The sequence below is a fragment of the Gilliamella sp. Nev5-1 genome (assembly GCF_001690895.1).
GTDB lineage: Bacteria > Pseudomonadota > Gammaproteobacteria > Enterobacterales > Orbaceae > Gilliamella > Gilliamella apicola_C.
The window spans coordinates 1-57,671 of sequence record NZ_LZHO01000005.1 but is presented as its reverse complement, the minus strand read 5'-3'; the positions used below and the strand labels follow the sequence as shown (position 1 = coordinate 57,671).

At 34.9% G+C, this 57,671-nt stretch carries 52 protein-coding genes and 1 other annotated feature (1 of these 53 running past the window's edge); of the genes, 30 read left to right on the top strand and 22 right to left on the bottom strand.

Going from position 1 to position 57,671, the window contains the following annotated elements:
- The 6 genes from glnE to aceE all read right to left on the bottom strand — a co-directional run.
- Positions 1 to 1,259, bottom strand: partial view of a bifunctional [glutamate--ammonia ligase]-adenylyl-L-tyrosine phosphorylase/[glutamate--ammonia-ligase] adenylyltransferase gene (gene glnE / locus A9G41_RS00475; RefSeq protein ID WP_075539174.1) — the start only. The gene continues 1,582 nt to the left of window position 1, outside the view; only the first 1,259 of its 2,841 coding nucleotides appear in the window; the start codon lies at positions 1,257 to 1,259; its stop codon lies off the left edge, out of view.
- Between the two features lie 458 nt (positions 1,260 to 1,717).
- Positions 1,718 to 2,710 (bottom strand): hypothetical protein, encoded by a 993-nt coding sequence (locus tag A9G41_RS13745; RefSeq protein WP_141675177.1) that lies wholly within the window; start codon positions 2,708 to 2,710, stop codon positions 1,718 to 1,720.
- A gap of 13 nt (positions 2,711 to 2,723) precedes the next feature.
- A complete protein-coding gene (locus A9G41_RS00465) occupies positions 2,724 to 3,668 on the bottom strand; it encodes a CYTH domain-containing protein (protein WP_065588887.1) in 945 nt (314 codons plus the stop codon).
- A gap of 369 nt (positions 3,669 to 4,037) precedes the next feature.
- Complete coding sequence (lpdA, locus tag A9G41_RS00460) at positions 4,038 to 5,462, bottom strand: dihydrolipoyl dehydrogenase (protein ID WP_065581840.1); 1,425 nt, start codon at positions 5,460 to 5,462, stop codon at positions 4,038 to 4,040.
- A 16-nt stretch (positions 5,463 to 5,478) separates the two neighbouring features.
- A complete protein-coding gene (gene aceF / locus A9G41_RS00455; RefSeq protein ID WP_065588888.1) occupies positions 5,479 to 7,071 on the bottom strand; it encodes a pyruvate dehydrogenase complex dihydrolipoyllysine-residue acetyltransferase in 1,593 nt (530 codons plus the stop codon).
- Between the two features lie 12 nt (positions 7,072 to 7,083).
- Positions 7,084 to 9,750, bottom strand: a complete 2,667-nt coding sequence (aceE, locus tag A9G41_RS00450; protein WP_075539173.1) for a pyruvate dehydrogenase (acetyl-transferring), homodimeric type — start codon at positions 9,748 to 9,750, stop codon at positions 7,084 to 7,086.
- 367 nt (positions 9,751 to 10,117) lie between these two features.
- On the opposite strand from aceE, the gene lipB reads away from it, so the two are divergent.
- Both lipB and lipA read left to right on the top strand, forming a co-directional pair.
- The gene (gene lipB, locus A9G41_RS00445) at positions 10,118 to 10,738 is read left to right on the top strand and encodes a lipoyl(octanoyl) transferase LipB (RefSeq protein ID WP_075539172.1); all 621 of its coding nucleotides are present in this window, start codon (positions 10,118 to 10,120) and stop codon (positions 10,736 to 10,738) included.
- Between the two features lie 10 nt (positions 10,739 to 10,748).
- Positions 10,749 to 11,708, top strand: coding sequence for a lipoyl synthase (gene lipA, locus A9G41_RS00440; protein ID WP_065581837.1), 960 nt, complete (start codon positions 10,749 to 10,751; stop codon positions 11,706 to 11,708).
- A 35-nt stretch (positions 11,709 to 11,743) separates the two neighbouring features.
- Here lipA and A9G41_RS00435 read toward each other — a convergent pair whose 3' ends face one another.
- The gene (locus A9G41_RS00435; protein ID WP_065581836.1) at positions 11,744 to 13,516 is read right to left on the bottom strand and encodes a DUF3413 domain-containing protein; all 1,773 of its coding nucleotides are present in this window, start codon (positions 13,514 to 13,516) and stop codon (positions 11,744 to 11,746) included.
- A 309-nt stretch (positions 13,517 to 13,825) separates the two neighbouring features.
- Here A9G41_RS00435 and A9G41_RS00430 point away from each other — a divergent pair, with 309 nt between their 5' ends.
- From A9G41_RS00430 to A9G41_RS00420, 3 genes are all read left to right on the top strand, one after another.
- A complete protein-coding gene (locus A9G41_RS00430) occupies positions 13,826 to 15,478 on the top strand; it encodes an AAA family ATPase (RefSeq protein WP_065581862.1) in 1,653 nt (550 codons plus the stop codon).
- 114 nt (positions 15,479 to 15,592) lie between these two features.
- Positions 15,593 to 16,114: a bifunctional 3-hydroxydecanoyl-ACP dehydratase/trans-2-decenoyl-ACP isomerase gene (gene fabA / locus A9G41_RS00425; protein ID WP_065581835.1), complete on the top strand. Its 522-nt coding sequence runs from the start codon at positions 15,593 to 15,595 to the stop codon at positions 16,112 to 16,114.
- A gap of 204 nt (positions 16,115 to 16,318) precedes the next feature.
- Positions 16,319 to 16,831: a thermonuclease family protein gene (locus tag A9G41_RS00420; protein ID WP_081295687.1), complete on the top strand. Its 513-nt coding sequence runs from the start codon at positions 16,319 to 16,321 to the stop codon at positions 16,829 to 16,831.
- Positions 16,832 to 16,851: 20 nt separating this feature from the next.
- On the opposite strand, the gene A9G41_RS00415 is transcribed toward A9G41_RS00420, so the two are convergent.
- The 6 genes from A9G41_RS00415 to A9G41_RS00390 all read right to left on the bottom strand — a co-directional run bounded on the left by A9G41_RS00415 (position 16,852) and on the right by A9G41_RS00390 (position 24,416).
- Entirely contained in the window at positions 16,852 to 17,130 is a 279-nt protein-coding gene (locus A9G41_RS00415) for a DUF5339 domain-containing protein (RefSeq protein ID WP_065581834.1), read from the bottom strand.
- A gap of 167 nt (positions 17,131 to 17,297) precedes the next feature.
- Positions 17,298 to 17,507, bottom strand: a complete 210-nt coding sequence (gene cspE, locus A9G41_RS00410) for a transcription antiterminator/RNA stability regulator CspE (protein ID WP_034909833.1) — start codon at positions 17,505 to 17,507, stop codon at positions 17,298 to 17,300.
- A gap of 577 nt (positions 17,508 to 18,084) precedes the next feature.
- A complete protein-coding gene (locus tag A9G41_RS00405; RefSeq protein ID WP_075539171.1) occupies positions 18,085 to 19,749 on the bottom strand; it encodes a hypothetical protein in 1,665 nt (554 codons plus the stop codon).
- A 584-nt stretch (positions 19,750 to 20,333) separates the two neighbouring features.
- Complete coding sequence (gene proC, locus A9G41_RS00400; RefSeq protein ID WP_065588237.1) at positions 20,334 to 21,143, bottom strand: pyrroline-5-carboxylate reductase; 810 nt, start codon at positions 21,141 to 21,143, stop codon at positions 20,334 to 20,336.
- A gap of 343 nt (positions 21,144 to 21,486) precedes the next feature.
- Entirely contained in the window at positions 21,487 to 22,920 is a 1,434-nt protein-coding gene (locus A9G41_RS00395; protein ID WP_179854666.1) for a hypothetical protein, read from the bottom strand.
- A gap of 551 nt (positions 22,921 to 23,471) precedes the next feature.
- The gene (locus tag A9G41_RS00390; protein WP_065582556.1) at positions 23,472 to 24,416 is read right to left on the bottom strand and encodes a type IV pilus twitching motility protein PilT; all 945 of its coding nucleotides are present in this window, start codon (positions 24,414 to 24,416) and stop codon (positions 23,472 to 23,474) included.
- A 36-nt stretch (positions 24,417 to 24,452) separates the two neighbouring features.
- Between A9G41_RS00390 and A9G41_RS00385 the strand changes: the two genes are divergently transcribed.
- Together A9G41_RS00385 and A9G41_RS00380 are read left to right on the top strand one after the other, a co-directional pair.
- Positions 24,453 to 25,154: a YggS family pyridoxal phosphate-dependent enzyme gene (locus tag A9G41_RS00385; RefSeq protein WP_075539169.1), complete on the top strand. Its 702-nt coding sequence runs from the start codon at positions 24,453 to 24,455 to the stop codon at positions 25,152 to 25,154.
- Between the two features lie 36 nt (positions 25,155 to 25,190).
- Entirely contained in the window at positions 25,191 to 25,748 is a 558-nt protein-coding gene (locus A9G41_RS00380; RefSeq protein WP_065587891.1) for a YggT family protein, read from the top strand.
- Between the two features lie 87 nt (positions 25,749 to 25,835).
- Here A9G41_RS00380 and A9G41_RS00375 read toward each other — a convergent pair whose 3' ends face one another.
- Complete coding sequence (locus A9G41_RS00375; protein WP_065582559.1) at positions 25,836 to 26,090, bottom strand: helix-turn-helix domain-containing protein; 255 nt, start codon at positions 26,088 to 26,090, stop codon at positions 25,836 to 25,838.
- 151 nt (positions 26,091 to 26,241) lie between these two features.
- On the opposite strand from A9G41_RS00375, the gene A9G41_RS00370 reads away from it, so the two are divergent.
- The 8 genes from A9G41_RS00370 (at position 26,242) to A9G41_RS00335 (ending at position 34,806) form a co-directional block, all read left to right on the top strand.
- Positions 26,242 to 26,931 (top strand): LexA family transcriptional regulator, encoded by a 690-nt coding sequence (locus tag A9G41_RS00370; protein WP_065587892.1) that lies wholly within the window; start codon positions 26,242 to 26,244, stop codon positions 26,929 to 26,931.
- A 258-nt stretch (positions 26,932 to 27,189) separates the two neighbouring features.
- Positions 27,190 to 28,302: a tRNA 2-thiouridine(34) synthase MnmA gene (gene mnmA / locus A9G41_RS00365; protein ID WP_065582561.1), complete on the top strand. Its 1,113-nt coding sequence runs from the start codon at positions 27,190 to 27,192 to the stop codon at positions 28,300 to 28,302.
- Positions 28,303 to 28,315: 13 nt separating this feature from the next.
- Entirely contained in the window at positions 28,316 to 28,954 is a 639-nt protein-coding gene (gene hflD, locus A9G41_RS00360; RefSeq protein WP_065567480.1) for a high frequency lysogenization protein HflD, read from the top strand.
- A gap of 56 nt (positions 28,955 to 29,010) precedes the next feature.
- Complete coding sequence (gene purB / locus A9G41_RS00355) at positions 29,011 to 30,378, top strand: adenylosuccinate lyase (RefSeq protein ID WP_065582562.1); 1,368 nt, start codon at positions 29,011 to 29,013, stop codon at positions 30,376 to 30,378.
- 123 nt (positions 30,379 to 30,501) lie between these two features.
- Positions 30,502 to 31,422 (top strand): hydroxymethylbilane synthase, encoded by a 921-nt coding sequence (gene hemC / locus A9G41_RS00350; protein WP_065582563.1) that lies wholly within the window; start codon positions 30,502 to 30,504, stop codon positions 31,420 to 31,422.
- A complete protein-coding gene (locus A9G41_RS00345; RefSeq protein WP_065582564.1) occupies positions 31,419 to 32,147 on the top strand; it encodes a uroporphyrinogen-III synthase in 729 nt (242 codons plus the stop codon). The genes hemC and A9G41_RS00345 overlap by 4 nt, the downstream gene beginning before the upstream one ends.
- 273 nt (positions 32,148 to 32,420) lie before the next feature.
- Complete coding sequence (locus A9G41_RS00340; protein WP_065582565.1) at positions 32,421 to 33,896, top strand: uroporphyrinogen-III C-methyltransferase; 1,476 nt, start codon at positions 32,421 to 32,423, stop codon at positions 33,894 to 33,896.
- 10 nt (positions 33,897 to 33,906) lie between these two features.
- A complete protein-coding gene (locus A9G41_RS00335) occupies positions 33,907 to 34,806 on the top strand; it encodes a heme biosynthesis HemY N-terminal domain-containing protein (protein WP_065567485.1) in 900 nt (299 codons plus the stop codon).
- A gap of 80 nt (positions 34,807 to 34,886) precedes the next feature.
- On the opposite strand, the gene A9G41_RS00330 is transcribed toward A9G41_RS00335, so the two are convergent.
- Both A9G41_RS00330 and A9G41_RS00325 read right to left on the bottom strand, forming a co-directional pair.
- On the bottom strand, positions 34,887 to 35,231 hold the full coding sequence (locus A9G41_RS00330; RefSeq protein ID WP_065582566.1) for an AzlD domain-containing protein: 345 nt from the start codon (positions 35,229 to 35,231) through the stop codon (positions 34,887 to 34,889).
- Complete coding sequence (locus A9G41_RS00325; RefSeq protein ID WP_065582567.1) at positions 35,228 to 35,923, bottom strand: AzlC family ABC transporter permease; 696 nt, start codon at positions 35,921 to 35,923, stop codon at positions 35,228 to 35,230. Before A9G41_RS00325 ends, A9G41_RS00330 begins: the two co-directional genes overlap by 4 nt.
- A 1,501-nt stretch (positions 35,924 to 37,424) precedes the next feature.
- Between A9G41_RS00325 and gmk the strand changes: the two genes are divergently transcribed.
- Positions 37,425 to 38,057 carry a guanylate kinase gene (gene gmk / locus A9G41_RS00315; protein WP_065582569.1) on the top strand — a complete coding sequence of 211 codons (633 nt, stop codon included), beginning with the start codon at positions 37,425 to 37,427 and terminating at the stop codon, positions 38,055 to 38,057.
- Positions 38,058 to 38,108: 51 nt separating this feature from the next.
- Here gmk and gloA read toward each other — a convergent pair whose 3' ends face one another.
- Complete coding sequence (gene gloA / locus A9G41_RS00310) at positions 38,109 to 38,516, bottom strand: lactoylglutathione lyase (RefSeq protein ID WP_065582570.1); 408 nt, start codon at positions 38,514 to 38,516, stop codon at positions 38,109 to 38,111.
- 199 nt (positions 38,517 to 38,715) lie between these two features.
- A complete protein-coding gene (locus tag A9G41_RS00305; RefSeq protein WP_065582585.1) occupies positions 38,716 to 39,216 on the bottom strand; it encodes a glycine zipper 2TM domain-containing protein in 501 nt (166 codons plus the stop codon).
- Positions 39,217 to 39,382: 166 nt separating this feature from the next.
- Here A9G41_RS00305 and A9G41_RS00300 point away from each other — a divergent pair, with 166 nt between their 5' ends.
- From A9G41_RS00300 to pgm, 3 genes are all read left to right on the top strand, one after another.
- Positions 39,383 to 39,568 carry a hypothetical protein gene (locus tag A9G41_RS00300; RefSeq protein ID WP_065582571.1) on the top strand — a complete coding sequence of 62 codons (186 nt, stop codon included), beginning with the start codon at positions 39,383 to 39,385 and terminating at the stop codon, positions 39,566 to 39,568.
- Positions 39,569 to 39,590: 22 nt separating this feature from the next.
- Positions 39,591 to 40,094, top strand: coding sequence for a hypothetical protein (locus A9G41_RS00295; RefSeq protein WP_065572379.1), 504 nt, complete (start codon positions 39,591 to 39,593; stop codon positions 40,092 to 40,094).
- Between the two features lie 103 nt (positions 40,095 to 40,197).
- On the top strand, positions 40,198 to 41,835 hold the full coding sequence (pgm, locus tag A9G41_RS00290) for a phosphoglucomutase (alpha-D-glucose-1,6-bisphosphate-dependent) (protein ID WP_065582572.1): 1,638 nt from the start codon (positions 40,198 to 40,200) through the stop codon (positions 41,833 to 41,835).
- A 237-nt stretch (positions 41,836 to 42,072) separates the two neighbouring features.
- Here pgm and A9G41_RS00285 read toward each other — a convergent pair whose 3' ends face one another.
- A complete protein-coding gene (locus A9G41_RS00285; protein ID WP_065582573.1) occupies positions 42,073 to 42,624 on the bottom strand; it encodes a cysteine hydrolase family protein in 552 nt (183 codons plus the stop codon).
- A 107-nt stretch (positions 42,625 to 42,731) separates the two neighbouring features.
- Between A9G41_RS00285 and A9G41_RS00280 the strand changes: the two genes are divergently transcribed.
- From A9G41_RS00280 to hisIE, 9 genes are all read left to right on the top strand, one after another.
- Positions 42,732 to 43,124, top strand: coding sequence for an Lrp/AsnC family transcriptional regulator (locus A9G41_RS00280; RefSeq protein WP_065653262.1), 393 nt, complete (start codon positions 42,732 to 42,734; stop codon positions 43,122 to 43,124).
- Between the two features lie 257 nt (positions 43,125 to 43,381).
- Positions 43,382 to 43,506: a sequence feature (His leader region), on the top strand.
- Positions 43,507 to 43,544: 38 nt separating this feature from the next.
- Positions 43,545 to 44,444 (top strand): ATP phosphoribosyltransferase, encoded by a 900-nt coding sequence (gene hisG, locus A9G41_RS00275; RefSeq protein ID WP_065566266.1) that lies wholly within the window; start codon positions 43,545 to 43,547, stop codon positions 44,442 to 44,444.
- A gap of 4 nt (positions 44,445 to 44,448) precedes the next feature.
- Positions 44,449 to 45,747, top strand: a complete 1,299-nt coding sequence (gene hisD, locus A9G41_RS00270) for a histidinol dehydrogenase (protein ID WP_075539168.1) — start codon at positions 44,449 to 44,451, stop codon at positions 45,745 to 45,747.
- 10 nt (positions 45,748 to 45,757) lie between these two features.
- Entirely contained in the window at positions 45,758 to 46,816 is a 1,059-nt protein-coding gene (hisC, locus tag A9G41_RS00265; RefSeq protein WP_179854665.1) for a histidinol-phosphate transaminase, read from the top strand.
- An 8-nt stretch (positions 46,817 to 46,824) separates the two neighbouring features.
- Positions 46,825 to 47,892: a bifunctional histidinol-phosphatase/imidazoleglycerol-phosphate dehydratase HisB gene (gene hisB / locus A9G41_RS00260; RefSeq protein WP_065582576.1), complete on the top strand. Its 1,068-nt coding sequence runs from the start codon at positions 46,825 to 46,827 to the stop codon at positions 47,890 to 47,892.
- Entirely contained in the window at positions 47,893 to 48,480 is a 588-nt protein-coding gene (gene hisH / locus A9G41_RS00255; RefSeq protein ID WP_065582577.1) for an imidazole glycerol phosphate synthase subunit HisH, read from the top strand.
- A 2-nt stretch (positions 48,481 to 48,482) separates the two neighbouring features.
- On the top strand, positions 48,483 to 49,235 hold the full coding sequence (gene hisA / locus A9G41_RS00250) for a 1-(5-phosphoribosyl)-5-[(5-phosphoribosylamino)methylideneamino]imidazole-4-carboxamide isomerase (RefSeq protein WP_065582578.1): 753 nt from the start codon (positions 48,483 to 48,485) through the stop codon (positions 49,233 to 49,235).
- Positions 49,217 to 49,993, top strand: coding sequence for an imidazole glycerol phosphate synthase subunit HisF (gene hisF / locus A9G41_RS00245; RefSeq protein WP_065580803.1), 777 nt, complete (start codon positions 49,217 to 49,219; stop codon positions 49,991 to 49,993). The genes hisA and hisF overlap by 19 nt, the downstream gene beginning before the upstream one ends.
- Complete coding sequence (gene hisIE, locus A9G41_RS00240) at positions 49,987 to 50,613, top strand: bifunctional phosphoribosyl-AMP cyclohydrolase/phosphoribosyl-ATP diphosphatase HisIE (RefSeq protein ID WP_075539166.1); 627 nt, start codon at positions 49,987 to 49,989, stop codon at positions 50,611 to 50,613. The genes hisF and hisIE overlap by 7 nt, the downstream gene beginning before the upstream one ends.
- Before the next feature lie 72 nt (positions 50,614 to 50,685).
- On the opposite strand, the gene cysB is transcribed toward hisIE, so the two are convergent.
- The 3 genes from cysB to matP form a co-directional block, all read right to left on the bottom strand.
- Positions 50,686 to 51,657 (bottom strand): HTH-type transcriptional regulator CysB, encoded by a 972-nt coding sequence (gene cysB / locus A9G41_RS00235; RefSeq protein WP_065582580.1) that lies wholly within the window; start codon positions 51,655 to 51,657, stop codon positions 50,686 to 50,688.
- Between the two features lie 165 nt (positions 51,658 to 51,822).
- On the bottom strand, positions 51,823 to 54,432 hold the full coding sequence (topA, locus tag A9G41_RS00230; RefSeq protein ID WP_075539165.1) for a type I DNA topoisomerase: 2,610 nt from the start codon (positions 54,430 to 54,432) through the stop codon (positions 51,823 to 51,825).
- A gap of 29 nt (positions 54,433 to 54,461) precedes the next feature.
- Positions 54,462 to 54,926, bottom strand: a complete 465-nt coding sequence (gene matP / locus A9G41_RS00225; RefSeq protein WP_065582582.1) for a macrodomain Ter protein MatP — start codon at positions 54,924 to 54,926, stop codon at positions 54,462 to 54,464.
- A 148-nt stretch (positions 54,927 to 55,074) separates the two neighbouring features.
- Between matP and A9G41_RS00220 the strand changes: the two genes are divergently transcribed.
- Both A9G41_RS00220 and A9G41_RS14135 read left to right on the top strand, forming a co-directional pair.
- Positions 55,075 to 56,757: an amidohydrolase gene (locus A9G41_RS00220; protein ID WP_065641832.1), complete on the top strand. Its 1,683-nt coding sequence runs from the start codon at positions 55,075 to 55,077 to the stop codon at positions 56,755 to 56,757.
- A 522-nt stretch (positions 56,758 to 57,279) separates the two neighbouring features.
- On the top strand, positions 57,280 to 57,423 hold the full coding sequence (locus tag A9G41_RS14135) for a hypothetical protein (protein ID WP_179854664.1): 144 nt from the start codon (positions 57,280 to 57,282) through the stop codon (positions 57,421 to 57,423).
- Positions 57,424 to 57,671: the final 248 nt, after the last annotated feature.

Below are 57,671 nucleotides of genomic sequence, written 5' to 3'. Positions count from 1 at the left end.
TGAAAATCAGCCCAGTTAGCCAATCCCATACCGCTAGCTAGGCGCAGCTGATCAAGTTCATCATCTGGTAAGGTTTGAGTTTGTTCATCGTTAATAGCTTGCAGTAAGTTTTCACAACGGCGTAAAAAAAGATAGTTTTCACGTAATGCGGTTACTTCATCAGTGTTGAGCAATGATTCTTGTTCAATAACCTGTAAAGCCGTGAGCAGTGAACGGGTTTGTAACCCCACTACTCGCCCACCACGTATAAGCTGAAAGACTTGCACAATAAACTCAACTTCCCGAATTCCCCCAGCACCAAGCTTAATATTATTTTTTAAACTACGACGACGTACTTCACGTTCAATCATGCTTTTCATATTACGTAATGACTGTAAAACGCTAAAGTCAATGTAACGGCGATACACAAAGGGTTTTAGCATTTGGTAAAGTTCATTAACATAAGGCGATTGCTGATCCCCAAGTATTTTAGCTTTAACCATTGCATAACGCTCCCAATCACGACCTTGCTCTTGGTAGTAGTCTTCCATAGATGAAAAACTTAACACCAAAGGTCCGCCATCGCCTAGCGGGCGCAAGCGCATATCAACACGATAAACAAAGCCGTCTTCGGTAATTTGATCAAGTGCTTTAATTAAGCGTTGTCCTAATCGAGTGAAGAATACACTATTATCAAGCTCTCGTCGCCCACCTTGCGTTTGCCCATGCTCTGGGTAAGCAAAAATCAAATCAATATCAGACGAAAAATTAAGTTCTCCACCACCAAGCTTACCCATACCTAAAACCAGCAAGGGTTGTAATTTACCTTGCGCATTACAAGGAGTGCCCCACTCTTTACAACTCAGGTCATAAAGCCAATCACGAGCCGTAACAATAATCACTTCTGCCAACTCGCTTAATTGTAATAAAATTTGCTCATCACAACTGATATGGGTTAATTGAGACCATGCTAATCGAACTAAAATATAACGCCTAAATTGCCGTAATTCTTTCATTAATTCAGTTTCATCCGAAACTAAGGTTAATATTTTAGTTAACCAATTTTGGTAATATTGTCGTTCGTCGGCTTTCGGTGGATTGTTTGCTATCTCAGAGAGCCACTGTGGGAATCGATAAAAAGCATCCACTAAAAAATCACTTTGTACTAAAATATCAAGATTAGCTTGCACTTCATCTGGCTGGCATTGTTTAAGTTGCGAGATAACTTTTTGCTTTTGTTGTTCAAGCAAAAGGCAAAGTGGTAGATTAAATTCCGACATGGGCAAACTCTCTTAGAAATATTGTTACTAAAAGTAAAATCACCAAAATAAGCCTCTATTATAAATAACTTTTGTCATTGATATAGTATTTATATAAAAAATAAAAGTTTGTAGAAAAATAGTGACGTATGCTTTTTATTGTTATTTTATCAAAAGATCTTAAAGATAATTCACTATATATTGAGTATCTTATTTAAGATTCGTTATTTACTTCAAGTGGTTAATTTTGATTTAAGGCAGGTAATTATTTTTACCATTTAAACGGTATAGACATATTGAATGTTTTTTACAAAATAAGGAATCCCTCATAATTAATAGATAGCTAATCATCAGGTAATTTATTCGCTACTTTTGGGTGTACTATTTTGGAAGATGAGCTACATCAATGGAGCTTATTTAATAAAAGAAAAATCTTAAAATTCTATCGTATCAATGTTCAATACGATAGAATGATGATCTTATTTGCTAAAAAATATCTTTACTACTTTGCGAACAACGAGCCAACCAATCAAACATAACACAACAAAAAATGCTATAATATAAGAGAATGCAATAGCTAAAATTTGTTTATCATTCAATGATTCAACCATCTTATCAAGCCATCCCAAATTCATAAAATAGGTATTGATAAAAAAAACAATTATAGATAGTAGCAAGGTTACACTAAAAGCAATAGCAGAACTAAAAGCTAAATTTTTTAGTTGAAGTTTAGACCCGACAGAAGTAAATTGTTTGCGTAAAGCAATGTAGCCAACGGTATTACATATTAGTAAAAAAATTGAATGAAAACTCATCGCAAAAATATCTGATTCGAAAAGAAAATCAGGAAGTAAAAAGTAATTCAAAAAGAATAAGACAATAACCAAATAATAAAAATTAAATAACAAGATAAATAAAGATAAATGAATTTTTTGACTATACTTTGGAGGTAATGCAATCATTTCCAGTTCCGTTACAAAAACTGAACGCAATAGTTTTATCCCTAAACAAATACCCATGAATATCCAAATATAACTAACAAACCGCAATATTCCTATATAAAACCTATAGGTATAAAAGAAGTATGATTCCAACAAGTAATTATTCAAAAATACGCCTGTCTGCTGGGCAAATATAATTTGATAAGCATATAAACCAATTATTATCAAAAGTACTATTGTAAATGCATATAAAAGATTATTTGCGTTGACTCGATAAATAAAATATTTGTTTAATACTATTGCTGAAGTAATAAAAACTAGAACCAGATTCGCTAATTGATTAAAAGTATTAGTTAAAATTAGGTTATTTAATAATGATATACTATAACTATTTGAACTAAATAAAACCAATACTTCATCGCTATGAAAATCACTATTAACAAAAAGCACACATCCAATCGTAAAGATGCTATCAAGAATCCAATAAAAGAGTACAAAAAAGAACGGTAATTTAAAAAAAGAGAATTTCATCTATTTTAGTCCATTAATTAAGAGTCAGATTCGCAATCAATGCCAGTTTTAACCTTGTGTTCAGTTCACTAAAAGCAAACTTTTTTATTGAGTTAAAAGACAATAATGCCTCTTGCCATTGAGTAAATTCAGGTTCAAGAGATAGATTTTTATCAGTTAATACATTGCTAATCTGGTTTAAAGTTTGTTGATAAAAATTTAAGTTGTTAGTTTCTAACGCATATTCTTCATTTTGTTGCCAAAAATTGAGTAGTTGAGTTAAATTTTGATGCATTTTAATATCAAACTGACAGCTTTTCAATGGTGAATTTTTAAGCAACAAATAACCTCTAGCGGCTTTACTTTGTGAAAAAAGATGTAAATGAAATCGACTTAATTCAAGCGCAAAATTGAGCAAATCTTGTTTATTACCCTGTTTGAGTTCAAGTTCGACTTCTTGAATAATTTTAACCTTTTGGTTTGACTTAATTTCTCCTTGATCTAAAGCGACTTCAATTTCACTACTTGCAAACGAAATCAACCAAGTTTGACGTTTGAAATCAGTACTAAACAATGGCAATAAATTTTGTTGTAACTGGGCAATATTACAATTATCAGGTAATGCCGCATGTGGTAATAGTGTTAAATCAGGTTCTGAGTTAGGTAAGTTGACATTAAATTCTATTCGTTCATGTAAACCAGCCACTGATTTGCTATCTCGCTTTAAGGTGATTTCAAACTTTTTTTGGTGATTTTCTTCACATCCTCTTACTCGCAGACCACAATGGTTATTACGTAAGTAATAATCACTTGTGTCATAATAAGTATTAGTCAAGTTGAGTTTTGTAGAGCGTCGTTTTACTGATGATATTGCCGAAAATTCGGCTTCGTCACTATCAGCCCATTGTTCCAAAAAACATTTTAAATTAGCAATATCATTGTCATTGATTTCAAATTTTAATTCGATTTCGTTACTCATTATTCTGTTTTATCTTAGTTATTTTGCTATATGATATATTGAACAGTTAAAGAAATATACTTAATCATTAATTAAAAATTGAATCTTGGAGTTGAGTTAAATCCCAAAATTGTGAAAAAAAACACTAAAATTAGGACGATTAAATTTAAATGAAAAATATTAGCAATTACGCAAACTATCATGACAAATAGATTACCTACTCTTTCATTCAATTTTATTAAGATCCATACAAAGTATGTTTAATTAAGTTTTATTAAAACACTTTATTTTCTGAAGCGTTTTGACAAACAAATTTATTTTAAGGCAAATAAAAATGCCGTTAGTTTGAGCTAACGGCATTTTACTAAGTAAATTAATGACTTGTTGTCACTATTTTTTCTTTGCTTTGGCATTAGGTAAATCGGTGACTGAGCCTTCATAAATTTCAGAAGCTAAGCCGATCGATTCATGCAATGTTGGGTGAGCATGGATAGTTAATGCAATATCTTCGGCATCACAGCCCATTTCAACAGCTAAGGTGATTTCACCTAGTAATTCACCGCCATTCACGCCAACAACCGCACCACCTAGCAAGCGATTATCTGCTTTATTAAAGATGAGTTTTGTCATCCCTTCTGAACAATCCGAAGCAATAGCGCGCCCTGAAGCAGCCCATGGGAAGATTGATACTTCATAATCAATGCCTTTTTCTTTCGCTTCTTTTTCAGTTAAGCCCACCCACGCCACTTCAGGTTCAGTATAGGCAATAGAAGGAATGGTTTTTGGATCGAAGAAGTGTTTTTTACCAGCAATCACTTCTGCTGCCACATGCCCTTCGTGTACACCTTTATGCGCAAGCATTGGCTGACCCACAATATCACCAATGGCATAAATGTGTGGTACGTTAGTGCGCATCTGTTTATCCACTTCGATAAATCCACGATCAGTAACGTTAACACCTGCTTTTTCTGCACTAATTAATTTACCATTTGGCGTACGACCAATCGCCACTAATACCGCATCATAAGTATGGGTTTCGGTGGTGCCGTCTTTCTTTTCCATGGTGACGTAAATTGCATCATGTTTGGCTTCAACGGTGGTCACTTTGGTTTCTAATCGTAAAGTGAATTTCTTTTGGATCTGCTTAGTAAAGACTTTGATCACATCTTTATCAGCAGCAGGGATCACTTGGTCAAACATTTCAACCACATCGACTTCTGAACCTAATGCATGGTATACAGTCCCCATTTCAAGACCAATAATTCCGCCACCCATCAATAATAATTTTTTAGGAATGGTGGTTAGCGCTAAGGCATCTGTTGAATCCCAAATACGCGGATCATCATGTGGAATAAAAGGTAACTTAATTGGACGAGAACCCGCTGCAATAATCGCATTATCAAAGGTAATTTTAGTGATCCCTTTTGAAGAAGTCACCTCCATAGTATGGCTACCAGTAAACTGAGCTTCACCTTGAATCACATTGACTTTGCGCATTTTTGCCATGCCAGCAAGTCCGTTAGTCAGCTGGCTAATGACTTTTTCTTTCCAGCCACGCACTTTGTCTAATTCAAGTCTCGGGGTACCAAAATGGATACCATGTTCAGTTAATGATTTTGCTTCATCCATTACTTTAGCAACATGAAGTAATGCTTTTGATGGAATACAACCTACATTTAAACAGACACCACCCAGTGTTGAATAACGTTCAACAAGGGTAACATCTAGTCCAAGGTCGGCTGCGCGGAACGCAGCGGAATAACCCGCTGGTCCTGCTCCTAAAACCACAACTTGTGTTTTAACATCTTGACTCATAATTTGATCTCCTTAATTACATCACTAAACGACGTAAGTCGGATAAGACGTTAACAATATGGCTTAAGAAGCGCGCACCATCCGCACCATCAATAACACGATGATCGAATGATAATGATAAAGGCAACATTAAGCGTGGTGTAAACTCTTTGCCATTCCATACTGGTTTCATGCTAGAACGAGATACGCCTAAAATGCCCACTTCTGGCGCATTGACAATTGGTGTAAACGAGGTTGTACCAATACCACCAAGGCTAGAAATAGTGAAACATCCACCTTGCATATCGCTACCAGTCAATTTACCTTCACGCGCTTTTTTAGAAATTGCCGCAAGTTCTCGAGAAAGCTCAACAATGCCTTTTTTATCAACATCTTTAAACACTGGCACAACAAGACCGTTTGGTGTATCAACAGCTACACCAATATTAATGTATTTTTTGATAATTAGCGTTTGAGCATCTTCAGATAATGAGCTATTAAAGCGAGGATACGCTGTTAATGCGCTAGCTACCGCCTTCATGATAAACACTAAAGGTGTGATCTTAAGGTCAAGCTTCTTCTTATCAGCTTCTGCATTTTGTTGCTTACGGAATGCCTCTAAATCAGTAATATCGGTTTCATCAAACTCCGTCACATGTGGAATCATGACCCAGTTACGGTGTAAATTTGCACCTGATACTTTTTGGATTTTAGTTAATGGTAGGCTTTCAACTTCACCAAATTTACTAAAATCAACTTTCGGCCATGGTAATAAACCAGGTAATGCACCACCAGCAGCGCCACTTTCAACTTGTTTAACTGCGTTTTTAACGTAGGCTTGAATGTCTTCACGCAAAATACGGTTTTTAGGACCTGTCGCGGTGACTTTAGCAAGATTTACGCCAAATTCACGCGCTAAACGACGTACTGATGGAGTTGCATGCGCATAAGCATCATTTTCAACAAAGTCATTGCCTGATGATACAGGCGCTGATTGTGCGGTAACAGGCGCTGATGTTGGCGCTGGTGCGACTTTTTCAGCAACAGGTGCTGGAGCAACCGGCGCTGTTTGAGTAGCTGGCGCTACACTAGTTGTGGTTTCAAATTCCATAATTTTGGAACCTGTTTTCACCTTATCGCCCACTTTCACTGTGATACTTTTAACGATGCCGGCAATGGTTGCGGGTACTTCCATTGAAGCTTTATCACCTTCAACGGTAATTAACGAATCATCAACAGATATAGTATCGCCAACTTTTACTAAAATTTCGGTCACTTCAACTTCGTCGCCACCGATATCAGGTACATTGACATCAACAGTTTGACTCACTACAGCAGCAGTTGGTGCGACTTCAACTTTTGGTGCTTCTTGTGCTGGAGCCGCAGGCTCTGCACCGCCCTGTTCATCAAAGACCATAATGTCCACACCCGTTTGGACTTTATCGCCAATTTTTACCGAAATAGATTTAACAATACCAGCTTGTGGTGCTGGAATTTCCATTGATGCTTTATCACCTTCAACAGTCATAATTGACTGATCAGCTTCAACTTTGTCACCAACATTAACCAGAATTTCGGTCACTTCGACTTCATCACCGCCAATATCGGGTAATTTAATTTGAATACTCATTATAACAACCTCTTATGCAATTCGTGGATTAAGTTTGTCAGCATTGATTTCGAATTTTTTGATCGCTTCTTCAACAACGCTAACTTCGATATCACCACGTTTAGCAAGTTCACCCAATGCTGCAACAACAACATAAGATGCATCAACTTCAAAGTGATGGCGCAAATTTTCACGGCTATCACTGCGACCAAAGCCGTCAGTACCAAGCACTCGATAACTTTCAGCAGGTACAAATCCACGAATTTGCTCAGCAAAAATTTTCATATAATCAGTTGAAACTACTGCTGGGTTGTTATTCATAATTTGTGCAACATAAGGCACTTTTGGTGTTTCACTTGGATGTAGCATATTGTATCGTTCACAATCTTGTCCATCACGAGCAAGTTCAGTAAATGATGTTACGCTATAAACTTCAGAACTAATACCATAGTTTTTAGCTAAGATGTCAGCCGCATCACGTACATGACGTAAAATCGAACCAGAACCTAATAACTGAACAGTCGGTTTACCTTTTTGACCTTCAACAGTATCAAGTTTATAAATACCACGACGAATGCCTTCTTCTGCACCTTCTGGCATTGCAGGCTGTGCATAGTTTTCATTGAGTGTTGTAATATAGTAGTAAACGTTTTCTTGTTCGCCATACATACGACGTAAACCATCTTGCATAATAACCGCAACTTCATAAGCATAAGCAGGATCATATGAGATACAGTTAGGTATGGTTAATGATTGAATATGGCTGTGACCATCTTGATGTTGTAAGCCTTCACCATTTAATGTTGTACGACCTGATGTACCACCGATCATAAATCCGCGTGCTTGTTGATCGCCAGCTGCCCACATTAAATCGCCAATACGTTGGAAACCAAACATAGAATAATAAATATAGAATGGAATCATTGGGAAATCATTGGTGCTATATGATGTCGCAGCAGCTAACCATGAAGCCGTTGCACCACATTCATTAATCCCTTCTTGTAAAATTTGACCTTTTTCGTCTTCACGATAATAAGCAACTTGCTCTTTATCTTGTGGCGTATATTGTTGCCCATGTGGATTATAAATCCCAATTTGACGGAATAAGCCTTCCATACCAAAAGTACGCGCTTCATCAGCCAAAATAGGTACTAAGCGTGGTGCTAATTCTTTATCCTTAAGCATGATGTTAAGTGCACGGACAAACGCAATTGTGGTTGAAATTTCTTTTGACTGTGCTTCAAGTAATGACGAAAATTCGCTTAATGATGGAATAGAGATCGTACCAGAGAATTTGGTTAATCTTGATGGAACATAGCCATGTAATGCATTACGACGTTCATGAATATATTTGTATTCTGGCATGTGTTCCTCAAATTTGATATAAGGTAATTTTTCAAGTGCTTCATCTGTTACAGGAATATTGAAGAAATCACGAACATGACGCACACCATCCATATTCATTTTTTTCACTTGGTGGGCAATATTTTTAGCTTCAGCTGCATCACCCATACCATAGCCTTTAATTGTGTGAGCAAGAATGACTGTTGGACGATCTTTAGTTTCTTTGGCTCGTTGGAATGCTGCAAACATTTTAGCTGGATCTTGACCACCACGGTTTAATCTGAAGATTTCTTCATCAGTCATATCTTTAACTAGCTCTGCTGTTTCAGGATATTTACCAAAGAAATGCTCACGAACATAAGCACCGTCTTTTGATTTTAATGTTTGATAATCGCCATCAAGTGTTTCATTCATTAGTCGAATTAACTTACCAGATTTATCTTTTTGTAGAAGTTTATCCCAACGGTCACCCCAAAGAACTTTAATCACATTCCAGCCTGCACCAGCAAAAACACCTTCTAATTCATTAATGATCTTACCGTTGCCTGTTACCGGTCCATCTAAACGTTGTAAATTACAGTTGATAACAAATACCAAATTATCCAGTTTTTCACGTGTTGCAACGGTAATTGCGCCTTTTGATTCAGGCTCATCCATCTCACCATCGCCTAAGAAAGCATAGACAGTTTGTTCAGAAGTATCTTTCAGTCCCCGATTTTCTAAATATTTTAAAAAACGTGCTTGATAAATAGCACTAATAGGACCAAGCCCCATTGATACTGTTGGGAATTGCCAAAATTCAGGGAGTAATTTAGGGTGAGGGTAAGAAGGCAGTCCTTTACCATGTACTTCTTGGCGGAAATTATCAAGTTGTTCTTCGGTTAAACGACCTTCAATAAATGCGCGTGAATAAACACCTGGTGAAATATGCCCTTGGAAATAAACTAGATCACCACCATCTTTTTCATTGCGTGCACGGAAAAAATGGTTAAAGCAAACTTCATAAAACGTAGCAGCAGACTGGAACGATGCCATATGACCACCTAGTTCCAGATCTTTTTTTGATGCCCTTAGCACCATCATAATTGCATTCCAGCGAACAATTGAACGAATGCGGCGTTCTATTTCCCAATCGCCAGGATAAGCAGGTTGTTCTTCTACTGGGATAGTATTGACATAATTACTTGTTGAAGAACCAAAAAGTAGTGGAACACCACCATCTCTCGCTTTATTGACTATTTGTTCAATAATATATTGTGCACGTTCGATACCTTCTTCGCGAATAATTGAATCAAGACTCTTGAGCCAATCTTGTGTTTCAATGGGATCGATATCATTCACTTGCATATCCGACATATAAAAACCTCTTTTTTTGTTTAGAAAAATGCAGTATTTGCTATCCTTAGCTATAAATAACTATATAAATTACAACTCTGCATTATGGAGTTTCATCGCATAAGTCTGCCATTTTCATAAAAAAAGTAAAGCAAACCAAAGCTTAGAAAAGAATGTTAATTCCTATCAAATTAATCAACTATTCCAATACTAATAATAAAATAAATGTTATTTATCTGATAAATAACTAAATTTTACTTAATAATAAATTTAAATATTATTCCTAGCAGCTATACTGAGAATAACTACAAGTTGTCAAATTATTATGAAATCTGTTATATACTTGTAAAAATTTCGATAATATTACTTGAAGACAATAGAAAAAACTATGATCATTAATAATGTCATAATCAAAGACTTAAAAATTAAACCATATGTGTATACCTATCAAGCTATGCATGACTTTACAAAACAACGTAATGAGCATTCTCTTGATGAAATCTGGTTAGTCGAGCATGAACCCATATTTACCCAAGGTAAAGTTGGTAAAGCAGAACATTTATTAAATCAGACAAATATCCCAGTTATTCAGACCGATCGCGGTGGTCAAATTACTTACCATGCTCCAGGTCAACAAATCATGTATATTTTATTTGATTTAAAAAGACTTAAGATAGGTATCCGAGATATAGTTAGTTATTTAGAAAATAGCGTCATTCAAACATTACTCCATTATGGTATTATAGCTCATGCAAAGTCTAATGCACCGGGAGTATATATTAACGAAAAAAAAATTTGTTCACTTGGTTTGCATATCATTCGTGGCTGCACTTTACATGGGCTTGCATTCAATGTTGATATGGATCTTTCCCCTTTTAATAACATTAACCCTTGTGGCTACGCCGGATTACAAATGACGCAACTAAAAGAATATGTGTCTCAAATTAATCATAAAGAGATAAAACAACTATTAACTAATAATTTTATTAAGCAGTTACCTCAAAAATAAGATACCAATTATGCAAAATAATGAAATAACACTCAGAAGCTCAAAATATCGTGATGCTGACAAAACACGCTTAATCCCAACAATCACATTAGAAGATGCAACGCCACTTAAAAAACCTGAATGGATGCGAATTAAGCTATCTGCTCACTCTGATAATATTGCACATATCAAAAACACCATGCGCAAACATGGATTGCATTCAGTCTGTGAAGAAGCCTCTTGCCCTAACTTAGCTGAATGCTTTAACCATGGTACAGCTACTTTTATGATTTTGGGCGATATTTGTACCCGCCGTTGCCCATTTTGTGATGTAGCTCATGGTAGACCATTACCACCAGACAGTAAAGAACCAATTAAGCTAGCGCAAACCATTCAAGAAATGAAATTACGCTATGTTGTTATTACCTCGGTTGATAGGGATGATTTAAAAGATGGTGGAGCTAGCCATTTTGCTAATTGTACTCGAGAAATTAGAGCATTAAACCCAAATATAAAAGTTGAAACACTCACACCTGACTTTCGTGGCTGTATTAATGAAGCAATTGAAGTGTTAAGCAATAACCCACCTGATGTGTTTAATCATAACTTAGAAAATATCCCACGTTTATATAAAAAGATCCGTCCTGGTGCTAACTATGAAGGATCCCTCAAATTACTGGCTAGGTTTAAAGAGCGGCATCCAGAAATTCCAACAAAATCGGGGTTGATGGTTGGACTAGGTGAAACAAACAAAGAGTTAATTCAAGTATTAAAGGATTTACGTAGTCATGGTGTGACTATGTTAACGCTGGGCCAATATTTACAACCGAGTAAATATCATTTACCAGTTGAACGTTATGTGTCACCACAAGAATTTGAAGAATTGAAGCAAACAGCATTAAATATGGGATTTACCCATGCTGCTTGCGGGCCTTTTGTGCGTTCGTCTTATCATGCCGATTTACAAGCAATGGGCAAAGAGGTGAAGTAATTCACCTCTTTTTATTATTCTATTCAAAAGCTAAATCAATTATCCACGACCATAAAACGGCGATTTTCAGTGACGATTTGCAAAAAGATTGGTAAGCTAATTTTTTCTTCTTTTTGCAACTTACCATTAATATCATAAATTTTAGAACGACCAAAAGCATCTAAAACAACCGTTTTATCATCATAAAGTGCAGCTATAGTATTTTCATCACCAGCAACTAGCCATTGTCTAGGCTTTCGAGTAAATAAGTTTTTACCTTGACTATATTGTTGAGGTGGCGTAGTAACATAAAATACCTCTTGCATTAATGTAAGCATAATATCAGTTTGCGAAGTTGCTTCTGTTATTTGAGCACTTTCTTTATTCGGCCATGATATAATCAATGGTACTTTTAATGATTCCCTCTTAAAGCCACTACTTGTATTGCGTGATGCTACTTTCTTCACCTCGTCAATTTTAATATCATTCGTACCAGTAATAATAATCACCGTATCATTGTAAGCATTCGATAATCTTAAATAAGCAATTAAGGATTCAATATACTGATCTAACTTTTTAGCTTCTGATTGAAGATCAGATATCGCAATTTTTTTGTTTTTATCACCTAACGAATATTGGATGATAGAAAATAAAGGTGCATGATTATCAAGATGATTCTGTTCTTCATGCCATGCTCTCCAATTTTCGGTTATTTGTTTATTGGATTGTTTTTTAGGCTCTGGTATTGAAAAATTAGATAATAATGCAGAACGATATAAAGGTTCAGCAAAACCGTCTGCTGAAAACAGACCTAAATTATAGCGCTGTTTAGTCACAACCTCGAACAATACTGAAGGTTTATGTCCAACTAAAATACTATTATAGTAGTTAGGATCTAATCCGTAAAATAATGAAAAGTCATTCAAATATGACTGATTACTTGCACCGTAATGATTTGTAAAGGTAATATTATCTTGAGCAAATGCATTCAACCTAGGCATATGTTTAGTTAATAAATTTGTATTCCACCCATCAATAACAATCATAAGCACATTATTTTTTATCGGTTGTTTATCATAAACAAGGCGTCCTAATGGGTATTCAATTGCCATCGCAAAAGGATTGCCTTCTTGAGCAACACGATCGCGATAACCGTTTTCTTTTATAAAGCCATATCGTTCAAGAAAATGGCGAGCAGTTAAAGGATAAGAAAGCGGAAGGCTTGAGCGTTGCATGGTAATAGGTCGATAAAAATTAGCATCAGCCCAGCTATGGATCAAATGTGAGGCAACGAAGCAAATAATAAAAAAAATCACTACTGGTTTTGCATAGCATTTGCGTTTATTTAAGCTACGTAGTTTTTTCCAGCTCCATAATGAAAATAAAATCTCAATCAATAAAACAAAGGGAATGGCAATAAATACCGTACTTAAATAAGAAACTTTTTGCGATGAGAATAATTGCCAAATCGACAAATTAAGATGCATTCTAAAATGCGAAAAAACTTCAATATCAATAATCAGTAACGAAATACCGACTGTTGCAAAGATCGTTGCAATAATCCTTTGCCATCGAGACGAATGAATAAAAAAACTTAACGGAAAAAGTAGAACTAAATAAGCAACAAAGGTCAAATAACTGAAATGGCCAATAGCACTAATGATTGCATAAAACCGTCCCATAAAAGTACGAGGCCAATCAGCAATAAGTAAATATTGACTACCAAGCAAAATTACAACAAAAATATTAAACAACGTAAACCAATGCCCCCAGCTAACAATTTGTGAGGCACGATCGTCTTTGAAGTAAGTATTTTTGATTTTGAGCATGTTTAGTCGTTGATAATGGTGATAGTGAAGCTAAATAAACAATAAATTTTGACTTAGTTTACCCGATTTTGAAAAATCTTTCTGTAAATTTTTTATTTGTTAGCATAAAGATTTTGGTAAGCTGTTGGCGATACTTCGGATACTTGTTATAATTTCAAGATGAAATAAGCTAACAAAAAGACAATAATTTTGGCCATTACACAACTCAACGCACAACAAATCCAACCTGATTTATCTTATTTTTCTAAACGCAAAAACACGACGAATACTTCAACAGTATTAGCATCAGAAAAATCAGAACATTTACTCATGTGGCAACCTCGCGCTGCATCTGCTTTATCCCTGTTATGCTCCCCAAAAAGAGAATGTTATAGCCCACGTTTTATATTGCTTAAAGCACCTGAAAGTGAGCTTCTTTTTGATTTACTAAGGCAAGCCATTAAATGTGATTTATCACCAGCCCCGCTCGGTTATAGTTATTTTTTTAGCGAAAGTAAAATTACACTAACCAAAGCGAAAAGCAAGCAAGATAATTTTGCAGCTCAAGACAATTGTTTATTTGCCTCTTCTGTTGATACTGAAAAACTTTTTGGTTGTGTTAGACAACCTGAACATGGTCCAATTAAATTACAAGCAGGCCTTGTTCATCGTGCTAATGGTGGCGTTTTAATTTTAGGTCTTCGCTCGTTACTTAGCCAACCATCGCTATGGACAAAGCTAAAGCAAATGGTCATAAAACAAGAATTTGAGTGGAGTTCATCTGACGAATCTCATCCTTTACCCTTATCTATTCCGCCTATGCCACTTGATTTACGTATTATTTTAGTCGGGGATAGATTAAGTTTAGCAGAATTACAAGATTTCGAACCTGAATTTTATTCAACATCTATTTACACTGAATTTGAAAATGAATTACAGATTAAATCATCTGAACAACTTGAACACTGGGTTAAATACTTAAAATTTATTGCCCATAAACAGCAATTACCTGATATTGATACCTCGGCTATAGCAAAAATTTACAAAGTAGCAACTCGCTATACTGGTGACCAATATTACCTCCCCTTGTCTGTTGATTGGGTTAATTCATTATTAGTCAATGCAACTTACTTTATGCAAAATAATGTAATAGATGAATCAGCGATTACAACTGCGATAAAGAAAAAGTCATGGCACGAAGATTATTTGCAAGATAGAGTGCATGATGAAATCTTTAGTAATCAAATAATGATTAATACGAAAGATCAAGTCGTTGGACAAATAAATGGTTTATCGGTAATTGAATATCCTGGACATCCAAAAGCGATTGGTGAACCGACACGTTTAAGTTGCCTTATTCATTTTGGCGATGGTGAACTCATTGATATTGAACGCAAAACAGAATTAGCTGGTAATATTCATTCAAAAGGAATGATGATAATGCAGGCCTTTATCATGTCTGAGTTTGCATTTAATCACCAATTACCTTTTTCGACTTCTTTGGTTTTTGAACAATCATATAGTGAAATTGATGGTGATAGTGCTTCACTTGCCGGACTTTGTGCAATCATTAGCGCTTTATCTCAGCAACCTATCGATCAGCAATTGGCTGTAACCGGTTCAGTGGATCAATTTGGTCATGTTCAAGCAATTGGTGGTGTTAACGAAAAAATTGAAGGATTTTTTGCCGTTTGTCAGCATCAAGGCTTAACAGGTCAACAAGGAGTGATCATACCAGCTACCAATCAACGCCATCTAAGTTTAAGTGATAAAGTCATTGAAGCTATTGAACAAGAGAAGTTTTCAATATGGACAGTTGAACATATTGCCGATGCTCTTTATTTGCTTACAGGTATTCCGTATAAAGATAAAAGTAATATCAATCTTTACCAATTAATTCACGCACGTATGCAGGCAGCATTATTACAAGACAAAAAACAAGATAGTTGGCTAACTAAATGGCAAAAATATTGCAAAAAGTAACAATACCCAATAAACTTTAGCCCAAAATTTTATTCATTATGGAATAAATAAGAACTAGGTAACTTTCAATTTTTTTAAGCATGTTTTAATTTATATTAAATAAAAGGTTTTTTTATGACATTTGAACGTAAATCATCGTACGATAAAGCAGATTTAATTAAATCAGGAAATAATGAACTATTTGGCCATGATGGTCCCCCATTACCATCTGATTTAATGTTAATGATGGATCGTGTTATCGAGATGAATGAAAACGGTGGTAATTTTGGTAAAGGTTTTGTCGAGGCGGAACTTGATATTAATCCTGATTTATGGTTTTTTAAATGTCATTTTAAAAACGATCCAGTTATGCCTGGCTGCCTAGGACTTGATGCTATGTGGCAATTAGTGGGATTTTATTTAGGCTGGATTGGCGGTAAAGGTAAAGGACGAGCTTTAGGTGTTGGTGAAGTAAAATTCACCGGACAAGTATTACCAACAAATAAAAAAGTGACTTATAAAATCCATTTTAAGCGCGTAATTAACCGTAAATTAATTATGGGTATTGGTGATGGTGAAGTTTTTGTTGATGGAAAATTAATTTACCAAGCATCTGATTTAAAAGTAGGTTTATTCCAAGATACCAATACTTTTTAATTTAAAAGTCTCCCTACCTCAATCAGCCATACACAATATAAGTGTGGCTGAATATAATGCTATTTTCTTATTAAAAATAATTTATCATTGCTAAGTTAGATTTTGTTTATCATGGTATAAACACAGAAGCAGTCATGAAACAAATAGCTAACTATCAAGTAAAAATATCATCACAACGTCGTAAGTTTCAATAATCAATGTATAATGCTACAAATTATTATACCTTTTTTATTTATCATGAATTGTTTAAAACACTTATTGATTTTTATTATTTTGTTTTGTTTATCAAATACACTAGCTTATGCCGATTTCAGTGGTAAAGTTGTCAGAGTGATTGATGGAGACACAGTAGATATTTTGACGGTAAAAAAGCAAAAAATTCGTGTTCGATTACTTGATATTGATGCGCCAGAAAGAGGGCAAGCCTTTGGTGATGCATCACGAGAACATTTAGCCTCACTCATTGCGGGTAAAAATGTTTTTGTTAAAGAAAATAAAAAAGATATCTATAAAAGAACTTTAGGTACTATCTTTTTTAATAAGGTGAATATCAATGCCAAAATGGTAGAAAGTGGTTATGCTTGGGCTTATCGTTATAAAGGGATCGCTGACAACAAGATAATGGTAAAATTAGAGGAAAATGCAAAACAAAACAAAAAAGGGCTATGGAAAGATAAATATCCAATAGCCCCTTGGGATTTTCGTCATAATCAATGATAAATTGGCTTATAAAACACTTATTTTTTAATTAAAATTGCATCAATTTGTTTAAGTAAATTGATGCCTTGTTTACAAGCTGATTCTTGTTCAGTTTCTGGCATTGAAGGAATTTGTTGTTTAGCGTTTTCTAAATTTTGTTTTATCATATTGGTTTGTTGCTTTGTTGCAGTATTTTCAGGGATAGCTTTCACTATACTGTCAACTTTATCAAAATAAGCATTACATGATTGAGATGAATCAGCCATAGCAACCGACGAAAGACCTAATAATGCAATAGATAATACTAACTTTTTCATTATTTTCTTTGTATCATATGTTTATTCATGACCTCATTAAAAATGAGAATAATCTATGTTATAAAATAGCTAATTAATGATAAAGGATTTAAGGCGGGAAGTCTAATAACTAAACATCTTACCAGTAAATGTTTACTGATAAGATAATAAAAGATAAGGCGTAAATCTTAGATAATGGTTACATCTGCTGCCGCAGGGCCACGAGGACTGTCTTGAATTGAGAATTCTACTTGTTGACCTTCGCCTAACGTTTTGAATCCATCACCAGAAATTGCCGAAAAATGTACAAATACATCTTTACTACCATCAGCAGGTGAAATAAAACCAAAACCTTTACTTTCGTTGAACCACTTAACTTGACCAGTTTTCTTAGACATAATAATCTTCCTATAAATAAATTAATCTTAGCCACTAAGGCTATATTCAAAAACATAAAACCTAGATTACTCATTAACACTAAGAAGAAGATACTGAAGAAAACTAATCTTTAAGACATAGTAAACTACAAACTACATATATCGAAATGTTACAAAATAAATCCGCATGTCGTATGCTTGGGTCTATTTACTCATAATTAGTTTACTAATGCAAGCAATCTTTTAAAAGATTTATTAGTCACTCACAAATAAAACAATCAATAATTGCTAATCCAATCACATAACATTATAAATTTAAAGCTTATTTTCTTAATAATCCATATTTAACAGAGCCATCAATTAACTCATTAATAAATATTAACCAAAAAGCTAGAATCTTTCCAGTTGCACTAACAACGATACCAATTAAATTTTAGCACAATCTCGGTTTTAACAATAAAACTCAGTAATGTTTGTAAAATAATTAATTCTTTATCAGTAATTTCTGTATTTGATGCGACCAACTATTTAGCAGAAGATAGAGACTTTTCCTGCTAAATAGTTACAATTAAATGTATGTTCAAAACATAAATACCAATTAAGGAGTAACGCAGGCTACTCTATAATCTTGATCCGAATGATCTCTATCACCAACACCACCAGTATTGGCCTCTACAACATAATTATAGTGCCAACGATTTTGATCATCTGAAGTCCAATAAATGGCTCTAGAATCTCCCCAAGCGGGATCGCCAACACGAAAATATTCCCAATCACTGTCTTTATAGTAAAGCTGTGTCATACGCCCCCATTCACTAAGTAATCCCCCCATCCAATAACCATTCGCTTTATAACTAATTTTTCTCAGATAAAACGGTTCAACTATACCTATTTGCCAGTTGACTCTACTGGCCCTTCCATTAGTAAAATCAAGTACTTTTATTATCCGATACCCACCACCATTAAAATTATTACAAAATGCTACTGCATTTTGATACCCACCTGCACCACCACCTTTTTTAGCTATATACCAACGCTCAAGCTTAAAACTATATAATGGTTGATTATTTGCATCTCGCCAATAAAATGTCGAAGGTGTAAAAGCTCCGGGATTTTCTAAACTTGGACCCGTTAAGGTAATTTTGACTAAACCAGTAGGAGAACTATTTTCCCTATGTAATTTGAGCGTTACTCCTCCTTTGGAAATTGTATCACCATTCGTATTAATAAATTCTTGCGCTTTCATTCCTGCAACACTCAAGTAAAAAAATAAATTATGAGAGCCTGTGGTTGGAAAGTTTGCCCCAGGATTCGCTGGATTATAAGCATAAAATCCTCTGTACTTATTCCATTCACCATTACCTGCGTTAATAGATGAAATCGCACCATTATAAGGGATTTTACCCGAGTGAAAATCAAACTCTAAATTTGGTTTTGCGTAACAAAACTTAGGTTTATCTACCTTTGGATAAAGGAAATAGGTATGTTTTCCTCCCGTAAAATGACCTCCTTGAGATGGTATGCCATATTCTGTTTCAATACTCATATCCCCAACTTCTAACGTCAATTTATAAGGTGCATCACACCCATTAAGTAAGCTATTGGCATTGTGCTTCACATAATCAGTAATATCTTGCCCTTCTATATTTTCCCATTTTATTTTTAATTTACTCGAATTGACACGATGAAATGTATCGCCATCATCATCCTTCCAATAATCATTGTCATCAATGACTTTATCTGCCAATACCTCTGGATAATTTTCATGAGGCACTAATGTCTTGATATCTGCAAAAGTGGCTGAAAGTTTATCTAATACTAATGGTTTTTCCATACTTGAGCTATCATTTGATACAGTAACAATTTTGTTTCCAGGCAATGTTACTGATAATAAGGGACTAACTGAATCTGCATGAGTCGCACCGCCATCAAAGGTTAAATAGGGCGAACTACCATGGATCTTTTTTACCGTCACAGCGGATAATGCTGACATAGCATTATTCGATATCATTAATCCAAATAATGCCCAAATTGCTTGGGAAATATAACGTTTAATCTGTGAATTGGGTGATATTATGCACAAACAAGCTTGATGACAAACAAATTGTATAAAAACTTTAAAAAACAGCGGGATATGTAAAGTTATTTTTTTTAGTTGTTCAAATTGTGTGCTGTGTGCTGTGTGCTGTGTGCTGTGTGCTGTGTGCTGTGTGCTGTGTGCTGTGTGCTGTGTGCTGTGTGCTGTGTGCTGTTCTTTCTTCATTATATCATTTCCTATCTCATTTTTCAAAAATTTCCCACTTGCTTTTGCCTTTATAAAATTAAATTAACAAGCTAGTAACTAATAATTTATTAATTACTCTTTCTTAATTCACTTTTAATATATTTTATTTTTAGAGCCTGAAATAAATAGCTAATAACTAGCATAAATAATGCATTAGATTATAAACATAAAAACGTATCGCTTTAAAGTAAATAAACTTATTTTTTGTTAAGATTTGTAAATTTAGCTTTTTTATTTATGAATTATATTGATAGAGTTAAATTTATAGCTGATAATCGAAAATTAAAAGTCTGTAATATTTTGTTAAATATTTTCGCACATCAACAATATAATAACTAGTATTAATTTACTAGTTATTATTTTACCTATTCAAATCATCAAGTATTTGTTGCCATTTTTTAAATTAATATTGTTCATAGCTAAAGAAAGATGTTTTATTCACTCTTCATTAAACACTTTTTCTATATTGCTCACGCCCAACAATGATTAATATTTAATCATATTTTTGTTTTGCAATGCCATTAAAATTACTTAATAAATATAAAATATAGATAATTTTATATTTACTTTTCCGCAAGATATTTAGATTTATTAACCGTTGCTTCCACAGCATCAATCACAGCTGACCGAAAGCCTTTAGCTTCAAGCATTTGCACTCCCTCAATTGTAGTGCCAGCAGGTGAGCAGACCATATCTTTTAATTCACCTGGATGTTTACCTGTTTCTAATAATAGTTTTGCCGATCCTAAAACTGCTTGGGCAGCAAACTTGTAAGCTTGTTTTCTTGATAATCCGCCTTTAACCGCGCCATCAGCTAGTGCTTCAATAAACATAAACACAAAAGCGGGGGAAGATCCACTTGCACCAATAACTGCGTCAATTAAATCTTCAGGAACAACTTCTGTTTCACCAATACAATTTAATAATTGTTGAACAGCAGATAATTCTTCATCCGTAATTTCGGTATTGGGAGTAATTGAACACATTGCGGCATTAACAAGTGCTGGTGTGTTTGGCATAACTCGTATAATTTTTTGCTCATAACCTACACATTTGGCAATTGTTTTAATGGTAACACCTGCCGCAATTGAAATAACGATGGTATTTTTCTTTAATTCTTTTTGAATATCAACAAGTACATCAACAATCACATTAGGTTTAACCGCAATAAAAACTATATCGGCCTCACGAGCAACATCTCTTGCTGAATCGAGATCATTTACTGAATAAGTTTGATTAAGAACTTGACCTTTTTCCGGATGATGATCATAAACATAAATTTGTGTTCCTGGCACAATATTACTACCCAAAATACCTTGCAATATGGCATTTCCCATGTTACCTAAACCAATAAAACCAATTTTTTTTTCCATTTATTTATCACCTTTTAATATCAATGCTTTTTCACAATTATAGAATATTTTTTTGATACAAAACTCACTTTTTAACAATATAGTTTATTGTTAACTATATTCATAAGTATTTTTAAATCTAAAACTAATTTCTATTAAAGTGTGTGATCAATAGTTGTTAAACATTTTACTTTTTAAATAAGAAAAGTAGCATTTGCTGGCGTATTGTCTAAAAACTAATTAGCAATCAGATTAGTTCTTAGTTTACATCTGTATGAACTCTATTGATTATCTAGACAAAAAATTGGGTTCTTTACTTGTCTAAATAATCATGATTAGATCTGTTTTAGATGATAACTACAAATTAAGGAGTAACGCAGGCTACTCTATAATCTTGATCTGAATGCCCTCTATCACCAACAAGCCCATTATTAGCCTCTACAACAAAATTATAGTTCCAGTAATGTTGATCTGATGTCCAATAATATGCACGGTTGATTGCATCCCAATTAGGATCACCTACTTTAAAAAACTCCCAATCACTGTCTTTGTAGTAAATTTGAGTCATACGCCCCCATTCGCTAAGTAATCCTCCCATCCAATAACCATTTTCTTTATAACTAATTTTTCGTAAATAAGTTTCGTCTATTATACCATTTTGCCAATTAACACTTTCTGCTCGATTTGAATTAGAAAAGTCCAGCACTTTAATTACACGATACCCGCCACCATTAAAATTATTACAAAACGTTACAGCATTTTGATAACCGCCTGCACCGCCTTTTTTAGCTACATACCAACGCTCTAATCTAAAACTATACAATGGGCCATTGTTTTTATCGTGTAAATAAAATGTTGAAGGAATAAAGGAACCAGGGTTATTCTCCTTAGGGCCCATTAAGGTAATTTTGACTAACCCTGTCGGTAGCGTATTTTCAGCATTTAACGCTAATGTTACCCCTCCCTTCGAAATTGTTCGACCATTCTTATTCACAATATCTTGTGCTTTCATTCCTGCAACACTCAAGTAAAAAAATAAATTATGAGATCCTGTGGTTGGAAAATTTGCTCCAGAATTCGCTGGATTATAAGCATAAAACCCCCTATGCTTATTCCACTCGCCATTTCCTGCGTTAATAGAAGAAATCGCGCCGTCATAAGGGAGTTCGCTAGAATGAAGATCAAACTCTAAATTCGGTTTTGCGTAACAAAACTTAGGTTTATCAATTTTAGGATAAATATAATAGGTATGTTTCCCACCTGTAAATTTACCACTTTTTGATGGTATACCATATTGAGTCACTATTTCAATATCATCTAATTTTAAGGTCAGTTTATAAGGCGCATCACACCCATTCAATACGCTATTTGAGTTGTTTTTTACATAACTAGTTATATCTTGACCTTCCAAATTTTGCCAGTTAATAGTTAATTTACTTGTGCTTGTGTGATTAAGCTTATCGCCATCATCATCTTGCCAATAACCATTATTATCAATAACTTCATCGGTTAATATATTTGGATAGTTTTTAAATGGTACCAATGTTTTTATATCAGCAAAAGTAGCAGATTTTTTATCTAATATTATCGGACTTTCCATACTTGATTCATCTTCTAATGCATTAATAACTTTATTATCAGGCAGCGTAATTGACAATAATGGAGAAACAGAATCAGCATGCGAACGTCCACCATCAAAAGTTAAGTATGGCGCACTACCATAAATCTCTTTTGTTGTTACAGCAGATAAAATTGACGCCACGTTATTAGATATTATTAAACCGAATAGCGCCATCATAATTTTGAAAACATTATGTCTAATATTTAAAAGAATATGTATTAACTCAAGAATATTACCATATGCTTTAGTTATTTTTATTAAAAATACAGGTTTTATTTGTTGTACAAAATTTAAAAATATTATTAGGTGTGTATTATGATAAGGAAAGCACTGGAAAACCTTAAAAAATGATGAAATCCATAATGGTAGTGTTAACTTTCGGCATTGTTCAAATGTGTGTGCCTGTGTGCCTGTGTGCCTGTGTGCCTGTGTGCCTGTGTGCCTGTACTAACATTATATCATTTTCCTTCCATTTTTCAAGTTACAGCTTCCTAACAAATTAAATTTATTTAATAAATTTAATTTGTTAGCTAATTTTATAATACCTAGACTAGGTGAATCGCTTTCATAAATAGAATATATAAGAATCGCTCAATTATAACTAAAAAGCACACAGTTAAAAAATAAAAAAAACTATTTTTTGTAAAGATTTGTAAAGATCTACTTTTATTTATTCGTTGTTATCATTCAAAAATTAGATTGGCATAGAACTGTATAATAGCTAATCACTAATTATCAGCCATAATTTGCATGCCATACTGTTGCCCGGTCTGCATAATCGAAAAAATTTGTTTAATTTTTCCTTCACTAATCAAATTACTAATAGCTGGCGTATTGATTAGAATTTCAAACAACGCTTTACGTCCTTGTTCGGTAGGCACTAGTTTTTGGCTTATAACAGCTCTTAAACTGTTAGCTAATTGTGTACGGATAAAATCATGTGAGTTGCTTTCAAATACATCAATCATACGATTTATGCTTTGAATAGCAGAATTTGTATGCAAAGTAGCAAAAACTAAATGACCAGTTTCAGCGACAGTTAATGCTGCTTGAATTGCGTGTTTATTGCGTAATTCACCTAATAATATAATATCAGGATCTTGCCTTAAAATACTATCAATAATGGCATGATCAAAATAAGTAAGTTCTCTTTGCTGAACTAATGAATTTTGACTTTGATAGATAAATTCAATAGGATCCTCTAGTGTAATAATGTGCTTAGATTGGGTCAAATTGATGTGCTGAATTAATGATGCAAGCGTGGTTGATTTACCACTTCCGGTCGAACCAGTAACTAATATTATACCTGTTTCGTACTTTATTAGTTTCTTAAAAACCTCTGGTGCGCCTATCTCAGATAGATCGGGAATATAGTTTTTAATTATTCGAAATACAGCCGAAATGCCTCGTTGTTGATAAAAAATATTGACCCTAAATCGACCTATTCCAGCAGCTTGATAGGCCAAATCGATTTGTCTATTTTGTTGTAATTGTTTTTTTTGCACTTCGTTTAGTAACTTTAATAATTCAATTTCCAAATTTAATGATAACAATTTTTCTTTTGATAAAAGCTGAAGTTGCCCATTAATGCGAATTCGTACAGCTTCGCCACTTGAAAGATGCAAATCTGAAGCATTTTGCGTTACACTAAGCGCTAATATCGAGTTTAACATTACAATTAACCTAATAATTATTAATTGGGAATAAAAATGAATACAATACATGACAATTTATTGGCTATTAGAAATGAAATTGAAACAATTGCATCAAAATGCAAACGAGATCCCAATACAATAGAACTTATTGCAGTTAGTAAAACTAAACCAGTACAACAGATCACAGAAGCAATAAGTGCTGGACAATTTTCTTTTGGTGAAAATTATGTTCAAGAAGGCATAGAAAAGATCCAATATTTCAAAAAAACTATGTCATCCCAACTTTTAACTTGGCATTTTATTGGGCCTTTACAGTCGAATAAAAGTAAATTAGTGGCAGAAAATTTTGACTGGATGCATACCATTGATCGCTTTAAAATTGCTCAACGTTTAAATGATCAGCGTCCTACATCCATGGCTAAATTAAATGTACTAATTCAAGTCAATATTAGCCAAGAAGCCAGTAAGTCAGGAGTTGCTCCTGAAGAAGTTGCGGGTTTAGTAAAACAAATTATTGCGCTACCCAATCTAAATTTACGCGGATTAATGGCCATTCCTGAAATAGAAGATGATTTTGGCAAACAATTAAATGTCTTTACCAAAATGCAGAAACTTTTGCATTCTTTACAAGCTGATTATCCATTTATGGACACATTATCCATGGGCATGAGTAGCGACATGCAAGCTGCGATTGTTGCAGGTAGCACGATGGTTCGTATTGGTACTGCTATCTTTGGGGCAAGACAGTATTTGTGATATATTGCCAAAATATATTTAGTTAAGGAGTTTTAAATGACATCACTTTATTTTTTAGGGAAATCGGTCTTAACGGCATGTTTATATATTTTAATTTTACGCTTATGGATGCAACGGGTACGTGTAAATTTCTATACCCCTTTTACCCAATTTATTGTTCGCATTACTCAACCCGTTATTGGCCCATTACGTAAAGCTATTCCATCAATTGGACGTATAGATACCGCTACTTGGTTGCTGTTATACCTATTTGCATTGATTAAAATTATTTTTATTTGTCATTATGGAATAATTAACACGCCAATTTGGTCTAGTGAATATCTTCTCTATGCTCTTGCAGCAATAGCTCATGCGTTTGGATATTTATTATTTTGGCTATTGTTATTTCGAGCAGTTTTAAGTTGGGTTAGTCGCGGGCAATCAAATGCAGATGAGCTTCTTGCTCAGTTAACGGAACCTTTTATTGCACCTATACGACGTATTGTGCCACCGATTGGTATGATTGATATTTCATTTATGATTTTTGTGTTTATTCTGATGTTTTTAAATATGTTCGCTGTCGATATTTTTGGCTATTTGTGGTTATTACTTTAAAACAAAATAAAAGGGAGCAATAGCTCCCTCAGATTATTTGTAAACCTCAATATAATTCACAGTATATTTTGCAAAAAAACAAAATAATCACATTTTAGTATTTTTTATATTTATATTATTTTGACCTTTTGATTGATAACGTGATGGCCAAATTTTTTCAACAGGAACTTGCAAATATTCAGAAATAATTCGCTCGTATTTAGGGCAATGTCGATATAATGCATTTCTCAAAGTATCGGCCTGCAATCCGCTAGCTCTCGACAATGCTCTTAAATTACCCCCTCTTATTTTAATTTCACCTACAACTCTAGATGGTGTCCAGTCTTGATCTTGTCCTCTCATTATGAGATCCTCTATTAGTTAAATTTTTGCTATTGTAAAGATTATCGGTATTACAATGCTCAAAATGTAAGAAATCACCTAGCAAAGAATAGCACATAAAAAAATGAATTAAAATAACAAAAACAAAAAAACACATGGAAAGGGACATAAAATGGCCAAAAACAACATAAAAAAACAATATGAAAAAGAAAAAACACGAGCACTAACCGATACAGGAGTAATTAATTTTAGAAATAGATTAAATCTAGTATTAGAAGGTATATCAGGTAATGCCTTTGCTAAAAAAGTTGGTATGTCGGAAGCTGTAATACGGGATTACCTGTCAGGGAAAACCTATCCAGCATTAAATAGACTAGCTATTATTGCCCAAAAATGCGATATTCCGATTGAGTGGCTAGTAACAGGTAAAGGTGAATGCCGTTTATTGCCAGAATCCGAACGTCACAGTTTTGTGCATATCCCATTTCACCATTTAAACGAAACGAATAAATCTTATTCAAAAATTGAATCAATTCCTTTTGATATTAACTTAATAAAACATCAATGTTGTGACTACGAAGACTTAGCTGCGGTATGGGCAAAAGGTGACAGTATGGAACCTACAATATCAAACCATGATATTCTTATTATCAACAAAACCTATTGCAAACCGATTGATGGCTACTTATATGCGGTAGAATATGAGGATCAAATTAGTATTAAGCGCATTCAAAATCAAGGTGCTAATTTAGCGTTACTTTGTGACAACCCTAAGTACCCTGCAATCATTGGTGATAAATCTGAATCTCAAGACTTTAAAATTATAGGTCTTGTTGTTTACTTATTGAAAGATCTTAACTAACTCTAATTAAGTATCTAAATAAAAACAGCTTTATGAATTTGAACTAATAAGGCTGTTTTAATTCCTTGTGATATCGTTTTTTTCCGTGGATGATAAAATATCAAAACTTTCAGAAAAAATGCGGTTTAGTACAATATTAACGCAAAAACCAAACTAACATGACAATCGCTATTAGCATAACTTTATGCTTTTTTCCTCTAGTTATGTTAAAATTAACATCAAATTTTTTTATTAATTTTACCTATTAATATAATCATTATGCCAAATATAAACACTCAAAAAAAAGTCGTTGTCGGTATGTCTGGTGGTGTTGACTCTTCTGTCTCTGCTTATTTATTACAACAACAAGGATATAATGTTGTTGGACTATTTATGAAAAACTGGGAAGAGGACGACACAGAAGAATATTGCTCAGCCGCTGCTGACTTAGCAGACGCCCAAGCTGTTTGTGATAAATTAAACATTAAACTACATACTATTAATTTTTCTGCCGAGTATTGGGATAATGTTTTTGAACATTTTTTATCTGAATACAAAGCAGGACGCACACCAAACCCTGATATTTTATGTAATAAAGAAATTAAATTTAAAGCATTTCTTGAATACGCAGCTGAAGATCTTGGTGCTGATTACATTGCAACTGGACATTATGTACGCAAACGAGAAGTAGATAATAAAGTTGAGTTACTGCGAGGTATCGACAACAATAAAGACCAGAGTTATTTTCTCTATACTCTTAGTGAATCGCAAATCCATCAAAGTTTATTTCCCGTTGGTGAACTTGAAAAACCTGAAGTGCGTAAAATTGCACAGCAACTTGGTCTAGTTACTGCAACTAAAAAAGACTCAACTGGTATCTGTTTTATTGGAGAACGCAAATTTAGTGACTTTTTAGCACGATATTTACCCGCTCAAGCAGGTAAAATTCGTACTGTCAATGGCGAGGTGATTGGTCAGCATCAAGGCCTTATGTATCATACGTTAGGACAACGAAAAGGCTTAGGAATTGGTGGACTGAAACAGGCAGATGACACGCCATGGTATGTTGTTGATAAAGATCTAACCAATAACGAATTGATTGTAGCGCAAGGTCATGATCACCCCGCACTGTTTTCAAATGGGTTAACTGCGCAGCAACTACATTGGGTTGACCGTAAAGTGGTAACCCAGCCATTTAGTTGTACCGTAAAAACACGCTACCGCCAACAAGACATAGCCTGCCAAGTTACTCCATTAACTGATGACAAAATCGAAGTTATTTTTGATAGCCCTGTTGCAGCTGTAACGCCAGGTCAATCAGCAGTATTTTATAACGGCGAGGTGTGCCTTGGTGGTGGTATTATAGAAGAACGAATAAAAGGCAGTAAGTAAGGAGTTCTAAAAAGTGAATAATAAATACCATCATATTGCTATTGCGCTTGCTGGTGCTGTACAAAGCGCAATATTAGTGCCTCAACTTGCTAACACTGGTGTTTGCAGTACCATAATTTATGAACAAGCAATAAAAAGCGTTTTTAAAATTACTCCAAAGACTACAGACGATGTTTATGATGGCATTGAAAACATCAAAACAGGATTACAAACATTAATACAACTATTATCATCGGGACAAAAAGAACAAACCCAAATTATTCGTTACCTGTTTGGCACACTTAGCATTACAAGCAAACTACTAAAAAATAATGACGCATTAGATAAGATAGATCAGCGATTAAAACGTATATCATCACTTTATCCCGATATAAGTGATGAAATTGTTAGAGCTCATATTGATGACCTATCTTATTCTTTAGCGGGAATTTATTCCGATATCATCAGCCCTATATCAACTAAAATTAAAGTGATTGGCAAAGTCGAGTTTTTGCAAAACACATTAGTGCAAGCTAAAGTAAGAACAGCACTTTTGGGTTGTGTTCGATCCGCCATTTTATGGTATCAAGTTGGTGGCAATCGTTTTCAACTTATTTTTAACCGCAAGCGCATTTGTAGCGCTGCACAGCAGCTATTAGAGCAAATTAATTGAGCAAACTAGCTTACACTTTATAACTGATATTTCAAAATAGCAACGGAGTTAAACCGATGGAATTATCTGCACTTACAGCCCTTTCTCCTATTGATGGGCGTTATGGCGAAAAAACAAGAGAATTACGCACCATTTTTAGCGAATATGGTTTATTAAAATACCGTGTCCAAGTCGAGATTTGTTGGCTAAAAAAATTAGCCTCACAAGCAGATATTTTAGAAATTCCAGCCTTAAGCCAATCAGCTATCAATCATCTGAACCAAATTATTGAACAATTTAGTGAACAAGATGCAAATCGCATTAAAAAAATTGAAAAAACAACCAATCATGATGTCAAAGCGGTGGAGTATTATTTAAAAGAAAAGGTCAGCACTAACGAGGAATTACACGCAATCAATGAATTTATTCATTTTGCCTGCACATCAGAAGACATTAACAACTTATCTTATGCATTAATGCTAAAAACAGCTAAAGAGTCTGTCTTAATTCCCTATTGGAATAAGCTAATTGATAACATTACCGCACAAGCAAAAGCTTATCGGGACTTACCACTACTTTCAAGAACACACGGTCAACCAGCTACACCCACAACAATCGGTAAAGAATTTGCCAATGTAGCTTACCGCCTAAAACGCCAATTAAAACAGTTACAATCGGTTGAAATATTGGGGAAAATTAACGGAGCGACAGGCAACTATAATGCACATATTGTGGCTTATCCACAAGTAAATTGGCATAAATTCAGTGAAGATTTTGTTTACTCACTAGGGCTAACATGGAATCCTTATACCACACAAATCGAACCTCATGACTATATTGCAGAATTCTTTGATTGTGTAGCACGCTTTAATACCATTCTAATCGACTTTGATCGTGATATTTGGGGCTATATTGCATTAAATCACTTCAAGCAAAAGACTATTGCAGGTGAAATAGGCTCTTCTACAATGCCACATAAAGTTAACCCGATTGACTTTGAAAACTCAGAGGGCAACTTAGGGCTTGCCAATGCTATCATAAAACATTTAGGCAGCAAATTGCCAATTTCTCGCTGGCAACGCGATCTAACTGACTCAACAGTCTTACGTAATCTTGGAGTTGGCATTGGTTATGCCATTATCGCTTACCAATCAACTTTAAAAGGATTAAATAAACTTGAAGTCAACGAGGCTTATTTACTTGAAGAGCTTAACTGTAATTGGGAAGTGCTTGCCGAGCCTATTCAAACAGTTATGCGTCGTTATGGAATAGAAAAACCCTACGAAAAATTAAAAGAATTAACTAGAGGGAAACGTGTTGATGCACAAGACATTAAACTGTTTATCGACTCTTTAGCTTTGCCCGAAGCTGAAAAAATACGATTAAAACAGCTAACCCCTGCTAACTATATCGGTTACGCAACGAGTTTTGTTGACAAACTATAATAATAACCGCTTAAATTTAATAAATAGCCTGAAACGAACTACTGCAAACCTTTCAGGCTGTAAAATAAACTCATTAATTGAGTCAAATAAAAGTATATAATTTGTAGAGATAGGAAACTGTAATTGAATATTCGCATTGCAACACGAAAAAGCCCTCTAGCTCTATGGCAAGCTAATTTTGTTAAGCAACAGCTATTAGCTGCTCACCCAAATTTAACGGTGGATTTGCTCCCTATGACAACTAAAGGTGATGTATTACTTGATAGCCCACTATCAAAAATTGGAGGAAAAGGCCTTTTTGTTAAACAACTAGAACAAGCAATATTAAATAATGAGGCAGATATTGCTGTCCACTCGATAAAAGATATTCCGGCTGAGTTTCCCGAAGGGCTAGCTCTCACGACAATTTGCAAACGAGATGATGTACGTGATGCGTTTATTTCAAATAAATATTCAAACCTAGATGAACTACCCAATAATGCAGTGGTTGGCACATCAAGTTTACGACGTCAATGTCAATTGCGAGCTAAATATCCACATTTACAAATTAAAGAACTTCGAGGTAATGTCGGCACTCGTTTAGCGAAGCTCGACAATAATGAGTATGATGCAATTATTTTAGCTGCAGTTGGCTTAAAACGGTTGGCATTAGATGGCAGAATCAAACAATATATTGATACCAGCTTAATTTTACCTGCTGTTGGACAGGGTGCGATTGGCATTGAAACAAGAATAAATGACAAGCAAATATTAGATATTCTTTCAGTGCTTGATGATAAAAATAGCCACATTTGTATCCAAGCTGAAAGAGCGATGAATAAAGCCTTACAAGGTGGTTGCCAAGTCCCCATTGCTTGCTATAGTCAATTAAATAATAATACCTTATTATTAGAGGGCCTTGTTGGATGCATTGATGGTTCTAACATAATCAAAGCCTCGTTAAAAGGTAGTTTAACCGAAGCAGAAAGGCTAGGACAAGAGCTAGCAAATTGCCTGCTAAAACAAGGTGCAAAAACAATATTACAGGAATTACATCAAAAATGATTTTTGTAACCAGACCCTCTCCAGAGGGTGAAAAGCTTGCCCAACTATTTAATCAAGCAAACTTGCCAGCGCAACATCTCCCATTTTTTAAAATCTCACAAGGAAATGGGCTTCTAAATTTACAAGAACAATTCAATAATCTTGTACCCAACGATATAGTCATTGTTGTTTCACCGCAAGTTACGCATGTTATTAATGCACATTTTTCAAATCTAATATTGCCAGCTAACATTCGTTATTACGCAATAGGCAAAAAGTCAGCACAATTATTCAGCCAATTCACTACAGCTAAAATCAACTATCCCGAAAAAGAAAATAGCGAAGGGTTATTGGAAAAACTTCAACAAGAATCTGTACAGAACCATACCATTTTAATTTTATGTGGCAATTCGGGACGGCAATTATTAGCACAAACATTAACAAATCGAAAAGCTAAGGTTAAATCTATAGCGTGTTATGATCGCAGGCCAATCAACTATCCATCTAATATATTCTCTAGAAATACTGAAAATCAAATCATCATTATTACCAGTCTAGAACACTTAATTCGGCTTGAGTTATATAGCAATCTTAAACATAAAATGCATGTTAATCTTGTTGTCACAAGCCAACGAATCTTTGCAAAAGCCAAACAACTCAAATGGCAAAAAATTCTACTAGTCAATAGTGCAAATAATCAAAATCTGTTTGAGGCTGTAACAATAAACCATGCTATAACTACATAATAAAAATAGATTAATGCGATGTTCATATGCGACGTAAAGCCATTAGAGGTGCAAGGTGAATGATCAATAGATACTGAGAAAAATGGTACTCGACTTCGAGCAGGCTGTTGTTAATCTAAAAATAAAATCAAGTCAATTTAATAATAAACAAGCTACTTAAAAATAGTATATGATATTTTTCAATAAAAGAATAATCAAAATTTATTTAAAACTAGATTAACTCTGTGTCATAATGCCAATATAAATTTCTAATAAATCTAAATGAGGTCATTTATGTCACCAAGATACTATGGCGCCAATGCAACACTATCAACAATAAGCACAACTTCATTTAGTCAACCATCAACAACTGCGACTCAAAATAAAGCAAATAAGACTATGAAAGAAGACAAAAGAAATTCAACAGACCCACAACCTTACCCACCTGTAGAATCTAAGGCTCAACCCAAGTCAATTAATAACAACAACGCCAACAGTAGCTGTGCTCCTACTTCAAAGCTATCGATAATTGCTATAGCATTAACCGTTTGCTTAAGTGGTTTTGGTTTTTATTATGGTCATCAGCAAATTAAGCAGCAAAAAAAGGTCATTTCGACATTGCAAACTGAATTGGCAAATTTAAAACAAACAACAAAACAAAGCATCACAACTGATTTACAAGATAGTATTAACGATGCAATCAATAAGCAAAACCAACAATTTAACTCGTTAGAACAGCGTGTTGAGCGTGAACTTGGCGATCAGCAAGAAAAGCAACAGCAATTAAGCAATCAATTTAATGATTCATTAAAACTTACTGAACAAAACTTGCAAAAAATTAATGAACGCTTAGCTGCTATGTCCACCACCGATCACAATGTTTGGTTAATTTCACAAGCAAATTATTTAGTACATTTAGCAGGTCGTAAAATATGGAATGACCAAGATTACACATCAGCACGATTACTACTAAAAAGTGCAGATCAAAGCCTTGTACAAGCTGAGGATTCGAGCTTACTACCTGCAAGGCAAGCTATTGATAAAGATATCAATTCGCTCGCTCAAGTAAGTTTTATTGATACTGATGGTATTATTATTAACTTAATTGGTCTGTCAGAATCACTTACCGAATTACCTTTAGTTGGCAATTATAAAGATATTGACCTTGGTATGACGCTATATAGCGAAGATACTACAAATGTAAACAACTATAATAGTAAATCCCAAAATGTTGATACCACAAGCAATACTGTACAGGCGAATTCCAATAATGTAGTTGATAACAATAATAATGAGTTATCATCATCAATTAGTGAGTGGTCCAGCAATTTGTTAAGCAGTGCTAAGACCTTTATGGATAAATTCATTACTATTGAAAAACTTGACGATAAAGATAACAATTTTAAAGCATGCTTAGAACAAGCTGGCAAAGATGAAAAACAAATCACAAAATGCCAAATTTTAAAAGCACCACTGAGTTTAGAACAATCACTCTACCTGCGAGAAAATATTCGTTTCCGCCTATTGATTGCAGCACAAGCAGTACCAAGACATCAAGAACTTATTTACCAACGAGCACTTAGCGATGCAGCTATTTGGGTTAATGCCTATTTTGATGGTAATGCGCCAAGCGTGAAAGCATTCATTAATGAACTTGAAAGCTTACAAAATCAATCTATCAGTAATCAAAATGTCCCTGAAGACCTAGCTAGCATCGGCGAGCTTGAAAAACTGATGCAAACCCGTGTTCGTTCAATGTTAGCAAAATAGGAGAATAATGATGATAAAAATACTAATTATTTTCTTAGTGCTAGTCGGTGGATTGTTTCTTGGGCCATTATTACAAGGGCAGCAAGGCTCAGCGGTATTTGAATTTGCTAATTATCGTATTAGCATGTCGTTTAATTCATTTATGATATTTGAATTAATTGGGTTGCTTTTCCTTTACCTAATTTATTGTTTTTTTAGTAAAATATTTAGTTCTAAAACGGCATTAGGCAATTGGCTAAGCTTACATTCACCAAAAAAATCAATAAAACGCATTGAACAAGCACAAACCTTATTGCTTGAGGGCGATTATAAGCAAGCTGCTAAACTTTTTGTAAAAAGCGCTAAAGGGGCAAAAAATATCACTTTATCGTATTTACTTGCAGCCCAAGCTCAAATCAATAATAATGAATTAATTGAAGCAAATCAATCTCTTGAGCAAGCTGCTAAAAGTTGCCAATCAAAAGATTTATTTACCTTTCAATTGGTACAGATTCGCTTACAAATAAAAAACCACGAATACACTGCTGCAAGAATGACATTGAATCAACTATTAAACGAAAAACCACGCAATGGTGAAGTGCTTAGACTAGCTGATCAACTTTATTACGAAATGGGCGATTATCAAGCAATCATAGACCTATTGCCAGCAATGTATAAAGCTAAAGCGTATAGCGAATTGCGATTAGATCAGCTTAAACAAACAGCCTATATTGGCCGAATTAAACAACTTTCAGCTAGCGATGATCCTCAAGCGCTAGTAAAATGGTGGCACTCACAACCCCGAGCCATCTTAAATAATATTACTTATCAAAAAGCGGTAGCCGATAGTTTTAATCAATTAGGCCAAACCAATGAGGCAGAAAAGTTATTAAAGTCGATAAATAAGCTAGAACCAAAAGAAAGAACATAAAAGCGCACAAATAAAAAACAGGGCAAATGCCCTGTTTTTTATTTGTGCTTAAAATAGCCTTTATACATCGTAATTAGAAATTAATTATCGAATAACGTAAAATCAAACATAAAGTAACGAATTAACGCCATAAAGCATATACCAGCAACCACAATAAACATTAAATTTTTGGTTACAAAAGCAATAATGACAGTTGGAATTGTTGCTAAGCAATACTCTATATTAAAAGTAGGAAACTGTCCTTGTTTTGCTACAAATAAATTTTGCACAAACAGTGCAGTTAAAATACATAAAGGTACATACGACAAAAACTGAATTACACTATTAGGTAGCTGCAATTTCCGAACCAATAAAAATGGAATAATTCTCGGCAACCAAGTCACTAACCCACAACCGAAAATAATTAATAAGCTATACATTGTCATACATCACGCTCCATTACCATCCCCATAAAACAACCGATAAGCGTACTGATTAAAATAGCCATTTCAGGAGATACAAAGCGCATTAACAAAATAAGCGTAACTGCAACCGTTAGCATTGCTAAAATTCGATTTTTAAAATGCTTACTTTTATCACCAATTAATTGCAAATATAACAAACCAATAAACATGGCTACTAGAGCATAATCTAAACCGAACAGAGCAGGATCGGGTAACCATTCACCAATTAAAGCACCCAATAAGCAAGATAAAATCCAAGTAGTATAAGCGGTTAAGTTAAGTCCATGCATCCAAGCTGCGTTAATAGGCTCTTTATTAGCAATAGCATTCATAGCAACAGCAAAACTTTCGTCAGTCAATAAGCTACCAATACCAATATTATTAAATAGTGAAAACTTGCGAAAAATGGGGGCTGTTGCCATGCTCATTAAGAAATGACGTGAATTAATTAAAAAAGTAGTAAAAATAATGGTCGAAATGGGTGTAGCGACCATCATTAATCCAGCAATAATAAATTGTGCTGCGCCAGCATAAACGATAATAGCCAGCAACGTAATTTCAAATACTGACAAGTTTGCTGATTTGCCCACAATGCCTGCAGCAATACCGATACCGATGTAACCCAATAATGTTGGAATACAGGCATAAACTCCATCTTTAAATGTTAATGACATAACAACCACCTAAAAATAAACATTGTATTATCGTAAATTATCAATAAGCGGGTTGATTTACCCAAAGTATCGGCAGTTTGCTTGAATATAAAAATAAATGCAATGAATTATTAATTGATTTACGATATTTTTGATTTTGCAAAAGCTCACCTATTGTTAGAAATTAAATCAATCAACAATAGGCAAAATAACAATTAAGAATCAATGCCTTATCTATAGTTTATTACTCTAAAATAAAATGCAGTAGCACAATGCAACTACATTTCCTCTGCTTATAATATTTATACCAAGACATTCAAAACCAAAAAGTTAACTATAAAGCCCTACTTTCCATTAACACAAACCGCTCTTGAATATTGAATGCCCTTTATCTGTCCAACATTGGATGTTACTACCCACGGAAAACTACGTTTATTTGGTTCTATTAATTCAGCATAAAATCGTCAACCAAAAACTACTATTTGGGCAATACCCCATCAAATTACTCAACTCAGTAAATAACCTCCCCCAACCTTACGATAATAGTAATTAGGACTAAAATTAGTACCTTTACCCCAATATTTGGGGTATGCGTTAGTTAATTCTGCGCCTAGTGGCAACCTATAACCTATTGAATCGCGATATGCTTGTACTTTTTCTCGTATAAAATACGCTTCAACTTTAGATTTTTTAGTGATATACCATTTATCAATCTTAAAAACTATACACGGTTTTGTTTTTTCCTCGCTGTATAGATAATAAATGTGGTTGGCACAGCACTGACTGCGGTTGCTTTGTTTACATCATGTGTTGGGCCGAATAAATCTATCTTTGGCACACCTTCCTTTGGCACACCTTCAACGTCATCGCTAATAATTAAACTAATACTCGAATTTGCTGGGGTTTTGCTATAGCTTAATTTATCCTATTTTATTTTGGAGCAAATAATTTAAAAAATAGCCCATTGGCTCCACTGCGAGGAAAATTGAAATATGGCTGATTAATATCCTGCAATTTAAACCCTCGTTTTTCTTACCGCCCTATTACCAGATCCTTTTTTCATTTATCATCCCAACGATTTAAATTTTTTCAAGGTTAGGTCTAGTATAAATCTTATCGCCATAACAATACTTATCTTCAATAACTTTAGATTTGATATAATAAACAAACCTACCACCATCTTCCCCTGATTAGGCATACCATAAAGAGTTTGTACGTAAAGAGCACTCGTTGACACGATCAATTTATAAGGAGCTAAGCAAATAGCTAATGTTGGCATAATCAAATCAATGCAATGATTAATTTTTAGCAAAATATTGTTAACTAATATGTTTTAAGCGATTTTTGTAAAATGGCTTTACCTAAATCACATAAAAAAGTAATGATAAGTAATAAAAATTGCACGATCCAATATCAAAAATAGATATAGAACTCTATCTATTTTTTTATTTTGCTATAATATTTACAAAAGCATCTTTGACAATTAAAAAGCATTTATTTATTAAAAGTGATAAACCAATCTATGTATACAGGAACTCTATTTATTGTTTCAGCGCCAAGTGGTGCTGGTAAATCAAGTTTAATTCAAGCTTACCTTTCCCAAAGTAATTTGCACCCAGCCAAAGTATCAATTTCGCATACAACGCGCACCCCTCGCCCTGGTGAAGCACATGGCGAGCATTATTATTTTGTGGATCATGAGCACTTTGAATCATTAATTGCCAAGCAGGCATTTGTTGAATATGCTAACGTTTTTGACCATTATTATGGCACATCTAAAGCCGAAATCGAGCAAAGCCTATCGCAAGGGACTAATGTTTTTTTAGATATTGATTGGCAAGGTGCTAGGCAAGTACGCAAAAAAATGCCTGATGCAAAAAGTATATTTATATTACCACCCTCACTAAAAGAGCTTGAAAATCGGCTAGTAAAGCGTGGGCAAGATGACAATAATATCATTGCCAAACGAATGAAAAAAGCACAGGCTGAAATTTCGCATTATAACGAGTATGACTATGTCATTATCAATGACGATTTTAATATATCGTTAAATGCCTTAAGCGCAATAATTACCACAGCTAGTTTAGAGCAATCAAAACAAACTGTTATCAATAAACAATTATTAGCAGATTTATTGGCAAACCATTCAAATTAAAACATATATGATATCGCCTAAATATCAGTGCGATATCATTGATAGAATAAATTAATGACCTAATCCTCTATCGGCCTGATCGTTTTGAATTAACTCTAACTTATAGCCATCAGGATCTTCAACAAAAGCAATAATAGTTGTGCCCCCTTTAACTGGTCCGGCTTCACGGATAACTTTACCGCCTGCTTGTTTCACGTCATGACACATTTTAGCAACATCATCAACACCAATTGCAATATGACCAAATGCCGAACCATGTTTATATTGATCAGTGCCCCAGTTATAAGTTAACTCAATAACTGAACTGATAGTTTCATCACCATAACCAACAAAAGCTAATGAATATTGATATTCAGTATTTTCACTGGTTCTTAACACACGCATTCCCATTATACGAGTATAAAAATCAATTGAACGTTGTAGATCACCAACGCGGATCATGGTATGTAATATACGCATTACTTTATTGCTCCTTATCACATTAAAATTTGTGGTGAGTTTATACGTTAGTGCTTAGACAGGCAAATATTTGTTGCAGATTAAGAATGTATGATAAAAAATAATCACAAAAAGCGAATAAAATTAACATGTTGCTCACCATAAAGATGAGCAAAATTCAATCGAAAATCACATACAATTTATTAAAAGTTAAAAACTCTTATTTTATTGAATTTTTAAAACTACGAGGTGAAGCGCTAATTTGCTTACCGTTAGTAACTAAACGAACAGGTTGACCAACAAAGAAATCATTAGGAGAACCTTTTTGAACAATAACAATATTTGATCCATTATTCTGTTTAATTTCTAATTCAACCCCTTCAGCTTGACTGGCTTTATTTTGAATTGCATCGCCCAAAATTGCACCACCAATAGCACCTGTAGCAGCAGCTAACACTCGACCAGTGCCATCGCCAATGGTATTGCCTAAAACACCACCTAGAACAGCACCACCTAAACTACCCGCTACGTTTTCGCTCTTGCCATTTGACGCATTAGCTTGAATTTTAACTGGTCGTACAGAAACAACTGTACCATAACTCACTTGCTGAACTTGTTTTGCTTGATCAGCCGTATATACATCGCCAGAATAGAGATCACTATTGCTACATCCAGATATAAGTGCAGCTAAAATAGTTAATGTGACGATTTTTTTCATAATTAATTCCTCATGTAATATTCGTATAAACTCGTTATACATTGTTTAGGATAATATTGTTTTTGAAAAACGACAATACCATTTTCATTATTTTATCAATAGCCAATACAATTTATGCCTAAGTTAGGTTATACTCAGCGCAATATTTTATTAAGCATATAATGAATATATGAAACGGTTATTTTTTCAAGTAATATTATCAGTTATGATAACTGCCTGTCATGATGTAAATCAAGCGCCACAAAAAACAGATAGCGCTGCTTTTGAGCAACCATCAGGTGGTTGTTTAGATAATAAAACAGCAAATGATTCACACCTTGGCAAAGTTCCTGCTTTAGGATGTTCCGTAAAATAATTTAATAGGCATATGTAACATAATGAAAACTATCGAAATCGACGAAGAATTATACCAATTTATTGCTGGCCAAACTAAACACATTGGTGAAGACGCATCAAGTATATTACGACGTTTGTTAAATATAAACCAATCTGGATTGGCAAAACAACGAACTAGCGTAAAAAAAGAAAATCATTATCCTCTTTTTAATGATTTATTGACTAGCAGCACTTTTACAAACGAAAAATCTATTATTAGTCGTTTTATATTATTACTTAGTGCATTATATAACTATAATCCAGCACTTTTTGCTATTGCCGCCACCTCATTGCATGGTAGCAAACGACAATATCTCGCAAAAGACAAACTATCACTCGAAACATCAGGTAAAAATACCAAACCTCGCGAAATTACTGGCACACCTTATTGGGTTATTAGTAATACCAATACTGCCAGGAAAATGTATATTATTGAATCGATAATGAGTGACATGGGCATATCCGAAACAATGATAAACCAAGTTACCAACGCTTTTTTACCTTAACAGTTAAATAAAAACACATATAGCGTTAAAAACACGATATAAACTCAATCAATTCATGTTTTTAGCCATTATAAAATATTAGTTTATGAAAGAGGAGTAAAAAATGGCCAAGCAAAGCCGCGCAGGAATGCTAGCGCAAGCATCGGATCTTATTAACGTTGAAGCCTTAAAAAATAACTATTACCAAATCCAACCTGATACGGATAATGCTAGCCAATTAGTCATTTTTGGTACGTCTGGCCATCGTGGCAGTTCCAACAAAGGTACATTTAATGAAGCTCATATATTAGCCGTTGCTCAAGCCATTGCCGAATACCGCAAAGCCAATAACATTACTGGTCCATGCTTTATTGGTCAAGACACCCATGCACTTTCAGAACTTGCATTAAAATCAGTTATTGAAGTTTTTGTTGCTAATGAACAAACTGTGGTCATGGCTCATGATTGGGGCTATACACCAACGCCAGTGATTTCACATGCTATTTTAACCTATAACCAAGACAAACATTCCCAGCTTGCCGATGGCATCGTAATTACGCCATCACATAACCCACCTGAAGATGGCGGAATAAAATATAATCCAACTAATGGTGGTCCTGCAGATACTGATATTACAAAGCAAATAGAAAACCGCGCTAATGAATTACTAAAAAACAAACTAAATGGTGTAAAACGCATCAGCTTAGACAAAGCAATACATTCAAATTATATCCATACGAAAGAATACGAAACCGATTATATTAACGATCTTGAAAATATTCTCGATCTATCTCTCATCAAATCATCATCACTAAAAATTGGTGTTGATCCATTGGGTGGTGCTGGTATCACTTATTGGCCTAGAATTGCCGAAAAATATGGTATTAACTTAAATATTGTTAACAACAACATCGATCCAACATTTAGTTTTATGCACCTAGATCATGATGAAGTGATCAGAATGGACTGCTCAAGCCGTTGGGCAATGGCTGGATTATTAAAATTAAAAGATCAATTTGATTTAGCCTTTGGCAACGACACTGATTTTGATCGGCATGGTATAGTGACCCCTACCGGGCTAATGAACCCAAATGCCTATCTTTCTACATGTGTAAATTACTTGTTCCAAAATCGCCCTCAATGGCATAAAGATATCGCCATTGGTAAAACGCTAGTCACAAGCTCAATGATTGATCGAGTAGCCAATAGCTTAAACAAAAAATACTTAGAATACCCAGTTGGCTTTAAATGGTACGCTGATGGGCTTTACCAAGGCAAACTAGGCTTTGCTGGCGAAGAAAGTGCTGGCGCCTCATTTTTAAGAACTAACGGTAAAGTTTGGACGACCGACAAAGATGGGATTATTTTATGCTTATTAGCGGCCGAAATGACAGCTAAATTGGGTAAAAATCCACAAGAACAATATCAAAAGCTGGAAGAAAAATTTGGTGTTTCTTATTATGGACGAATTCAAGCGCCAGCCTCGTTTAATGAAAAACAAAAACTAGCGAAACTTGATGCTAGTCAATTAACTACCGACAACCTAGCTGGCGAAAAAATTACTCAATGCCTAACGACTGCACCTGCTAATAATGCACCAATTGGCGGGCTTAAAGTGATTACAGAAAACGGTTGGTTTGCCGCTCGCCCTTCAGGAACCGAAGATGCTTACAAAATTTATGCTGAAAGTTTTATAAGCAACGAACATTTAAGTACGCTTCAACAAGAAGCGCAAGAAATTGTGGCAAAAGCAATTAAATAGTTAGCCGAATTTGCAATAAAAAGTAACTGTTAAAGTTGCTTTTTATTTTTAAAGCACAATTTTAATTCCAACTTAACATTTTGATTTTCTAGTAAGAATATTTATTTTCTGATAAAAACCCTTTTATTAGTTTTTTGTTTTTATCAACGCCTAATTTTTCCCAATCGCTTTATGCCTTTTGATATGGTGTAGCATTTTGTGTACATACCTATCAAAAAAGCTAGTTTTACTAATATTTTATTTCATATGAATAAATGCATCAGCACTTATTACTGATGCAAATCCCGTCAATGCCGACATAAAACCATTATGTACCATTTGAGCAGGAAGGATTTGATCATTAAATTCAAGATCTCGCGTTGTGCAAGCATTATGAATTAAAATAGGCTGATAACCTAGTTCGCAAGCGTAGCGGGTAGTTGAATCAACACACATGTGACTCATCATGCCGCAAAGAACTAATTGTTCTATGCTTTCTTGCTGTAATTTTTGTTGTAAATTGGTTTGATAAAAGCTATTGGGAAAATTTTTTTCTATAATATATTCATGTAAATCGTTAACAGGTAATAGGCTAGAGTGAATTTCAGCGCCATTACTTCCTTTAACGAAAAAGTTAGCATTAGGATCAGATTTTGTATGTTGAATATAATAGATGGGTAACTGTTTTAATCTAAAATATTGCTGTAATTTTAGAACATTTTTTAATGTAGATTCGGTATTAACTAAGGCAAATTTACCTTCTGGAAAATAGTCATTTTGGACATCAATAATCACTAATGCCTGTTTCATCTTTTTGCTCCTTTGTTATCTTTCTATTTATAATTATGTAATAATTGAGTAACGCATAACATAGTAGACTGAAAGCCTTTGCTATTATTCGCTTTCAAAATGAAAAAATGGATAAAAAAGATCGAGCTATTTTAGATGAATTGAAAAAGAACAGCCGTCAATCATGGAAAGAGATTGGCGAAAAAGTATTTTTAACAGGGCAAGCTGTTGGGCAGCGAGTTCAAGAACTGCACGCTAATCACATTATCGAAAAGTTTACTATCAAAGAAAAAATCAGCAACCTGCAATTTATCACCATTTATATGGATTCCAACCAATTTAGAGCATTTGAAAATAGGGTTAAATCGTTTAACGAAATTATCGAGTTTTATAAAATTACAGGCGATGGGTGTTATATGATAAAAAGTTGCTTTATTGATGAAAGATTAACGCTATTTTTAGAAGAAATTGAGCAATATTGTCGATACAAAATTAATCATCAACTACAACAAATTATTTAATGTTATACAGTTGTAAAAAATATTCAGGATTCTATACCATTTAAGCGTGAAAATAACTGATTATCTTAAACTTAAGTAAACAATTCATGCCCATTAGCTAAGAATAAATACGAATTTTGTTAATAAAAAACAAAAAACAGTTGCGAGTAAGCAATTTATGTTATATTTTGTTCAGTAGCTTTAATTATTAACTCAGTTAAAGGTTATTATTTTATGATTTGTTTTTGCGTTTTTGTTACTAATTTTATCACTAAACATCATCATCACCATCATTCCTGAATAGTCTTCGGGCGATTGGTGCTGGAAGACGTTGGTCTTCCGGTGATATCGCAAAAGCAAATAGAAAACCCTCGGAAGATCAAACTTCCGGGGGTTTTTTGTTTGTAATTTATAAATTTTTTGGATAGATGGGAGAATATTATGTTAGATAATTCGCGTTTACGCATTGCGATGCAAAAATCAGGCCGTTTAAGCGATGAGTCAAAAAAGTTACTGGCACAATGTGGCATTAAGATTAATCTGCAAGAACAGCGTTTGATCGCTTTTGCCGAAAATATGCCTATCGATATCTTACGAGTTCGAGATGATGACATTCCCGGTCTGGTGATTGATGGCGTTGTCGATATTGGTATTGTTGGCGAGAATGTATTAGAAGAAGAAGTATTAGATAGGCAAGCCGAAGGCGAAAATCCACAATTTAAAAAATTGCGCAATTTAGATTTTGGTGGCTGTCGTTTGTCGATTGCAGCGCCTCGTGATTTTGATTATACGGGGCCTGAATGTTTAAATGATTTGCGAATTGCCACAACTTACCCTCACCTACTACGTCGCTATCTTGCTCAATATAATGTGACTTTTAAAACCTGTTTGCTTAATGGTTCGGTCGAAGTTGCGCCACGAGCTGGGCTTGCTGATGTGATTTGTGATTTAGTTTCCAGTGGAGCAACACTTGAAGCAAACGGGCTTAAAGAGATAGAAGTCATTTATCAATCAAAGGCCTGTCTAATTCAACGACAAGGTGAAATGTCTACAATCAAACAAGCATTAATAGATAAAATTATGACTCGAATTCAAGGAGTGATCCAAGCTCGAGAATCAAAGTATATTATGTTACACGCTCCAACTGCGGTTTTAGATGATGTTGTTGCTTTGCTCCCTGGTGCTGAAAATCCAACCATTTTACCGTTAACTGGTGAACAAAATCGAGTTGCATTACATATGGTCAGCACTGAATCGCTCTTTTGGGAAACCATGGAAAAACTAAAAGCGTTAGGAGCAAGCTCAATTCTTGTATTACCAATTGAAAAAATGATGGAGTAAAAATATGAAACTCTCTTATTGGCAACAATGTACTAATGAACAACAAGCAACATTATTAACTCGACCGGCAATTAGCTCTTCTGAATCAATTAGCAAAGCAGTGGCTGACATTTTGGCACAAGTTAAACAAAATGGGGATCAAGCATTAAAAGCGCTTAGTAGCAAGTATGATAAAGTTCAAATTAAGCAAATTAAACTAACTCAAGATGAAGTCAAATTGGCAACCAGTCGAGTTAACCCTGAATTAAAACAAGCTATGCAACTTGCCGTTGCTAATATTAAGAAGTTTCACCAAGCACAAATCCAACAAACCATTACGGTTGAAACAATGCCAGGAATAAAATGCCAACAAGTAACTCGCCCAATTGATTCTGTTGGACTTTATATTCCAGGTGGTTCAGCACCTTTATTATCAACCGTATTAATGCTTGCGACCCCTGCTAAAATTGCGGGTTGCCATAAAGTAATTTTATGTTCTCCTCCTCCGATTGCTGATGAAATATTATATGCAGCTGAACTTTGTGGAGTGACTGAAATTTATCAACTCGGAGGAGCTCAAGCTATCGCTGCTATGGCATTTGGTACAGAATCGGTACCTAAAGTGGCTAAAATCTTTGGACCTGGTAATGCGTATGTCACCGAAGCGAAACGTCAAGTAAGCCAGAGTTTAGATGGTGCTGCCATTGATATGCCTGCTGGCCCTTCTGAGGTGCTGGTCATTGCTGATAGTTCGGCAAATCCTGCTTTTATTGCCGCCGATCTGTTATCACAAGCTGAACATGGTGCTGATTCGCAAGTCGTTTTGTTAACGCCAGATGAGAAAATAGCTCAAACAGTATCGATCGAAGTTGATAAACAACTAGCCAATCTATCGCGCAAAAACATTGCCGAAAAAGCCTTACAAGAAAGTCGTTTAATTGTGACTAGCAATTTAGATGAATGTGTCAATATCAGTAATTGCTACGGACCAGAACATTTGATTATTCAAACATCTAATGCGGATGAGTTAGTTGAAAAAATCACTAGTGCTGGCTCAGTATTTTTAGGGAATTGGTCACCAGAATCAGCAGGAGATTACGCATCAGGAACCAATCATGTACTACCTACTTATGGCTATACCGCAACATATTCTAGTCTTGGACTTGCTGATTTTCAAAAGCGTATGACCGTGCAAAAATTAACGCCAGAGGGTTTAAAAATGATAGGTAACGCTGTTGAGCTTATGGCCGAAGCTGAACAACTTACTGCACATAAACAAGCCGTAACACTCCGCTTAGCGGCATTACAAGCAGAAAATAAATAAGGTAATTAATATGGATATCAATAAACTTGTTAGAAAAAATGTACAAAAACTGACGCCATACCAATCTGCTCGTCGAATTGGTGGTAATGGCGATGTGTGGTTAAATGCCAATGAATTCCCCGTTGCACCGCATTTTGAGTTAAAGGAACAAAGCCTAAACCGTTATCCTGAACCACAACCAGAAAAGGTTATCAACCGTTACGCTCAATATGTTGGTGTTACGCCAGAACAAGTCATTGTGAGCCGAGGAGCAGATGAAGCCATTGAGTTATTAATGCGTGCTTTTTGTGAGCCTACTCAAGATAGTATTTTATATTGTCCGCCAACTTATGGTATGTATCAAGTTAGTGCTGAAACACTTGGAATAGAAACCAAAGCCGTTCCAACAACAGCAGATTGGCAGCTCGATCTTCAAGGAATAAAACAAAATCTTGATAAAGTAAAACTGATCTATGTCTGCTCACCTAATAATCCTACAGGTAATTTAATCAATCCTGATGATATTAAGATGTTACTTGATATAGCTAAAGATCGTGCATTAGTTATCATTGATGAAGCTTATATTGAATTTTCACCCGAATCATCAGTCGTTAGTTGGCTTGCTAATTATCCACATTTAGTGATTTTGCGTACCTTATCTAAAGCGTTTGCGTTAGCAGGATTACGTTGCGGTTTTACTATTGCCAATAAAGCAGTGATTGATGCACTACAAAAAGTCATTGCGCCTTATCCACTTGCAACGCCCGTGGCCGATATTGCCACACAAGCGCTGAGTAAAGATGGTATTAATACCATGAAATTACATGTGATCAATTTAAATAAGCAGAAAGAGAAGTTTACCAACCAATTATCTCAACTACCGATTGTTGAAAAAGTTTACCCAAGTCGATCCAACTACTTATGTGTTAAATTTCAAGATAATAAAGAAGTATTTAACACCTTATGGAATAAAGGAATTATTTTACGAGATCAAAGCAAAGTAATTGGACAACAAAATATGATTCGCATTACCATTGGCACTCAAGCTGAATGCGAGGCGGTAATTTCAGCACTCAAAACGATAAAATAGGAGTAATCATGTTACAAAAATACTTATTTATTGATCGAGATGGCACACTAATTACCGAGCCACCTATTGATTTTCAGGTTGATCGTTTTGACAAATTAGCTTTTGAACCCAACGTAATCCCTGCTCTGTTAAAACTACAATCAGCAGGGTATAAATTAGTCATGGTCACCAATCAAGATGGACTAGGTACAAGTAGCTATCCACAAGCAGATTTTGATGGCCCACATAACCTTATGATGCAAATTTTTAAATCACAAGGTGTTAATTTTGAAGATGTCCTAATTTGCCCTCATTTTCCTGAGGATAATTGCGAGTGCCGTAAGCCTAAAATTCAATTAGTTTTACCTTATCTTATCAGTGGTAAGTTAGATACACAAAACAGTTATGTTATTGGTGATAGACTCACCGATATTCAACTTGCTGAAAATATGCAAATAAAAGGATTACGCTATCATCCTGAAAATCTCAATTGGAATGAAATTGCTCAACAGTTAACAGAGGTTAATCGTTATGCTAAAGTTGAGCGTAATACCAAAGAAACCAAGATATTAGTCGAGGTCTGGCTCGATCGCCAAGGTGGTAGCCAAATTAATACAGGAATTGGCTTTTTTGATCATATGCTTGATCAAATTGCTACCCATGGTGGAATTAAACTCAATATCCAAGTCGATGGCGATTTACATATTGATGATCACCATACAATTGAAGATACAGGACTTGCTTTAGGTGAGGCACTAAAAAAAGCACTGAATAATAAGCGAGGTATTACTCGATATGCTTCTGTTATTCCTATGGATGAGTGCCTAGCTAAGTGCGCAATAGATATTTCGGGTAGGCCGTACCTTAAATTTAAAGCAGAATTTACTCACCAAAAAGTCGGCGATATGAGCACACAAATGGTAGAGCATTTCTTTTACTCTCTGAGCTATGCAATGGGTATCACGTTACATATTGAAACAGAAGGCGATAACGATCATCACAAAGTAGAAAGTTTGTTTAAAGCCTTTGCGCGAACTTTAAAACAAGCCATAAAAATTGACGGTGACCATTTACCAAGCTCAAAAGGGGTATTATAAATGAATATAGTCATTCTCGACACTGGCTGTGCTAATCTTTCATCGGTTAAATATGCTGTGCAACGATTAGGTTATGAGCCAATAATTAGTCTTGAGCCTGATGTGGTACTTAGCTCTGATAAACTGTTTTTACCGGGAGTGGGTTCAGCAAAAGCCGCTATGCAAAATTTAAAAGAACGAAATTTAATTGAGTTGATAAAAGTTTGTACCCAACCTGTGTTAGGGATCTGCCTTGGTATGCAACTTTTAGCAAATTATAGTAACGAAGGCCATGTGCATACACTAGGGATTATTCCTGAAAATGTGGTAAAAATTCCTGATTGTGGACTACCTTTACCACATATGGGTTGGAATCAAGTCAAACCAAAAGCCGGACATCATCTATTTCGAGATATTCCTGATGATGCTTATTTTTACTTTGTACATGGATACGCGATGCCATTATGCTCAGCAACAATAGCAGAAACCAGTTACGGCGAAAGCTTTACCGCTGCCGTACAAAAAGACAACTTTTACGGCGTGCAGTTTCATCCCGAGCGTTCTGGCTGGGCCGGCGCCACATTACTCAAAAACTTTTTGGAGATGTAATCATGATTACTTTGCCAACAATAATACCTGCACTTGATTTAATTGATGGATCAGTTGTGCGCTTACATCAAGGTGATTATGAACAAAAACGTGATTACGGAAATGATCCCCTTTTACGATTGCAAGATTATGAAAAACAAGGTGCTAAATTATTACATCTTGTGGACTTAACTGGTGCAAAAGATCCAAAAGCACGTCAGATTTCGTTAATACAAACATTGATTAATGCAGTACAAGTGCCAATCCAAGTTGGTGGAGGGATTCGCACAGAAAAAGATGTACAAGCATTACTATCAGCGGGTGCTGCGCGAGTGGTTATTGGCTCAACCGCCATTAAACAACCCGAATTAGTCAAACAGTGGTTTACAAAATATGGCGCAGAAAGGTTGGTATTAGCACTTGATGTACGTATTAATACTAATGGAGAAAAACATGTTGCTATTCATGGTTGGCAAGAAGATTCCAACCAAACCTTAGAACAGGTGATTGATGATTACCTACCGTTTGGTTTAAAGCATGTGCTGTGCACTGATATCTCTAAGGATGGCACACTTAGCGGAGCAAACGTTAAATTGTATCAGCAAATCAGCCAAAAATACCCACAAATTGCCTTTCAGGCTTCAGGTGGCATTGGTCAGTTAAGTGATATCAAAGCACTTAAAGACAATGGTATTGCTGGTGTGATTGTAGGTCGGGCATTACTTGAAGAAAAATTTACTGTTCAGGAGGCAATTTCATGCTGGCAAAAAGGATAATTCCTTGTTTAGATGTCCGTGATGGTCAAGTAGTTAAAGGCGTGCAGTTTCGCAATCATGAAATTATTGGTGATATTGTACCTTTAGCTAAACGTTATGCACAAGAAGGGGCTGATGAACTGGTTTTTTATGATATTACCGCCTCGTCAGACGGCCGTGTAGTTGATAAAAGCTGGGTGGCAAAAGTCGCCGAAGTAATTGATATCCCCTTTTGTGTTGCTGGTGGGATAAAAACAGTTGAAGATGCGGGGCAAATATTAACCTTTGGTGCCGATAAAATCTCAATTAATTCGCCCGCATTAGCTAACCCCCATTTAATTACTGAACTTGCCGATTGTTATGGTGTGCAGTGTATTGTAGTGGGTATTGATACATGGTATGACCAAGAATCACACAATTATCATGTTTACCAATTCACGGGCGATGAAAAACGTACAGTTGCAACTAAATGGAACACGCTTGACTGGGTACAAGAGGTGCAAAAACGTGGTGCTGGTGAAATTGTGCTTAACATGATGAATCAAGACGGTGTTCGCAATGGGTACGATATTGCTCAACTTAAAGCAGTTCGTGAAGTATGCCGTGTTCCTATAATTGCTTCGGGTGGCGCAGGCACTATGCAACATTTTTTACAGGCATTTAACGAAGCTGAAGTGGATGGCGCATTGGCAGCATCTGTTTTTCATAAACAAATTATTAACATTGCTGAACTAAAACACTATTTGGCACAATATGGAGTAGATATTCGATTATGTTAACTCAAAATTGCAATACAAAATTAAATTCACAACAATTAGATTGGCAAAAAGTAGATAATTTGATGCCAGTTATTATTCAGCATTATATTTCTGGCGATGTTTTGATGCTGGGTTATATGAATCAAGAAGCATTAACGCAAACACAAAGTAGTGGTAAAGTGACCTTTTACTCAAGAACTAAACAACGTATTTGGACAAAAGGTGAAACTTCTGGTAACTATCTAAAGGTAATCAATATCACTGCCGATTGCGATAATGACACCCTGCTTATTTTAGCCGATCCAATAGGACCAACTTGTCACACAGGTGCTAACAGTTGTTTTGTGGGTGCTAAAACGGAGTGGGGATTTTTATTTGAGTTAGAACAATTACTTGCTGCGCGCAAGAATGCCGATCCGAAATCGTCATACACAGCAAAACTCTATCACGATGGCACTAAACGTATTGCGCAAAAAGTGGGAGAAGAAGGCGTCGAAACGGTTCTTGCAGCAACTGTTCATGACCGTGAAGAGCTAAAAAATGAATCAGCAGATCTCATTTATCACTTATTAGTTTTACTTCAAGATCAAAATCTATCTTTACAAGATGTCATTGGTATTTTAAAAGCAAGGCATAAATAGTAAAAACCAATAAAGTGCGATCCCTATCGCGCTTTATGTTACTTTTCAATTAGCAAAAAAGAATAGGCTTACTTAACAAACTGGCAATTTTATTCCATTAAACATTGCTAATACATCACTATTGTTTTCACTTAGCATAAGTTTATCAACTGTTTGTCGATTCAGATGAGAAGAAAACTGATGAATAAAATCATACATATAGCCACGTAAAAATAATGAGCGAGCAAAAGTAATATAGGTGGTACTGTAAGGAAAAATATGCCCAGCATTCAGTACGACCAAATCATCATCTGACGTATTATTTACAGCCATTTTTGCCACAATGCCAACGCCTACTCCTAATTTCACATAGGTTTTAATTAAATCAGCATCTGTTGTGCTAAAAACGATATTCGGAGTCTGATGTGCTCGTGTAAAAGCTTGATTTAAATCTGAACCATCATTTGAAAAATCATAACTGACTAACGGATATTTTGAGAGTTCTTCAATTGAAATTAGACTACGTTTCGCTAACGGGTGATCTTTCATCACAATAATGGCTTGGTTCCAATGATAACAAGGTAAAGCAATCATATCATCACTTAACGACGAAATCTCAGTTACAATAGCAAATTCTGCCTGCCCTGCTTGCGCTTGTGCAATACATTGTGCTGATGAGCCTTGTTCCATATGCAAAGTAATGCTCGGGTATTGTTGCATAAACTGTTGAATCACAACAGGCAAAGCATAACGAGCCTGAGTATACGTTGTGATAATAGTTAACGAACCTTGATTTGGCTGACTAAATTCTTTAGCGATAATTTTAATATCGTTGGACTTATTTACAATTTCTCGGGAAAGCGCAACAATTTTTTCACCAACAGGCGTCACATGTGAAAGGTGTTTACCTGTTCGAGTAAATATCTGAACACCAAGTTCATCTTCTAATAGTTTTATTTGTTTGCTAATACCTGGTTGAGAGGTATACAGTTTTTCGGATGTTAACGATACGTTAAGATCATTATTGACGACTTCAACAATATAACGTAGTTGCTGCAATTTCATGACAAAGGCTCCTTCAACTGTATGCGTTTCACCCTGTTGATGAGATCGCAAGGGTGATTTTGTAAGGTAAATCCTTTCACACTCTAGTACAAACAAAAATAACTATTTTCATACTAAAACGTATAATTTACTGAAATCTATTAACAAAAATTCAGATGCTATTATCTATTTTTTGGTATTTATCCATTTACCATCCACGTATTGCATCACCCACCCTGTCGATTTGCCATTCACTTCAGAAGTAACATATTGTTGTTTATTTTTACGACTAAAACGAACAATCGATGGATTACCATCAGGATCTTTGTTTGGCGCTTGCGTTAAATAGATAAATTTTTCTGGCAAACGATCTTTAAAACGTTGCAATTCTTCAATCAAAGGTGCTCGGGTTTCTCTTGATTTTGGAAAATTGTGTGCTGCTAAAAAGATTCCAGAGGCACCATCACGTAATACGAAATGCGCATCAGATTTTGTACATTTAAGTTCAGGTAGATCAACCGGATCTTCTTTTGGTGGCGCAACCTCACCATTTTTTAGAATTTTACGGGTATTTTTACAATCTGAATTAATACAGCCCATATATAAACCGAAACGCCCTGATTTTAGATGCATCTCAGAACCACATTTTTCACATTCAATAATAGGACCTTCGTAACTTTTAACTTTAAAGCTACCTTTTTCAACAATAAAACCATCACAAATTGGATTATTACCACAAATATGTAATTTTCGCTCACTATCAAGCAAATAACTATCCATTGCCGTATGGCATTTAGGACAACGTTTACATGCTCTTAATGCATCGGTTTCCGCTGTTTCTGATTCTTCTAAAAGATTAAGTGTTTCATGCTCAGGAATTAAATTAATCGTTTGCTTACAACGCTCCTTTGGTGGTAATGCATAACCAGAGCATGCTAAAAATACCCCTGTACCCGCCGTTTTAATTCCCATTTCACGCGCACAATTAGGGCATTTAATTTCAGGCGTTAACACTAATGGATTAAGTTGCATTCCACCTTTATCAGGTGCTTGTTCAGCCACTTCAAGATGCTTACTAAAATCGCTAAAAAATTGGTCAAGCACTTCGCGCCATTCTTGCTTTTTGTGAGCAATTTCATCCAATGCATGTTCCATGCGTGCTGTAAAGTCATAGCTCATTAGATCATTGAAGTTTTCACTAAGCCTATCGGTAACAATTTCACCAATTTTTTCAGCATAAAAACGGCGATGATCTAAACGTACATATCCTCGATCTTGAATTGTTGAAATAATCGTTGCATAAGTAGATGGACGACCAATTTCACGTTTTTCCAGTTCTTTGACTAATGATGCTTCATTATAACGAGCAGGTGGTTTAGTAAAGTGTTGATTTGGGGTTAAGCTAATTAAGCCAAGTTGATCATTTACCGATAATTGCGGTAATATCTTGTCTTCATTGTTTTTAGCCAGTTGTGGCTGCACTTTCGTCCAACCATCAAAACGCAATGTACGACCTTTGGCTTTTAACGTAAAATCGCCAGATTTAACGGTAATTGTTGTTGAATTATATTCCGCCGATGTCATTTGACAAGCCACAAATTGACGCCAAATTAGTTGGTATAATTTACAAGCATCTACTTCTACATCACTAATATTATCAGCAAGAATAGTCACATCTGATGGACGAATAGCCTCATGTGCTTCTTGCGAGTTTTTCTTGCTACTGTATAAATTAGGTGAATTAGGTAAATATTTATTACCGAAATTTTTACCAATGTAATCCCGAACCATGGTTAATGCATCTTGACTCAAATTGGTTGAATCAGTACGCATATAAGTGATATAACCAGCCTCATATAAGCGTTGCGCTAGCATCATGGTCTTTTTAACACCAAATCCTAAACGCGTACTTGCAGCTTGTTGTAATGTTGAAGTAATAAACGGCGCAGTTGGATTACTTTTAGTTGGTTTTTCTTCAATATGGGTAACTTGATATTGGTTTTTATCCAACTGTGCTAAAGCGATATCAATAGCCACTTTATCTTTTGGCTCAAACGCTTCATCTTTGTAATGCGTGACTTGTAATGTTAATTGCTCTTTTTTAGCAGTATTTAAATCAGCATAAAGATCCCAGTACTCTTCAGGAATAAAAGCATGAATTTCACGTTCACGTTCAACAACAAGTCGCACTGCAACCGACTGCACACGACCAGCAGATAAACCTCTTGCCACTTTTTTCCAAAGTAATGGTGATAACATAAAACCGACAACTCGATCCATAAATCGGCGGGCTTGTTGTGCATTCACCCGATCCATATCAAGCATTGCAGGCTGATTAAAGGCATTTTTGATCGCTGTTTTAGTGATTTCGTTAAAAACAACACGACGATATTTACTATCGTCACCCCCAATAACCTCTTTAAGATGCCAAGCAATAGCTTCCCCTTCTCTATCCAAATCGGTTGCCAGATAGATCATATCAGCATCTTTAGCTAATTTTTTTAATTCTGATACCACCCGTTCTTTACCTGGTAAAATTTGGTAATGAGCTTTCCAACCGCTATAGGGATCAACGCTCATTCGATCAACTAAGATCTGTTTTTCGGAGCGTTTCACTTTTTTCTCGGTTTTATCTTTTTTGTCTTTTGTTGATTTTTCAGCTCGTTGGCTGCTACCACTTACAGGCAGATCACGAATATGACCGACACTGGATTTAACCACGAAATCTTTGCCAAGATATTTATTAATCGTTTTTGCTTTGGCTGGTGATTCCACAATAACAAGGGATTTTCCCATAATTAAACCTTTTTATTCTGTTGTTTATATTATTTACTATCAAGCTTTACATCAAGAAGCGATAGTAAATCATCTTTAATTGTTGATACTTTAGTTGCATATTGATCTTTTTGCTCAGCATCTTCAAGGAGTTGTGTAATGGTTTGTGACAACGTGCATCCTCGGCGTTTGGCTAAATTAGCCAATCGTTGCCAAACTAAAAACTCCAAATCTATGGACTTTTTTCGGGTATTTTGTTGTTCTGCATTAAAATGCCGTTTTCGCTTTGCCCGAATGGTTTGCTTTAGGCGATTATCTAAATCGGGATTTAAATGCGCTTTTATCCAATCAATAACACCCGTTGGATTATGTTCTAATAACAATAACTCATTGACCGCATGCTGCGCAGCACTTTTTTCAATATAACGTGTTATTAACTCACCTTCTAGGTGCCTTTTTACTAAATAGTGCCACTTCCAACCGCATTCAAGGTTCTCTAATTGCTGATACTTCATTGACTCATCTTGTGACGCTGTAACTAATATAGTTTATTTGTAGCATAATCTCGACACACAATAAAGAAAATTATTACGTTTGACAAATTTTTTATAAATCTGCTATCGTTCACCTTTCATTTTGATCTTTATTTAAGGAACACTCATAATGGCTAAAGCTGATGTTATTTATATTAATGGCTATATTTATACCGCAGACAAACACGATAGTATCTGCGAAGCTATTGCAATCGAAAATGGCTATATTATTGCAACTGGCACAACCCAAGAAATAAATAACAGCCACTATGTTGATAATCATACAACGATTTATGATTTGCAAGGCAAAACGATGATGCCCGGCATTATTGACTCCCATTTACACACTTTTTGGGGCGGGATGCAATTGTCATCGTGCAATTTAAATTATCAAAGTTTAACCATTGATGATACCTTAGCCATTATCCAACAATCTTTAGATCAAGACTCGTTAAATCACAACGATAATTGGTTACAAGTTCGTGGTTGGTTACGACAAGAGGTATTACCAATTGGCACAGATATCACACGCTTTGATCTTGATAAACTCAATACGAAAAGACCCGTAATTTTGTTCTCAAACGATTGCCATACCCTCGTTGCCAATAGCATTGCATTAGAAAAATTTGGTTTAGATAGAAACACGCCAGAACCAACAGATGGAAAGATTGGTCGTACCGACGACGGCGAATTAAATGGTATATTAGAAGATGCACCAGCCATGCGCGCATTTGACAGCATTTCTAAACTGACTGACGAACAAGCAGTTAACATCGCAAAACTGTCACAAGCTGAGCTCAATAAACAAGGGGTTACTTCAGTGATGGATGCGCGCATTACCGAAACCCAAGCTGATGCATTTTTAAGACTACAACAACAAGATACGCTTTCGATTCGTCTATTTGGTGCCCGTGAACTGCCACCAGATGATGTTTCGTCTATAGCGGATATTCCAAATGTCATTGAAAAAGTAAAACAGTTTGCTTCTCGTTACGATGATAAAAACTGGCAACCTAAGCCCGGTATAAAGATATCGCATACCAAACTATTTGTAGATGGCGTAATGCAAGCACCATTAATGACAGCACGCTTGCTTCAGCCATACCAGTTAACTGATGAAAAAGATCGTTATGGTGACCTGTATTACTCAATTGAGATGTTAGATGCTTTAATACTTGAATCAGCAAAAGCGGGATTTCACCCACATATGCATACAGTAGGTGAAGGTGCAATTGAAGTCGTGCTTGATGCCATTGAAAAAATGCGTAAAGCATTACCTGATGCTGATATTCGCCCAAGTACCGCACATAATGAACTAAGCGCATCACATCAGTTTGCTAGATATAAACAATTAAACGCTTGTGTTGTATTTTCATTCCAATGGGCAGGCTGTAGTACGGCAATGATTGAGCAGTATCGAACATTATTTGGTCTTGAACGTTATAACGGCTTAGAGGCACATGGCCAATATATTGATGCTGGTGTCACTTGCGCTTTTGGAAGTGATTGGCCAATTGATCCATTAAATGAATGGTATGATTTCCAAATTGCCATGACCAGACAAATCGATACGGAGCATCCTCGATTAGATAATGATCGTAATTTAACCGCTATTGAAGTATTGCGTAGTGCCACTATTAATGCCGCCTATGTATTAAAGCAAGATGAATATATTGGCTCAATTGAAAAAGGTAAATTTGCTGATTTGATTATTTTGGATCGCAACCCATTTACCATTCCAGCAACTGACATGCAAAATGTACAAGTTCTAACAACTATTGTCGGTGGTAAAACGGTTTATCAAAAAAACTAATGTGATAACAAAGATATTCAACATATAAAACAACATCGTAGGTGGACATCCTCCACCTACTAATCAAATAACAACCTCTATCTGAAACATACAATTTTTCATAATATTTTTCAATTGGTTAAACATAGCTATTTTACCTATTACAATTCGTTAAAAATAAGCAAATCCACATTATAAAAGATGCAGGTTACCTAAATGTAAGTGGTTGGTCGGCTTTCATTTAAACTAGCTTTTATACTAATTAGTATAAAATTAGTATAAAACTTTAAAAGCAATAATTAGGAGGGCTATATGGGTTACTTTCTTTAATTGGTTTATTTATGCTTATTTTCACGTTATTGTGTATTCGAGCAGCTAAACCAACCAAAAATTCGTCTATTTTTATTTAACTCATATAGCCGATTACATGTTAATCAGCTTTCCTATAAAGAGGTTAAAATGGAGCAAAGATCAATATCGTTTATTTTTGTTACAGAAAAAAAAATATTTATTCGATGAAAAAAACAAGCAAAAAACAACAACATGACGTTAGAAAACTGGATTATCAAAAAGTTAAATTCTGATGTGAAAATAGTTTATAAAAAAGTAAAATTACAAAAAGATATTTCAAAAGGCGAACAATGGTTTATAAGATTATCGATGAAACCTGAATTAAAAGGATACTGAGTTCATTGCTCACGGTTAGATGGAAAAAAACTTGTAGAATGGATAACTTGTAAATTAGATTCATAAATAAAGATGAAGAAATATGAAAAAATTGAATATCACAAAAATTTTTATCGATATAAGACTTCCAGTAAAAAACTATCAAATCAAGAGTTGGATAGATTTGAATTGCAAAATCACCATATAAATATAGCTATATTTTTCAAACAAAGCAATTTTAAAACTAAAATTTATGATAGAAACTAATT

Bases quoted from the DNA above. Each gene is read 5' to 3' on its own strand.
- hisD (WP_075539168.1), top strand. From the start codon at position 44,449: ATGAAACTCTCTTATTGGCAACAATGTACTAATGAACAACAAGCAACA.
- A9G41_RS00380 (WP_065587891.1), top strand. From the start codon at position 25,191: ATGACATCACTTTATTTTTTAGGGAAATCGGTCTTAACGGCATGTTTA.
- purB (WP_065582562.1), top strand. From the start codon at position 29,011: ATGGAATTATCTGCACTTACAGCCCTTTCTCCTATTGATGGGCGTTAT.
- hisG (WP_065566266.1), top strand. From the start codon at position 43,545: ATGTTAGATAATTCGCGTTTACGCATTGCGATGCAAAAATCAGGCCGT.
- A9G41_RS14135 (WP_179854664.1), top strand. From the start codon at position 57,280: ATGACGTTAGAAAACTGGATTATCAAAAAGTTAAATTCTGATGTGAAA.
- A9G41_RS00325 (WP_065582567.1), bottom strand. From the start codon at position 35,923: ATGTCATTAACATTTAAAGATGGAGTTTATGCCTGTATTCCAACATTA.
- A9G41_RS00295 (WP_065572379.1), top strand. From the start codon at position 39,591: ATGAAAACTATCGAAATCGACGAAGAATTATACCAATTTATTGCTGGC.
- A9G41_RS00370 (WP_065587892.1), top strand. From the start codon at position 26,242: ATGGCCAAAAACAACATAAAAAAACAATATGAAAAAGAAAAAACACGA.
- aceF (WP_065588888.1), bottom strand. From the start codon at position 7,071: ATGAGTATTCAAATTAAATTACCCGATATTGGCGGTGATGAAGTCGAA.
- proC (WP_065588237.1), bottom strand. From the start codon at position 21,143: ATGGAAAAAAAAATTGGTTTTATTGGTTTAGGTAACATGGGAAATGCC.
- A9G41_RS00435 (WP_065581836.1), bottom strand. From the start codon at position 13,516: ATGCTCAAAATCAAAAATACTTACTTCAAAGACGATCGTGCCTCACAA.
- A9G41_RS00390 (WP_065582556.1), bottom strand. From the start codon at position 24,416: ATGTTAAACTCGATATTAGCGCTTAGTGTAACGCAAAATGCTTCAGAT.
- A9G41_RS00420 (WP_081295687.1), top strand. From the start codon at position 16,319: ATGCTACAAATTATTATACCTTTTTTATTTATCATGAATTGTTTAAAA.
- A9G41_RS00405 (WP_075539171.1), bottom strand. From the start codon at position 19,749: ATGAAGAAAGAACAGCACACAGCACACAGCACACAGCACACAGCACAC.
- A9G41_RS00285 (WP_065582573.1), bottom strand. From the start codon at position 42,624: ATGAAACAGGCATTAGTGATTATTGATGTCCAAAATGACTATTTTCCA.
- gloA (WP_065582570.1), bottom strand. From the start codon at position 38,516: ATGCGTATATTACATACCATGATCCGCGTTGGTGATCTACAACGTTCA.
- cspE (WP_034909833.1), bottom strand. From the start codon at position 17,507: ATGTCTAAGAAAACTGGTCAAGTTAAGTGGTTCAACGAAAGTAAAGGT.
- A9G41_RS00345 (WP_065582564.1), top strand. From the start codon at position 31,419: ATGATTTTTGTAACCAGACCCTCTCCAGAGGGTGAAAAGCTTGCCCAA.
- A9G41_RS13745 (WP_141675177.1), bottom strand. From the start codon at position 2,710: ATGAAATTCTCTTTTTTTAAATTACCGTTCTTTTTTGTACTCTTTTAT.
- A9G41_RS00395 (WP_179854666.1), bottom strand. From the start codon at position 22,920: ATGATGGCGCTATTCGGTTTAATAATATCTAATAACGTGGCGTCAATT.
- mnmA (WP_065582561.1), top strand. From the start codon at position 27,190: ATGCCAAATATAAACACTCAAAAAAAAGTCGTTGTCGGTATGTCTGGT.
- A9G41_RS00375 (WP_065582559.1), bottom strand. From the start codon at position 26,090: ATGAGAGGACAAGATCAAGACTGGACACCATCTAGAGTTGTAGGTGAA.
- gmk (WP_065582569.1), top strand. From the start codon at position 37,425: ATGTATACAGGAACTCTATTTATTGTTTCAGCGCCAAGTGGTGCTGGT.
- A9G41_RS00280 (WP_065653262.1), top strand. From the start codon at position 42,732: ATGGATAAAAAAGATCGAGCTATTTTAGATGAATTGAAAAAGAACAGC.
- matP (WP_065582582.1), bottom strand. From the start codon at position 54,926: ATGAAGTATCAGCAATTAGAGAACCTTGAATGCGGTTGGAAGTGGCAC.
- A9G41_RS00430 (WP_065581862.1), top strand. From the start codon at position 13,826: ATGTGGCAACCTCGCGCTGCATCTGCTTTATCCCTGTTATGCTCCCCA.
- lpdA (WP_065581840.1), bottom strand. From the start codon at position 5,462: ATGAGTCAAGATGTTAAAACACAAGTTGTGGTTTTAGGAGCAGGACCA.
- hisH (WP_065582577.1), top strand. From the start codon at position 47,893: ATGAATATAGTCATTCTCGACACTGGCTGTGCTAATCTTTCATCGGTT.
- A9G41_RS00415 (WP_065581834.1), bottom strand. From the start codon at position 17,130: ATGAAAAAGTTAGTATTATCTATTGCATTATTAGGTCTTTCGTCGGTT.
- A9G41_RS00465 (WP_065588887.1), bottom strand. From the start codon at position 3,668: ATGAGTAACGAAATCGAATTAAAATTTGAAATCAATGACAATGATATT.
- hisF (WP_065580803.1), top strand. From the start codon at position 49,217: ATGCTGGCAAAAAGGATAATTCCTTGTTTAGATGTCCGTGATGGTCAA.
- A9G41_RS00330 (WP_065582566.1), bottom strand. From the start codon at position 35,231: ATGACAATGTATAGCTTATTAATTATTTTCGGTTGTGGGTTAGTGACT.
- A9G41_RS00335 (WP_065567485.1), top strand. From the start codon at position 33,907: ATGATAAAAATACTAATTATTTTCTTAGTGCTAGTCGGTGGATTGTTT.
- A9G41_RS00340 (WP_065582565.1), top strand. From the start codon at position 32,421: ATGTCACCAAGATACTATGGCGCCAATGCAACACTATCAACAATAAGC.
- aceE (WP_075539173.1), bottom strand. From the start codon at position 9,750: ATGTCGGATATGCAAGTGAATGATATCGATCCCATTGAAACACAAGAT.
- hisIE (WP_075539166.1), top strand. From the start codon at position 49,987: ATGTTAACTCAAAATTGCAATACAAAATTAAATTCACAACAATTAGAT.
- hisC (WP_179854665.1), top strand. From the start codon at position 45,758: ATGGATATCAATAAACTTGTTAGAAAAAATGTACAAAAACTGACGCCA.
- hisA (WP_065582578.1), top strand. From the start codon at position 48,483: ATGATTACTTTGCCAACAATAATACCTGCACTTGATTTAATTGATGGA.
- lipA (WP_065581837.1), top strand. From the start codon at position 10,749: ATGCAAAATAATGAAATAACACTCAGAAGCTCAAAATATCGTGATGCT.
- hisB (WP_065582576.1), top strand. From the start codon at position 46,825: ATGTTACAAAAATACTTATTTATTGATCGAGATGGCACACTAATTACC.
- A9G41_RS00385 (WP_075539169.1), top strand. From the start codon at position 24,453: ATGAATACAATACATGACAATTTATTGGCTATTAGAAATGAAATTGAA.
- A9G41_RS00300 (WP_065582571.1), top strand. From the start codon at position 39,383: ATGAAACGGTTATTTTTTCAAGTAATATTATCAGTTATGATAACTGCC.
- cysB (WP_065582580.1), bottom strand. From the start codon at position 51,657: ATGAAATTGCAGCAACTACGTTATATTGTTGAAGTCGTCAATAATGAT.
- fabA (WP_065581835.1), top strand. From the start codon at position 15,593: ATGACATTTGAACGTAAATCATCGTACGATAAAGCAGATTTAATTAAA.
- pgm (WP_065582572.1), top strand. From the start codon at position 40,198: ATGGCCAAGCAAAGCCGCGCAGGAATGCTAGCGCAAGCATCGGATCTT.
- A9G41_RS00220 (WP_065641832.1), top strand. From the start codon at position 55,075: ATGGCTAAAGCTGATGTTATTTATATTAATGGCTATATTTATACCGCA.
- lipB (WP_075539172.1), top strand. From the start codon at position 10,118: ATGATCATTAATAATGTCATAATCAAAGACTTAAAAATTAAACCATAT.
- topA (WP_075539165.1), bottom strand. From the start codon at position 54,432: ATGGGAAAATCCCTTGTTATTGTGGAATCACCAGCCAAAGCAAAAACG.